The 50,805-nt window shown below is 69.8% G+C and carries 40 protein-coding genes and 3 pseudogenes; 29 read left to right on the forward strand and 14 right to left on the reverse strand.

The annotated features are described in order from the left end of the window. The 3 genes and pseudogenes from KVT45_RS57080 to KVT45_RS47215 form a co-directional block, all read left to right on the forward strand. Positions 1–116, forward strand: a pseudogene (locus tag KVT45_RS57080) (DNA-binding response regulator); the annotation flags it as partial. Between the two features lie 47 nt (positions 117–163). Further along, positions 164–1,639 (forward strand): cell wall metabolism sensor histidine kinase WalK, encoded by a 1,476-nt coding sequence (locus KVT45_RS47210; RefSeq protein ID WP_254648393.1) that lies wholly within the window; start codon positions 164–166, stop codon positions 1,637–1,639. 43 nt (positions 1,640–1,682) lie between these two features. Continuing rightward, positions 1,683–2,510, forward strand: coding sequence for an oxidoreductase (locus KVT45_RS47215; RefSeq protein ID WP_217557138.1), 828 nt, complete (start codon positions 1,683–1,685; stop codon positions 2,508–2,510). A gap of 83 nt (positions 2,511–2,593) precedes the next feature. Here KVT45_RS47215 and KVT45_RS47220 read toward each other — a convergent pair whose 3' ends face one another. Together KVT45_RS47220 and KVT45_RS47225 are read right to left on the reverse strand one after the other, a co-directional pair. Next, positions 2,594–3,772, reverse strand: a complete 1,179-nt coding sequence (locus KVT45_RS47220) for a serpin family protein (protein ID WP_217557141.1) — start codon at positions 3,770–3,772, stop codon at positions 2,594–2,596. Beyond that, positions 3,769–3,924 (reverse strand): annotated as a pseudogene (locus KVT45_RS47225) (proteinase inhibitor I4 serpin); the annotation flags it as partial. The gene KVT45_RS47220 and the pseudogene KVT45_RS47225, both read right to left, overlap by 4 nt. 186 nt (positions 3,925–4,110) lie before the next feature. Here KVT45_RS47225 and KVT45_RS47230 point away from each other — a divergent pair. From KVT45_RS47230 to KVT45_RS47255, 6 genes are all read left to right on the forward strand, one after another. Further along, positions 4,111–5,328 (forward strand): DUF4190 domain-containing protein, encoded by a 1,218-nt coding sequence (locus KVT45_RS47230; protein WP_217557142.1) that lies wholly within the window; start codon positions 4,111–4,113, stop codon positions 5,326–5,328. Positions 5,329–5,475: 147 nt separating this feature from the next. Continuing rightward, a complete protein-coding gene (locus tag KVT45_RS47235) occupies positions 5,476–6,228 on the forward strand; it encodes a GntR family transcriptional regulator (RefSeq protein ID WP_217557151.1) in 753 nt (250 codons plus the stop codon). Positions 6,229–6,557: 329 nt separating this feature from the next. Further along, positions 6,558–6,755: an SPOR domain-containing protein gene (locus tag KVT45_RS47240; protein ID WP_089098990.1), complete on the forward strand. Its 198-nt coding sequence runs from the start codon at positions 6,558–6,560 to the stop codon at positions 6,753–6,755. Positions 6,756–6,776: 21 nt separating this feature from the next. Beyond that, positions 6,777–7,184, forward strand: a complete 408-nt coding sequence (locus KVT45_RS47245) for a (deoxy)nucleoside triphosphate pyrophosphohydrolase (RefSeq protein ID WP_217557166.1) — start codon at positions 6,777–6,779, stop codon at positions 7,182–7,184. A gap of 232 nt (positions 7,185–7,416) precedes the next feature. Further along, entirely contained in the window at positions 7,417–7,824 is a 408-nt protein-coding gene (locus KVT45_RS47250; protein ID WP_217557169.1) for an ATP-binding protein, read from the forward strand. A 259-nt stretch (positions 7,825–8,083) separates the two neighbouring features. Continuing rightward, on the forward strand, positions 8,084–10,675 hold the full coding sequence (locus tag KVT45_RS47255) for a SpoIIE family protein phosphatase (protein WP_217557185.1): 2,592 nt from the start codon (positions 8,084–8,086) through the stop codon (positions 10,673–10,675). 167 nt (positions 10,676–10,842) lie between these two features. On the opposite strand, the gene KVT45_RS47260 is transcribed toward KVT45_RS47255, so the two are convergent. Further along, the gene (locus KVT45_RS47260; RefSeq protein ID WP_217557199.1) at positions 10,843–12,324 is read right to left on the reverse strand and encodes a hypothetical protein; all 1,482 of its coding nucleotides are present in this window, start codon (positions 12,322–12,324) and stop codon (positions 10,843–10,845) included. 82 nt (positions 12,325–12,406) lie between these two features. Between KVT45_RS47260 and KVT45_RS47265 the strand changes: the two genes are divergently transcribed. Next, positions 12,407–13,666 carry a glycosyl hydrolase family 18 protein gene (locus tag KVT45_RS47265; RefSeq protein ID WP_254648394.1) on the forward strand — a complete coding sequence of 420 codons (1,260 nt, stop codon included), beginning with the start codon at positions 12,407–12,409 and terminating at the stop codon, positions 13,664–13,666. Next, positions 13,663–14,652 carry a phosphotransferase family protein gene (locus KVT45_RS47270; RefSeq protein ID WP_217557234.1) on the forward strand — a complete coding sequence of 330 codons (990 nt, stop codon included), beginning with the start codon at positions 13,663–13,665 and terminating at the stop codon, positions 14,650–14,652. Before KVT45_RS47265 ends, KVT45_RS47270 begins: the two co-directional genes overlap by 4 nt. Here the strand turns inward: KVT45_RS47270 and KVT45_RS47275 are convergent. From KVT45_RS47275 to KVT45_RS47290, 4 genes are read right to left on the reverse strand one after another with little or no spacing between them, the layout of a single operon-like run. Continuing rightward, entirely contained in the window at positions 14,627–15,403 is a 777-nt protein-coding gene (locus tag KVT45_RS47275) for a succinate dehydrogenase/fumarate reductase iron-sulfur subunit (protein ID WP_217557259.1), read from the reverse strand. The two genes, KVT45_RS47270 and KVT45_RS47275, sit on opposite strands and share 26 nt — an antisense overlap. Continuing rightward, entirely contained in the window at positions 15,400–17,331 is a 1,932-nt protein-coding gene (locus KVT45_RS47280) for a fumarate reductase/succinate dehydrogenase flavoprotein subunit (RefSeq protein ID WP_217557275.1), read from the reverse strand. The genes KVT45_RS47275 and KVT45_RS47280 overlap by 4 nt, the downstream gene beginning before the upstream one ends. 14 nt (positions 17,332–17,345) lie before the next feature. Continuing rightward, positions 17,346–18,167: a hypothetical protein gene (locus KVT45_RS47285; protein ID WP_217557291.1), complete on the reverse strand. Its 822-nt coding sequence runs from the start codon at positions 18,165–18,167 to the stop codon at positions 17,346–17,348. Between the two features lie 48 nt (positions 18,168–18,215). Then, the gene (locus tag KVT45_RS47290; protein WP_217557302.1) at positions 18,216–18,506 is read right to left on the reverse strand and encodes a hypothetical protein; all 291 of its coding nucleotides are present in this window, start codon (positions 18,504–18,506) and stop codon (positions 18,216–18,218) included. Between the two features lie 344 nt (positions 18,507–18,850). Here KVT45_RS47290 and KVT45_RS47295 point away from each other — a divergent pair, with 344 nt between their 5' ends. The 8 genes from KVT45_RS47295 (at position 18,851) to KVT45_RS47330 (ending at position 30,639) form a co-directional block, all read left to right on the forward strand. Then, positions 18,851–21,055 carry an ABC transporter family substrate-binding protein gene (locus tag KVT45_RS47295; protein WP_217557307.1) on the forward strand — a complete coding sequence of 735 codons (2,205 nt, stop codon included), beginning with the start codon at positions 18,851–18,853 and terminating at the stop codon, positions 21,053–21,055. Between the two features lie 270 nt (positions 21,056–21,325). Further along, positions 21,326–23,233 (forward strand): translational GTPase TypA, encoded by a 1,908-nt coding sequence (gene typA / locus KVT45_RS47300; protein WP_217557317.1) that lies wholly within the window; start codon positions 21,326–21,328, stop codon positions 23,231–23,233. A 694-nt stretch (positions 23,234–23,927) separates the two neighbouring features. Further along, complete coding sequence (locus KVT45_RS47305) at positions 23,928–24,962, forward strand: ABC transporter permease (protein ID WP_217557320.1); 1,035 nt, start codon at positions 23,928–23,930, stop codon at positions 24,960–24,962. An 87-nt stretch (positions 24,963–25,049) separates the two neighbouring features. Next, the gene (locus tag KVT45_RS47310) at positions 25,050–26,861 is read left to right on the forward strand and encodes an ABC transporter substrate-binding protein (protein WP_217557323.1); all 1,812 of its coding nucleotides are present in this window, start codon (positions 25,050–25,052) and stop codon (positions 26,859–26,861) included. Between the two features lie 94 nt (positions 26,862–26,955). Then, the gene (locus tag KVT45_RS47315) at positions 26,956–27,936 is read left to right on the forward strand and encodes an ABC transporter permease (RefSeq protein WP_217557326.1); all 981 of its coding nucleotides are present in this window, start codon (positions 26,956–26,958) and stop codon (positions 27,934–27,936) included. Between the two features lie 22 nt (positions 27,937–27,958). Then, positions 27,959–29,023, forward strand: coding sequence for an ABC transporter ATP-binding protein (locus tag KVT45_RS47320; protein ID WP_217557329.1), 1,065 nt, complete (start codon positions 27,959–27,961; stop codon positions 29,021–29,023). Between the two features lie 17 nt (positions 29,024–29,040). After that, entirely contained in the window at positions 29,041–30,153 is a 1,113-nt protein-coding gene (locus KVT45_RS47325; protein ID WP_217557344.1) for an ABC transporter ATP-binding protein, read from the forward strand. Between the two features lie 93 nt (positions 30,154–30,246). Further along, a complete protein-coding gene (locus KVT45_RS47330; RefSeq protein ID WP_217557357.1) occupies positions 30,247–30,639 on the forward strand; it encodes a hypothetical protein in 393 nt (130 codons plus the stop codon). Here KVT45_RS47330 and KVT45_RS47335 read toward each other — a convergent pair. Beyond that, positions 30,617–31,357 (reverse strand): class I SAM-dependent methyltransferase, encoded by a 741-nt coding sequence (locus KVT45_RS47335; protein ID WP_308311087.1) that lies wholly within the window; start codon positions 31,355–31,357, stop codon positions 30,617–30,619. The two genes, KVT45_RS47330 and KVT45_RS47335, sit on opposite strands and share 23 nt — an antisense overlap. Positions 31,358–31,877: 520 nt before the next feature. Here KVT45_RS47335 and KVT45_RS47340 point away from each other — a divergent pair. Continuing rightward, entirely contained in the window at positions 31,878–33,203 is a 1,326-nt protein-coding gene (locus KVT45_RS47340; protein ID WP_217557363.1) for an MFS transporter, read from the forward strand. Between the two features lie 140 nt (positions 33,204–33,343). Here the strand turns inward: KVT45_RS47340 and KVT45_RS47345 are convergent, their stop codons facing one another. From KVT45_RS47345 to KVT45_RS47365, 5 genes are all read right to left on the reverse strand, one after another. Further along, complete coding sequence (locus KVT45_RS47345; RefSeq protein ID WP_217557381.1) at positions 33,344–34,387, reverse strand: ABC transporter ATP-binding protein; 1,044 nt, start codon at positions 34,385–34,387, stop codon at positions 33,344–33,346. A 26-nt stretch (positions 34,388–34,413) separates the two neighbouring features. Further along, entirely contained in the window at positions 34,414–35,454 is a 1,041-nt protein-coding gene (locus tag KVT45_RS47350; RefSeq protein ID WP_217557395.1) for an ABC transporter ATP-binding protein, read from the reverse strand. A 48-nt stretch (positions 35,455–35,502) separates the two neighbouring features. After that, the gene (locus KVT45_RS47355; RefSeq protein ID WP_217557398.1) at positions 35,503–36,483 is read right to left on the reverse strand and encodes an ABC transporter permease; all 981 of its coding nucleotides are present in this window, start codon (positions 36,481–36,483) and stop codon (positions 35,503–35,505) included. Positions 36,484–36,585: 102 nt separating this feature from the next. After that, entirely contained in the window at positions 36,586–38,319 is a 1,734-nt protein-coding gene (locus KVT45_RS47360; protein ID WP_254648395.1) for an ABC transporter substrate-binding protein, read from the reverse strand. Positions 38,320–38,414: 95 nt separating this feature from the next. Next, entirely contained in the window at positions 38,415–39,440 is a 1,026-nt protein-coding gene (locus KVT45_RS47365; protein ID WP_217557404.1) for an ABC transporter permease, read from the reverse strand. 615 nt (positions 39,441–40,055) lie between these two features. Between KVT45_RS47365 and KVT45_RS47370 the strand changes: the two genes are divergently transcribed. Genes KVT45_RS47370 through KVT45_RS47390 form a run of 5 tightly spaced genes read left to right on the forward strand, consistent with a single transcriptional unit; the run spans position 40,056 to position 45,627 of the window. Beyond that, positions 40,056–41,687, forward strand: coding sequence for an ABC transporter substrate-binding protein (locus KVT45_RS47370; RefSeq protein WP_217557407.1), 1,632 nt, complete (start codon positions 40,056–40,058; stop codon positions 41,685–41,687). Positions 41,688–41,693: 6 nt separating this feature from the next. Further along, on the forward strand, positions 41,694–42,617 hold the full coding sequence (locus KVT45_RS47375; RefSeq protein WP_217557410.1) for an ABC transporter permease: 924 nt from the start codon (positions 41,694–41,696) through the stop codon (positions 42,615–42,617). Next, complete coding sequence (locus tag KVT45_RS47380; RefSeq protein WP_217557413.1) at positions 42,610–43,590, forward strand: ABC transporter permease; 981 nt, start codon at positions 42,610–42,612, stop codon at positions 43,588–43,590. Before KVT45_RS47375 ends, KVT45_RS47380 begins: the two co-directional genes overlap by 8 nt. An 8-nt stretch (positions 43,591–43,598) precedes the next feature. Continuing rightward, on the forward strand, positions 43,599–44,573 hold the full coding sequence (locus KVT45_RS47385) for an ABC transporter ATP-binding protein (protein WP_217557492.1): 975 nt from the start codon (positions 43,599–43,601) through the stop codon (positions 44,571–44,573). Further along, entirely contained in the window at positions 44,566–45,627 is a 1,062-nt protein-coding gene (locus tag KVT45_RS47390) for an ABC transporter ATP-binding protein (protein WP_217557426.1), read from the forward strand. Before KVT45_RS47385 ends, KVT45_RS47390 begins: the two co-directional genes overlap by 8 nt. A 214-nt stretch (positions 45,628–45,841) precedes the next feature. Here the strand turns inward: KVT45_RS47390 and KVT45_RS47395 are convergent, their stop codons facing one another. Then, positions 45,842–47,968 carry a prolyl oligopeptidase family serine peptidase gene (locus KVT45_RS47395; protein WP_217557442.1) on the reverse strand — a complete coding sequence of 709 codons (2,127 nt, stop codon included), beginning with the start codon at positions 47,966–47,968 and terminating at the stop codon, positions 45,842–45,844. Between the two features lie 192 nt (positions 47,969–48,160). On the opposite strand from KVT45_RS47395, the gene KVT45_RS47400 reads away from it, so the two are divergent. The 4 genes and pseudogenes from KVT45_RS47400 to KVT45_RS47415 form a co-directional block, all read left to right on the forward strand. After that, on the forward strand, positions 48,161–48,355 hold the full coding sequence (locus KVT45_RS47400; protein WP_046733847.1) for a hypothetical protein: 195 nt from the start codon (positions 48,161–48,163) through the stop codon (positions 48,353–48,355). Positions 48,356–48,426: 71 nt separating this feature from the next. Beyond that, positions 48,427–49,332, forward strand: a complete 906-nt coding sequence (mshB, locus tag KVT45_RS47405) for an N-acetyl-1-D-myo-inositol-2-amino-2-deoxy-alpha-D-glucopyranoside deacetylase (protein WP_217557456.1) — start codon at positions 48,427–48,429, stop codon at positions 49,330–49,332. Continuing rightward, positions 49,329–49,745 (forward strand): DUF6113 family protein, encoded by a 417-nt coding sequence (locus KVT45_RS47410; protein WP_217557459.1) that lies wholly within the window; start codon positions 49,329–49,331, stop codon positions 49,743–49,745. Before mshB ends, KVT45_RS47410 begins: the two co-directional genes overlap by 4 nt. Before the next feature lie 156 nt (positions 49,746–49,901). Beyond that, a pseudogene (locus KVT45_RS47415) lies at positions 49,902–50,805 on the forward strand (hypothetical protein); the annotation flags it as partial.

Below are 50,805 nucleotides of genomic sequence, written 5' to 3' on the forward strand. Positions count from 1 at the left end.
TCGTCGAGAGCGACGTCAGCTACCTGCGCCGCAAGATCGACCACGTCCGGTCCGGCCTCATCCACACCGTGCGGGGCGGCGGCTACCTGATGAAGCCCGCCGAAGCGAAGCGATGAGACGCGGCCCGCGCAGGCCGCGTCGGCCGCGCAGCCTGCGCTCCCGGATGATCCTCTCCAGCAGCCTGCTGCTGGCCGCGCTCTCCGTCGTGATCATCGCCATCACCGGGCTGGCCATGCGCACCTACCTGATGACCGGCCTGGACCAGCGCCTGGACGCCCTCGCCGAGCACTCGTCGGCCGCCCGCGGCCAGATCGGCGCCCCGACCAGCGGCCTGCCCTACCTCAGGGCGTTCGGGGTCCCGGCGGGCACCATCGGCGTCTCCGTGGCCGGCCGGCACGGCGCGGGCACGGTCCGGCACGCGGCGGTGGTCACCGGCTCCGGGGAGCTGACCGCCCCGACCGCCGGGCAGCGGCGGATCCTCGCCACGGTCGAGGCCGACGGCCACCGCCACACCCTGGACCTGCCCGGCCGCGGCACCTACCGGGTCAAGGCCGTGCGCGCCGACTCCCGGAACACCGAGATCACCGTCGTCACCGCACTGTCGGTGCGCCCGGTGGACCGGATGCTCGGCCGGCTGCTCGCCGTCGAGTCGGCGATCGCGGCCGCCTCCCTCGCCGTCGCCGCGCTGATCGGGGCCACCGTGATCGGCCGTCAGCTACGGCCCCTGCAACGCGTCGTCGCCACCGCCACCCGCATCTCCCGCGAACCGCTCGGACACGGTGAGGTCCGCGCCCTGGAACGGGTGCCGGAGGCCGACTGCGCCACCGAGACCGGACGGCTCGCCGAGGCCGTCAACCGGCTGCTCGGACACGTCGAGAGCGCCCTCGCCGACCGCTACGCCACCGAACTGCGCATGCGGGACTTCCTCGCCGACGCCGGCCACGAACTGCGCACCCCGCTCGCCTCCGTCGCCGGCCACCTCCAACTGGTGCGCCGCGCCCCGAAGTCGGCGGCCCCGCAGGCCGAGTACGCGCTGGGCCGCATGGAGTCCGGCATCGGCCGGATGCGCACCCTCGTCGAGGACCTGCTGCTCCTCGCCCGCCTGGACACCGGCCGCCCGCTGGCCCACGAGGAGGTGGGCCTCGGCCCGCTGCTCGCCGAGGCCGTGGCCGACGCCCGCGCGGCCGGACCCGACCACCGCTGGGAGTTCCTGATGCCGGGCGGCCTGGTGCTGGCCGAGGGCGACCCGGACCGCCTCCACCAGGTCGTCGCCAACCTCCTCGCCAACGCCCGCACCCACACCCCGCCCGGCACCAAGGTCACCGTGACCGTCCGGACCGTCGGCGACCAGGCGGTGGTCAGGGTCGCCGACAACGGCCCCGGCATCCCGCCCGAGCTGCTGCCCCGCGTCTTCGAGCGGTTCGCCCGCGGCGACGCCTCCCGCTCCCGGGCCACCGGCAGCAGCGGCCTCGGCCTCGCGATCGTCGCCGCCGTGTCCGCCGCCCACGGCGGATCAGCCGAGGCCAGCAGCGAACCGGGCCGCACGGTGTTCACCGTACGACTGCCGCTCTGCCCGGCGTACGCCGGTGAGGTGAACCCGCCCCGGAAACCCATTGGACGTGAACTCCCTTTCGGATAAGGGTGGTTGGCTGAGCGGACCACGAAGGACGAGGAGACGGCGTATGAGCAGGGTCTGGCTGATCACCGGCGCGAGCAGCGGCTTCGGCCGGGCGCTCACCGAGGCCGCGCTCGCCGCGGGCGACACCGTGGTCGGGGCGGCCCGGCGCCCCGAGGCACTGGCGGAGCTGGCCGCCGCCCACCCCGGCCGGGTGGACCCGGTCCGCCTGGACGTCACGGACACGGCGGCGATCGAGCCCGCCGTGGCGGACCTGATCGCCCGGCACGGGCGGATCGACGTCCTGGTCAACAACGCGGGCCGCACCCATGTCGGCGCCTTCGAGGAGACCACCGACGCCGAACTGCGCGACCTGTTCGACCTGCATGTGTTCGGCCCGGCCGCGCTGGTCCGGGCGGTGCTGCCACACCTGCGCCGGCAGCGCTCCGGGGCGATCGTGCAGATGAGCAGCATGGGCGGGCAGATGTCCTTCGCGGGCTTCTCGGCCTACAGCGGCACGAAGTTCGCGCTGGAGGGCATGTCCGAGGGGCTCGCCGACGAGGTGCGGGAGTTCGGCGTCAAGGTGCTGATCGTGGAGCCGGGCGCCTTCCGTACCTCGCTCTTCGACACGGGCCGGGCCGGGGCCAGCGACGACACCGGTGTCTACGCCGGGGTCGCCGCGACCCGCGCGGCCGTCGGGGGCGGCGACGGCAGCCAGCCCGGCGACCCGGCCAAGGCGGCCGCCCTGATCCTCGCCGCCCTGGACGCCGAGGAGACCCCGCTGCACCTCCCCCTGGGCGACGACGCGGTGACCGCAGTACTGACGCAACTCGACGTCGTACGAGGGGACATCGCCGCCTGGGAGAAGCGCACGCGGGCTACTGACTTCGGCTGAGCATCAGCGCCCCGTAAGGGGCGCGGGGAACTGCGCGACCAGCCACGACGGCGCCGCAGACGAACGACGGCGCATCGCGGCACTTACAGCTGGCCCACGGCTGTCGGCTCCGTAACCCACCCCGCCGCCAGCACCAGCCGCGTCTGCCGGTGCACGGCGAGGAAGCCGAACGGCCGGTCGAAGGCGGCCCGCACCACGGTGGACTCGTGCCGGTGCTGCGGCGGCCCGCCGCCCGGCGCCGCCACCACGGCAGTGACCGCGGCGGCCCGGAAGCCCAGCGGCCCGAACTCCGCGACCGCGGACTGCCCGGCCGCCCCGATGGCGAGCGGCGCGGTGCTGATCCCGGGGAAGTGCCCCTCGCGGGCGTCCGCGGCCGTGGAGAGCCCGAACAGCCCGTGGAGCTGGAGCAGGTCGTGGTCGGCGCGGACCGCGAAGCCCGGGGTGGTCACGTCGAGCCGGATCGGGTCCGGGGCCACGGACGGCTGCCGCTCCACGACCACACCCGGCCCCGCGGGCCCGTACGGGAGCTGTCCGCCGGTCGTCACCGGGAGGGCGCGCTCCAGGACGCCTATGCCGGTGTGCAGCACCTGCCCCGGGGCCATCCCCTCGGCGCCCAGCACGAGGTGCACGTCGAGACCGTTGTCGCCCAGGATCTTCAGCGTGGTGACGTGCCCCTCCGGACCGGCGGTCACCCCGATCCGGTCCAGGCGGACACTGCTGCGGTGCAGACCGGCCAGGTCCCGCCCCTGCCAGGGCCCGGAGCCGGGCCGCAGCATCGTCTCCCGGAACGGGTGCTGCCAGTCCGTGCGCAGCGCCAGCGCGGTCGCCAGCACCATCCGGGCGCCCTCGGCCGGCCGGACCGGCATCCGCTCGACCAGCCCCTCGGTGCGCTTGGCCGCCCACGCGTCCAGCGCCTCCTGGGAGGCCGCGAGATCGGCGCCGAGCACCCCGTGCGCGTCGGCGGGCAGCCCCGCCGCCCACTGCTCGCGCAGCTCCAGCGCCCGGTCGGTCCACAGCCCCAGAGCCGCCCCGACGCCCGCCATCGAGTCGAGCCCCGTGAGTAACTCCCGCGCACCGGCGGCGGCCTGGTCCGCTTGCATCCCCACGGCCCGGGTCAGTTCGTCCCGGGCCGGGCCCGCGGCGCCGTCGGCGAGAAAGGCCAGCAGCGGCCAGACACCGGCGGCCGAGATGACGGTGCCCTGTCTGGTCTGCCGCGCCCAGCGTGCGGTGAGCGCGTTGACGGCGCGGACGGTGTCGTTCATTCGTCGTGCTCCCAGGTGTACTCGGGGAAGGGCGGAGGATCCGTCACCCAGCCCGCCGCGAGGACGAGCCGGGAGTGCCGGTGCAGGGCGAGAAAGCCGAAGGGGCGGTCGAAGGCAGCGCTGATCCGGGTGGTGACGTAACGCCGCTCGGGCGGGGGGCCCGCTGCGGCCATTCCCGCCGGCAGGCCCAGTGCGTCCGACAGTTCGCCGCGTGCCCTGCCGCCTTCCCCACCCTCATTCCGCCCCCGTTCACGGCACGCTTACGATGCGCGCAGTCGTACGTCAGTTCAGCCGTCCGTTTCCACGCGGCCCGACGCCCCCTCAGGAGCACGGTACCGGTGTCCATACCTCCGCCCCCCGGCCCCCACCAGCCACAAGGGCCCTACCCACCGCCCCAGTCGGGCCAGCCGCAGTACCCGCAGTACCCGCAGGGACCGTACGGGCAGCAGCCGCCGTACCCCGGGCCGTACCAGCCCTGGGGGCAGGGCTACGGCCCCTACGCCGCCCAGCCGCCCGTCAACGGGCTCGCCATCGCCTCCCTCGTGCTCGGGCTGCTGTGCTGTCTGCCGGGGGTGGGGCTGGTGCTGGGGCTGATCGGGCTGAGCCAGATCCGCAAGCGCGGTGAGCGCGGCAAGGCGATGGCGGTCACCGGGTCGGTGTTCTCCTCGGTCGGGCTGGCCCTGTGGGTGCTGGTGCTGGCCACCGGCGGGGCGGGCGAGTTCTGGGACGGCGTCAAGGAGGGCGTGAACGACAGCTCCAGCCTCTCCCTCTCCACCGGCGAGTGCTTCGACACCCCCGACGGCACGCTCACCGGCGACCTGGTCTCCGACGTCACCGTCGTGGACTGCGAGAAGGCGCACGACGGCGAGGTCTTCGCCACCTACCGGCTCAAGGGCTCGTCCTACCCGGGTGACGACAGCGTCGGCGACTCCGCCGACAAGCGCTGCTACGCCCTGGAGGACGGCTACGCGATGGACGGCTGGGCGATCCCCGGCGACGTCGACGTGTACTACTTCACGCCCAGCGAGGACAGTTGGGCGTACGGCGACCGGGAGGTCGCCTGCGTCTTCGGCAACACGACCGAGGGCCGGACCCTGTCCGGCTCGCTGCGCAACGACGAGAGCGTGCTGGACGCCGACCAGGTCGCCTACCTCGACGCCGCGCACGTCCTCAACTCCGCCCTCGGTGCGGTGCCCGAGGCCGAGTACGTCGAGGACGACCTGCCCGGCTACCGGCAGTGGGCGGACCGGGTGACCACGGCCATCGGCAAGCAGACCGCGATGCTCCGCGCGCACGGCTGGGGCCCGGACGCGAAGCAGCCGGTGAACGACCTGGTCGCGGACCTCGACCGGGCGAAGGCGGAGTGGGCGAAGGCCGCGAAGGCCACGGACGCGGACACGTACTACGCGCACTACGACAAGGGTTCGGCGCTGCTCGACCCGAAGCGGACCGTCACCGCGCGCAAGGCTCTGGGCCTCGCCACGACTCCGCCCTCGTACGACGACGGAGGCACCGGCTCCGGCAGCGGAGGAAGTGGCTCCGGCCTGGAGGTGTGATCGCGGCTATAACGGGGAGAAAGTGCCTGCGTAAAGCCTCCCCCCGCCACATGTCATCACATCGAGTGATTCTCTGGCCTTTGCTTGCAAGGCTCAACCCACGGTTGCCACGCTGTTGCTGTCTGTACAACCTGATGGGAGCGGCCAGTGACTTTCGGTGAGCAGCCGGCGTATCTGCGTGTCGCGGGTGATCTCCGCAAGAAGATCGTCGACGGTTCGCTGCCGCCTCACACCCGGCTGCCCTCCCAGGCCCGCATCCGTGAGGAGTACGGCGTCTCGGACACGGTCGCCCTGGAGGCCCGCAAGGTGCTGATGGCCGAGGGGCTGGTCGAGGGCCGCTCCGGCTCCGGGACCTATGTGCGCGAGCGTCCCGTGCCCCGGCGGGTGGCCCGCTCCGGGTTCCGCCCGGTCGGCGGTGCCACCCCGTTCCGGCAGGAGCAGTCGGACGCGGCCGCGCGCGGCACCTGGGAGTCCCGCAGCGAGCAGGCCGAGGCCGGCGCCGCGATCGCCGACCGGCTCGCCATCCACGTCGGCGACCGCGTGATGCGCACCCGGTACCTGTTCCGGGACGCGGGTGAGCCGATGATGCTCTCCACCTCCTGGGAGCCCCTCGCCGTCACCGGCCGCACCCCTGTGATGCTGCCCGAGGAGGGTCCGCTCGGCGGGATGGGGGTGGTCGAGCGGATGCGCGCCATCGACGTCGTCGTGGACAACGTCACCGAGGAGGTCGGTGCCCGCCCCGGCCTCGCCGAGGAACTGCTCACCCTGGGCGGGGTCCCCGGCCATGTCGTCCTGGTGATCCAGCGGACGTACTACGCCTCGGGCCGCCCGGTGGAGACCGCGGACGTCGTCATCCCGGCCGACCGCTACCGGGCGTCCTACCATCTGCCGGTGAAGTAGCGCGCGTACCACCTCTGCGTGAAGTAGCGCACACCCTTGCGATGGTTGACGCCTTCACCACTCAGGCCCGGACCTGCGTCCCGGCGTTGGAATCCGGCCGTTTTCCCAGGTGGCCCCGGCTGTCCCCGGTATGCTCGCGACCCGAAGTGAAAGGCGCGCGAACGGCGCATTCGTCACCGTGCGCCCCCACCGTTCTGGCTGGTTGCGTACCTCTTTGTGAAAAGGCGTATTCGCTGCGTAAAGGTTAGGCGTACGCTCGGGCATATGCGGAGTGCGGTTTCCTTAGCGGGGCGGGGATGGGCGGGAGCCGGGAGATGCGGAGGGGCGCGATGACGGAAGGCACGGTCTCTCTCCCCTGGCTCGTCATACGGCAGGACGACAACGGCAATCGCTACCGCGTCGGCCGGTACGCGACCCGGGCCGAGGCGCAGAAGATCGCCGACAGTCTCGACGACCGCGGACACAAGCAGCTCTACTGGGTCGAGCGCATCGGCCACAGCAACGGGGACGGGGCCAGCCGGAACTGACCCTCCCGTAGGCTCCGGCCCATGAGCGAACGGATCGTGGTGGTCGGAGCCGCCCTGCTCGACGCCGGCCGCCTCCTCGCGGCCCGCCGCAGCGCGCCCCCCGAGCTGGCCGGCCGCTGGGAGCTCCCCGGCGGCAAGGTCGAGCCCGGCGAGACCCCCGAGCACGCCCTGGTGCGCGAACTGCGCGAGGAACTGGGCGTGGAGGCGGAGACGCTGACGCGGGTGCCGGGGGAGTGGCCGTTGCGGGAGCCGTACGTCCTCCAGGTGTGGACGGCCCGGCTCCACCCTCACTCGACCGCCCCCAAGCCTCTCCAGGACCACGACGAGCTGCGCTGGCTGTCACCGGAGGAGCTCTGGACCGTGCCCTGGCTGGACCAGGACGTACCGGCGGTACGCGAGGTGGCCGCGATGGTGGGACACGGGGCGTAGCCCCGGTTCCACCAGGGGGCGCGGGGAACTGCGCGACAAGCCACAACGCACCCGCAGGCGCCCGACACCCGCGCCCCCCGAGCTCCTAGGCGCCCGGCCCCCCCCCGGCGTAAGCCGTTCGCACCACAGTGCGCCCTCCCGTGCGGTACTGCCCCCCGGTAATCGGGTATGTGCCCATTAACCCCACGAAACCGGACAGGGGTGGGCTCGCAGCCAGGGAAGCGACTGGGAAGTGATCGGTGTGATCGACACCGACGGTGACACCGCCGAGTGGACCTTTCCCGCGGAACCGGGCGCCGTGCGCACCGCCCGGACCGCGGTCCGTGACCAACTGCGCGGGTGGGGCCTCGACACCCTCGCCGACATCACCGCTCTGCTGGTCAGCGAGCTGGTCACCAACTCGCTGCGGCACGCCACGGGCCCCATCGGCGTCCGCCTGATGCGGCCCGCCGGCCTCGGCGACACGCTCCGCGTCGAGGTCTCGGACCCGCTCCCGGACCCGCCCCGCGAACGCGCCGTCGGCCCCGACGACGAGAACGGCCGCGGTCTGCAACTCGTCGCGGGCTCCTCTCGCCGCTGGGGTACCCGGCCCGGAGACAACGGCAAGACGGTCTGGTTCGAGCTGGCCGTACCCGGGTGAACGGGGTGAACGGGGTGTACACGCGGTGCTACGCCGTCCACCCGCGAGAGTGGCTGATCAACACGTGCCGGAGTACGTGATTCGACGGCGTGTTCCCTGGTTAGAAGACTGGAAGTGTTGTCACGGTCCGGTCCGGAAATCGTCGGGACCGTGCTGTGATCGTGAACACCGTGTCAGGCGGCGCCGTAGTGCTGGATACTGCGGGCAGCCGCACCCGGTGACCGGTGCCGGACGCGGTGAGCTGGAGGGGACGGTTCGCGTGAGCGAGATACCAGCTAAGGCCACGGAGTCCGAGGACCCGTCGGACGGCGCGAGGGCGGGGACCGCGGAGACAGCCGCGGCGGCCCCTGGCGACGCCATGTGGCAGAGCAGCCCGCCCGGCTCGATCTACGACTACATCAAGGTCGCCTCGTTCTCCATCGGCGCCGGCGGCCTGGTCGACCAGTGGAGCCTGCGCGCCGAGCAGATCTTCGGCATCCCCGCCGAGCGCGCCGTAGGCATGGACCCCATCGAGGCGTTCATAGACCCGGACCTGCGCGAGCGCGGCCAGCGGAAGATGGCCGAGATCCTGGACGGGCGGGAGTGGACCGGGGTGGTCCCGTTCCGGATGCCCGGCACGGCGGACGGTGAACGCGGCGAGGAGGGCATCGCCGAGGTCTATGTCATGCCCACCCGCACCGCCGAGGGCGAGAACGCGGCCGTGTGCATAGTGGTGGACGTCCGCACCCTGCGCAGCATCGAGACCGACCTGGCCGCCTCGCAGTCGATATTCGGTCAATCTCCGTTCGGCTTCCTGCTGATCGACCCCGACCTCAGGATCCGCCGCGCCAACGTGCAGTTCTCCTCCATCTTCGGCGGCACCCCCGACGACCACCGCGGCAAGGGCGTCCACGACTACCTGCCGCGCTCCGAGGCCGAGCGGGTCGCGGCCACCCTGCGCCGGGTCCTGGACACCGGCAACTCCATCACGGACATGCACGTGACCGGGTTCGTGCCGGGTTCCGAGCAACGCCGGCACTGGTCCATCAACCTCTACCGGGTGCACAGCGGCTCCGGCCGCCCGATCGGCATCGCCTGGCTCGGCCAGGACATCACCGCGCGCCGCGCCGCCGCCCGCGAGGCCGCCGCGGCCCGGCGGAATCTCGCCCTCCTCAACGAGGCCGGCGCCCGCATCGGCAACTCCCTCGACCTGGAGACCACCGCCCGCGAACTCCTCGACGTGGTCGTGCCCGGCTTTTGCGACCTCGCCACCGTCGATCTCTACCAGGGCCTGCTGGCCGGCGACGAGACCCCGCCGGGCCTCGCGGACGGCAGCGCCGAGCTGCGCCGGGTCGCCTTCGCCAGCGCGGTCTCCGACGCCCCCTTCGTGGGCGGCGGCGTCCCGGTCGCCGTCGGCGCGGTCCACCACTACCCCTTCAACTCCCCGTGCGCAGACGCCCTGCGCACCGCCCGCCCGCAGCATGTGCCGGCCGCGGAGGGCGGCCTCGTCCAGTCCACGCTGGCCGTGCCCATGGTCGCCCACGACACGGTCGTCGGCCTCGCCCAGTTCGCCCGCACCAAGGGCAGCGAGCCGTTCGGCGACCGGGACCGGGACCTCGCCGTGGAGCTGGCCGCCCGCGCCGCCGTCTGTATCGACAACGCCCGCCTCTACCGGCGCGAGCACGAACGCGCGTTGATACTGCAACGGTCCCTGCTGCCGCCAGGCGACCCGGAGGCCTCGGGCCTGGACATCGCCTGCCGTTACCTCCCCGGCAACGCGGCCACCGAGGTCGGCGGCGACTGGTTCGACGTCATCGAACTCCCCGGCCACCGCACGGCGCTGGTGGTGGGCGACGTGATGGGCCGGGGTCTACGCGCGGCGGTCGCGATGGGTGAACTCCGCACGGCGGTCCGCACGCTGGCCCTGCTCGACCTCGAACCGGCCGAGGTGCTCTCCGCGCTGGACGAGATCGCCCGCGGCCTCGGCACCCCCGGCGGGGTCCAGCAGGCCACCCGCACCGCCCGCCAGCCCCGCGACGCCGACCTCTCCGAGGTCTACCTCGCGACCTGTGTGTACGCCGTCTACGACTCCGTCACCCGGCGCTGTACGTTCGCCAACGCCGGCCATCTGCCCCCGGTCCTGGTCGAGCCCGGCGAGGACGCCCTGATGCTCGACGTCCCGCCCGGCATGCCGCTCGGCGTCGGCGGCGAGCCCTTCGAGGAGGTCGAGGTCGAACTCCCCGAGGGAGCCCTCCTCGCGCTCTACACCGACGGCCTGGTCGAGTCCCGCGACCACCCCCTGGACGAGGGCCTCCAGGCCTTCGTCGGCGCCCTCACCGACCCGTCCCAGCCCCTGGAGGACGTCTGCGACCACGTCCTCAACACCCTCGACACGCACCACGGCGAGGACGACATCGCGCTGCTGATGGCACGTGTACAGGGGCTGCCGGCCGAGTCGGTCGGCGACTGGGCGCTGCCGCGCGAGCCGCGCAGTGTGGGCCGCGCCCGTGAGTACGCCCGCGGCCAGCTGGTCACGTGGGGCCTGGAGCCGCTGGTCGACACGGCGGAGCTGCTCGTCAGCGAGCTGGTCACGAACGCCCTGCGGTACGGCGAGGGCGAGATAAGGCTACGGCTGCTGCTCGACCGCACGCTGGTGTGCGAGGTGTGGGACTCGGGCCTGGTCCAGCCGAGGCGCCGTAGGGCGCGGGACACCGACGAGGGCGGGCGTGGACTGCAACTGGTCGGCCTGCTCAGCGCGGCGTGGGGCTCACGCCGGACGCCGCGCGGGAAGACGGTGTGGTTCGAACTCCCGCTGCCGGACGGGGAGACGGGCCTGACGGACCCTGCGGAGGCTCTGCTCAGCCTGTTCTGAGGAGGTCGTGGTCATGGCGCGGCGCCGTGGGGCTGATCGCGCAGTTCCCCGCGCCCCTGAAGGGGCGCTCGTGCGGCTCCTGTTCTTTTAGGGGCGCGGGGAACTGCGCGACAAGCCCCCACCCACCCGTGGCCGCCCGCCGCCCCCCCGCGGCACCCCCTGACGCGCTACCCCAGCCTCCCCCTGCTCTCCGGCCCCCCGAAGGTCACCACCGGCCCCCCGTCCCCTTCCTCGCCCAGCAGCACACCCCCGAGCACCGCCCCCGCGACCCCGCTCCCATGCACGGCCTCCCCGGCGAACGGGTTCCCGTGCGCCCGCACATCCCGCTCCGCCAGCTCCCGCGCCTTCCGGGCGAGCCGGTCCGCATCCGTCGGCGCCGCGCCCCGCGCCCCCGCCAGCAACGCCCGCGCCTCCGCCCCCACCGCCGCCCGATGCGTCCCGACGAAGTCGTCCGCCGCCCCCAGCGCACTCCGTGCCACCAGCCCCGCCCCCGCCGCGATCACCCCGGACCGCCCGCCCCCCGTCCCCTCCACCGCCCGCACGACCCGGCGCAGCGCGTCCAACGCGTCGTACGGCCCACCGGTCATCTCTTCCCGTACGGCGGCCAGTACGGCGTCGGCGTGCGCCAGCCGCGCAGGCAGGGCCGTCCCCCGCAGACCCGCCAGCTCCGCCTCCGCGCCCGTCAGGGCGGCCGGCAGCAGCTCCGCCGCCGTCCGCAGCTCCCGGACCAGCCGTTCCACCCCGCCCAGCAGCACCCCGGCCTGCGCCACGGCCCCCTCGGCGGCCCGCACCCCCCGCCGGGACCCGTCGCCGTCGCCCGAATCGGCGTCCTGGCGGGCCTGGTTGAGCCGTGAGGTCGCGAACACCAGCCGGTCCTTGGCCTGTTCGACGTGTCCGACGACGGAGGCGACCGCCGTCGCGCCGTACCGCTCACCCCCCTCGGCCAGCGCGCCCGCCACCCCGCCGGTCCGCCCCGCCAGCTGCCGGAACCGCCCCTCGGCCACCGCCAGCGCATCCCCCGTGTCCCACTCGGCGTCGAACTCCGGCGCCCCCGCGTCCAGTTGCCGCCCCGCCTCCGCGGACCGCCCTATCACCCCCACCAGTGCCTGACGCCGGCCGGCGTCGTCCCCGGGCACCCCCTCCTCGTACCGCCGCCATATCGCGAACGCGGCCGCCAGCTCGGTCTCGGCCGCCCGCAGGGCCCGTAGGACGGGCTCGCCCCCGTCGACGTACCCGAGCGCCTCCCGGCTGGTGCGTACGCAGTCGTCGGCCAGGACCAGGGAGGCGCGGGCCTGCCGCTCGACGTCGACGGGCGACGGAGCCGGCGGGGCGGGGGAGAGGATCCCCGGCGTGGTGCGGGAGCGGGCCCGCCGTATCCGGCGTACGTATCCGTAGCCGCCCAGGGCGCCGGCGGCCGCGACGGCGACGAGCGGCAGGACGTAGTCGGTGGCCGACGCCCCGTCCGCCGCCTGGGCCGCGGCGACCGTCCCGCCGCCCGTCACGGGAACCGGATCTTGAGTGGCGCTCGTCATCACCGGCAACACCAGCCAGACCACCCCGGCCACCCCGCCCAGCACCGCATGCCCCACCCGCACACCTATGTGCCCGGTGGCATGCCTCGGCCGACCCCGGATCAAGGATGACGTCACATTTCGGAGCGTATGGGCAGCTAGTCGCCTTCGCGACCGGGGCGGAGACAGCCGGGGGACAACGAGAAAAGGGGGACAGAACATGAAACGGAGCCCGAACCCGGAGAGAGACCCCACAACCACCGACAAACCGAACTCCACCCAGCCGCCACCCGCACCCGCCGACGGCCGGAACTCCGAGCAGCCGTCACCCGCACCCGCCGACGGACCGGTCTCCGGACAGGCGTCACCCACACCCGCCGACGGACCGGCCCCCCTGTCGGTCTCAGCCACAGCCGCCGATGCGCCCGCACCCCCACTGGGGCCACCCGCACCCGACGGCGAGAGCCGCACGGGCTGGGCGGGTGGGAAAGCGAAAGTCGGCAGATGGACGCTGCGCGTCGTCGTCGTGCTGCTGGTCCCCCTCCTCATCGCCGAGACCGCCCTCCGCATCAACTACACCGGCGACCCGAAGGCCGGTACGTACAGCAGGAGCCGGGACTCCCTCTGGCTCGGTCACGCCTGGGTCGACGGTCGTAAGACCGACGCCGACGTCACCGCCCTCGCCGCCCGGCTCGCGGACACCGGCATACGCGACCTCTACGTCCATGCCGGACCACTTGAGCACAACGGCACGCTGCCCAAATCGGCCTATCCCAAGGCTCGTTGGCTGATAACAGCCGTGCATCGAAAACTCCCCGGCGTCCGGGTGCAGGCCTGGCTCGGGGACGAGGTCGCGCCCGAGAAGCCGTATGCCATGCATCTGGAGAAGGAGGAGACGCGGGATGCTGTCGTGGAGTCCGCCCGGCAGGTCGTCGGTGCCGGGTTCGACGGGGTCCACTTCGACCTGGAGCCCCTGCACTCCGGCGACCGGAACTACCTCGCCCTCCTCGACGCCCTGCGCCCCGCAACCCCGCTGCTCTCCGTCGCCGCACACCAGATCGATCCGCTCCCGGCCTTTCACTCCTTCTGGGGTACTGTCACCGGTCATCCCAAATGGTGGTCACAGGAGTATTTCGGGCAAGTCGCTCGTCGGGTGGATCAGATCGCGGTGATGTCGTACGACACCATGCAGCCCCTGCAGAGCCTGTACGGCGGCTACGTCGCGCAGCAGACGAGCCTTGCGCTGGAGGTCACGCCCAGGTCGACCGAGCTTCTCATGGGGCTGCCCTTCTACCACGAGAACCGGTTCGGGCACTGGGCGCACGCCGAGACCGTGCCGGCGGCCGTGCGCGGGGTTCGGCTGGGACTGTCACGGACGGACGCGGATCGCGCTAACTTCGGCGTCGCCCTGTACGTCGACTTCGCCGCCACCGAGGATGACTGGACCTCTTATCGGAAGGACTGGGTTCGTACGCCATGACAACCGCTCGTGCCCACCTCACCCGTGACGACCTCGCGTCGCTCTCCCGCGAGGCCCTCGGCCGTGCCCCCGCCGCGGTCACCCGGCTGCGCGGAGGGAGCAAGAAAGGCGTCTACCGGCTCGCCCTCGACAACGGCCGCAGCGCGATCGCGTATGTCTGGTCCCCGGAGGAGGACTACTGGGGGCCCGCCGACGTCGACATCCGAGACCCCTTCGCGCACGCCTCGGGTCTCGGCCTCTTCCTGTCCGCCCACGACCTGCTGACCGAACTCGGCGTGCGCACCCCGCGCCTGCTGTTCGCCGACGAGGACGCCGAACACCTGCCCGCCTACGCCGCGGTCGTCGAGGACGTCCGCGGCGGCAGCCTGGAGGTGCTGCTGCGCAGCGACCCGGGCGCCGCACGGGTGCCGCTGGCCCGGCTGGCGGGAACGCTCGGCGTGCTCCGCGAGTGCGTCTCCGCCGGGTACGGCAAGGCCGCCCTGGTGGAGGAGGGCGGGAAACCGCGCGGCAGCTCCTGCGAACAGGTCGTCGCGGACCGCGCGATGCGCGACATCGCGGAGGTGGCCGAGCGGGACCCCCGGGTGCGCGAGGTACGGCAGGCGCTGGCCGAGTGGGTGCACGAGCTCTACGACGCGGTCGAACCGCGCGAGCACGCCTCCCTCGTGCACGGCGAACTCGGTCCGGACCACGTCCTGGTGACCGAGGAGGGCGACCCCGCGCTCATCGACATCGAAGGCCTGATGTACTTCGACGCCGAATGGGAGCACGTCTTCCTCGACCTCCGCTTCGGGCCCGCCTACGACGTGCTGCGCACCGCCGACCTCGACGAGGACCGCACGGCGTTGTACCGGCTGGCGATGCACCTCAACCTCGTCGCCGGGCCGCTGCGGCTGCTGGACGGCGACTTCCCGGAGCGGGAACAGATGCAGGACATCGCCGAGTCCAACCTGCGGCAGGTGCTCAGCCTCCTGCGGGGCGCCTCCTGATCTTCGAGCCGAGCCATACGAGGGGGTCGTACTTGCGGTCGACCGCCCGCTCCTTCAAGGGGATCAGGGCGTTGTCCGTGATGTGGATGCCCTCCGGGCAGACCTCCGTGCAGCACTTGGTGATGTTGCAGTAGCCGAGACCGTGTTCGTCCTGGGCCGTGCGCTTGCGGTCCAGGCCGGACGTCTCCGCCGCGTCCAGTGGGTGCATGTCCAGTTCGGCGACCCGCATGAGGAAACGGGGGCCGGCGAAGGCCGTCTTGTTCTCCTCGTGGTCGCGGACGACATGGCAGGTGTCCTGGCACAGGAAGCACTCGATGCACTTGCGGAACTCCTGCGAGCGGTCCACGTCCTCCTGGTACATCCGGTACTCGCCGGGGCCGAGGTCGGCAGGCGGTACGAACGACGGGACCTCCCTGGCCTTCTGGTAGTTGAAGCCGACGTCCGTGACCAGGTCCCGGATCACCGGGAAGGCGCGCAGCGGGGTGACCGTGATGGTCTCGTCCTGTTCGAAGACGGACATGCGGGTCATGCACAGCAGGCGCGGGCGGCCGTTGATCTCCGCCGAGCACGAACCGCACTTGCCCGCCTTGCAGTTCCAGCGGACGGCCAGGTCGGCGGCCTGGGTGGCCTGGATGCGGTGGATGATGTCCAGGACCACCTCGCCGTCGTTCACCTCGACCTTGAAGTCCTCCAGGCCGCCGCCCTCGACGTCGCCCCGCCACACCCGGAAGTGGGCCGTGTAGCCGCTCATTCGTACAGCTCCTCTTCGGCGAGGTACTTGACCAGCTCCTCCTTCTCGAAGAGGGCGAGCAGGTCGGCTCGGATGGGGTCGGTGCTCTCACGGGTGAGGGTGATCTGGCCGCGCTCCGGGTCGGTGGCGGCCAACCCGCCGGTGGGGTCGGCCAGTCGGCAGAGCAGGTTGACGGGGCGCCACCGGCGGTCCATGACCGGATGGTCCTCGCGGGTGTGGCCGCCGCGCGACTCGGTGCGCTCCAGCGCGGCGCGGGCCACGCACTCGCTGACCAGCAGCATGTTCCGCAGGTCCAGGGCGAGGTGCCAGCCCGGGTTGAACTGCCGGTGCCCCTCCACCCCGGCCCGGCGCGCCCGTACCCGCAGCTCGGCGAGGTTCTCCAGGGCCTGCTCCATCTCGCCCTCCCGGCGGATGATGCCGACCAGGTCGTTCATGGACTGCTGGAGCGCCTGGTGGAGGGTGTACGGGTTCTCCGGCGGGCCGGAGTCCGGTTCCTGGCCCTCGGCGGAGAAGGGCCGCAGCGCCTCGGCCGCCGCCGCGTCGATCTGCTCGTCGTCCACCGCCGGCCGCTCGTCGAGGTCCGCCGCGTGGTCGGCCGCGTGCCAGCCCGCCCGGCGCCCGAACACCAGCAGGTCGGAGAGCGAGTTGCCGCCGAGCCGGTTGGAGCCGTGCATCCCGCCGGCCACCTCACCGGCCGCGAACAGCCCTGGCACCCCGCGGGCGGCGGCGGTGTCGGAGTCCACCGCGACCCCGCCCATCACGTAGTGGCAGGTCGGCCCGACCTCCATCGCCTCCGCCGTGATGTCGACGTCCGCCAGCTCCTTGAACTGGTGGTACATGGACGGCAGCCGGCGCCGGATCACCTCGGCCGGCATCCGCGTCGACACGTCCAGGAAGACCCCGCCGTGCGGGGAGCCGCGGCCCGCCTTCACCTCGGAGTTGATCGCGCGGGCGACCTCGTCGCGGGGGAGCAGCTCCGGGGGACGCCGGTTGTGGTCCGGGTCCTCGTACCAGCGGTCGCCCTCCTCCTCGGACTCGGCGTACTTCTCCTTGAAGACGTCCGGGATGTAGTCGAACATGAACCGCTTGCCCTCGGAGTTGCGCAGCACCCCTCCGTCGCCGCGCACCGACTCCGTGACCAGGATCCCCTTCACCGACGGCGGCCAGACCATACCGGTCGGGTGGAACTGCACGAACTCCATGTTCAGCAGCGGCGCCCCGGCCAGCAGGGCCAGCGCGTGCCCGTCGCCGGTGTACTCCCACGAGTTCGACGTCACCTTGAACGACTTGCCGATGCCCCCGGTCGCGATGACGACGGCGGGCGCTTCGAGGACGAAGAAACGGCCCGTCTCCCGCTCGTACGCGAAGACCCCGGAGACGCGTGTGCCGTCTTTGAGGATCCGGGTGACCGTGCACTCCTGGAAGACCTTGAGCCGGGACTCGTAGTCGCCGGTCTCCTTCTTGTCCTCCTGCTGGAGCGAGACGATCTTCTGCTGCAGGGTGCGGATCAGTTCGAGACCCGTGCGGTCGCCGACATGCGCCAGGCGCGGGTACTCGTGGCCGCCGAAGTTGCGCTGGGAGATCTTGCCGTCCTTCGTGCGGTCGAAGAGGGCGCCCCAGGTCTCCAGCTCCCAGACCCGGTCCGGGGCCTCTTTGGCGTGCAGTTCGGCCATCCGCCACTGGTTGAGGAACTTGCCGCCGCGCAGGGTGTCGCGGAAGTGGACCTGCCAGCTGTCGTGCTCGTTGACGTTGGCCATGGCCGCCGCGATGCCGCCCTCGGCCATCACCGTGTGCGCCTTGCCGAACAGCGACTTGCAGATCACCGCCGTACGGGCGCCCCGCTCGCGCGCCTCGATCGCGGCGCGCAGTCCGGCCCCGCCGGCGCCGACGACCACGACGTCCCACTGCTGCCGCTCCACCGCTGACATCAGAAGCCCCTGTCTCAAAAGAATCGCGGATCGTCGAAGACACCGGACGCGAGCAGATAGACGTAGAAGTCGGCGAGCGCCACGCTCACCAACGACGCCCAGGCAAGCTGCATGTGCCGGTCGTTGAGCCGGCCGACGAACTGCCACGCCTTGTAGCGCACGGGGTGTTTGGAGAAGTGCTTGAGCTTGCCGCCGACGATGTGCCGGCAGGAGTGGCAGGACAGCGTGTACGCCCAGATCAGCACGATGTTGACCAGGAAGACGAGGGTGCCGAGGCCCATGTGGCCCCAGTTCTCGTGCGTGTCCCGGAACGACAGGACCGTGTCGTAGGTCAGCACGCAGGCGACCAGCAGGGCGAAGTAGAAGAAGTACCGGTGGACGTTCTGCAGGATCAGCGGGAAGCGGGTCTCACCGGTGTACTTCGCGTGCGGCTCGGCCACCGCGCAGGCCGGCGGGGACGCCCAGAAGCTGCGGTAGTACGCCTTGCGGTAGTAGTAGCAGGTCAGGCGGAAGCCCAGCGGGAAGATCAGGATGATGATCGCCGGGGAGATCGCCCACCAGCTGCCGAAGAGGTCGGCGTTCGGGCCGGACGGCATGGTCTTGCAGTTCTCGGCCAGACACGGCGAGTAGAACGGCGAGACGTACGGCGCCGAGTAGTAGTGCGCGTTCGAGAAGGCCCGCCACGTCGAGTAGACGACGAACGCGAACAGACCGGCCGCGGTGACGGCGGGTGCCAGCCACCAGCGGTCGGTCCGCAGGTGCGGGGCGGAGATCGCGGCGCGCGTACGGGTGCGTACGCCGCCGCTGTTCTGATGTGGTTCCGTACCAGTGGCCAACGGATGACTCCGGTCGGGTCGGGGGTCGGGTCCCTGCGGGCGGCGCTCCTACGGGGCGTGCCGGTCGCGGGCGCCGAGACCCTCGTCGTCCGTGTCCGTCCACAGGTTGATGTCGTACGGATCGTCGGAGATGGTGACGAGCTCGGGGCGTTTGCTCGGGGCGCCGGAGTTGGCCGCCTCCCGGAGCAGTGCCACGCTCTCGCGCAGGTGATCGGCGTCGGATCGGACGCGGCGCATCTCCAGTCCGCCGCTCCCGAGCTGCTGCTCCAGGCGGCCGACGGACCGGTTCAGGTCTTCTAGGCAACGCTGGACTGACGTCAGGTCGTCGTGCACGGACATGACGTGACCTCACTTCCGCGGACTTCGTGGTCCAAGGCGGCAACGTTCATGCGCCTGCGAGTGTTGCGCGTCACACCTACTGATGTGAAGCCATGTGCAGCGATTGGCGGATTGCGTGCCTCCGTCGCACGCCCGCACGCGCTCTGTGTGCGCCGGGGAAGAGCACGGCATTGCGCCGCACGGGTGGCCTTTGGCAGCCCCCGCCGCCGTGTCGTCCCCGGCCGACGGACCCCGTCCATTTCAGTGGGGTCCGTACTTCTGACGTACATGTGATCAACTCCAAAATACCCCCAAATGTGAACAGACCGCACCCTTGTCACGGGGCCTCCCGGAGGTAAGCAGAGATGTCTCACCACGGCGTCAGCCGTAGCGCCCCTTCAGGGGCGCGGGGAACTGCGCGACCAGCCACGACGGCGCCGCAGCCGAACGACGGCGGTACACCCCGGCGCTACCAGCGAAGCCTCGCCTTCCTCGCCGCAGGCGCGCTCGCGGTGCCCCTCCTCGCCGGCTGCGGTTCCGACGACGAGGGGAGCAAGCCGCTGGCCGGGCAGGACATCGTGCCGGTCGCCCGTGACGCGGTCGCCGAGGGCGGCATCCTGAAGATCGCCGTGGACGCCGTACCGGAGACCCTCAACACCTTCCAGGCCGACGCCGACGCGGGCACCACCCGGGTCGCCCAGGCCGTCCTGCCGTCGATGTTCACCATCGACGCCACCGGGAAGCCGGTCCGCAACCCCGACTACCTGGAGTCGGCGAAGGTCATCGAGACCGAGCCCCGTCAGGTCGTCCTGTACAAGCTCGACCAGCAGGCCGTCTGGAGCGACGGCCGGGAGATCGGCGCCGCCGACTTCGCCGCCCAGTGGCGCGCCCTGTCCGGCAAGGACTCCGCCTACTGGACCGCCCGCAACGCCGGCTACGACCGCATCGCCCAGATCGAGCGCGGCGCCAACGACCTGGAGGTCCGGGTCACCTTCGACCGGCCGTACGCCGACTGGAAGTCGCTGTTCTCGCCGCTGTACCCGAAGGACGTCATGGGCACCCCGGACGCCTTCAACGACGGCGCCCGCCGCAAGCTCACCGTCACCGCGGGCCCCTTCCGGGTCGACAAGGTCGACACCGCCAAGAAGGACGTCGTCCTCACCCGCAGCCCGCGCTGGTGGGGCCGCCCCGCCAAGCTCGACGAGATCGACCTGCACGCCGTGGACCGCGAGAAGCGGGCGTCAGCGCTCGCCGCCGGCACGGTCGACGTCGCCGACATCGACGCCTCCGAGGCCGAGCGGATCAGCATCGCCGGCCGCGAGAAGGGCACCGGCCTGCCGTTGCAGGGCGCCGGGAAGACCTCCGCGAAGAAGCTGCGGTCCTGGGCGCTGACCCTCGGCATGGCCGAGGAGAAGCTCCCCGAGGGGCCGAAGAAGCTCCGCAGGAGCATCGCCAAGTGGCTGGAGCAGCAGCACGAGCTGCGCGACTTCGAGGTCCGCAAGTCGCTGGAGCCCGCCTTCACCCAGCTCGCCCTCAACGGCTCCGAGGGCCCGCTCGCCGACGAGCGGGTGCGCCGGGCCGTCGCCCGCGCCCTCGACCGCAAGGCGCTCGCCAAGCTGGTGCTCACCCCGCTGGGGCTGCCCGCGGTGCCGGTCGGCAGCCATGTCGCCCTGTCCGGGCAGGCCGCCTACACCGACGGCAGCGGGGCCGTCGGCGACCTGGACACCCACGAGGCGCAGGCGCTGCTCGCCGACGCGGGCTGGGTGGCCGGCGGGCCGGTCAAGACCGGCGGCAAGGCGGCCGGCGCGGAGGACCAGAAGAAGGGCGACAAGGGCGACCAGTCGGACGGCGGGCACGACGGGCAGTACATCGTCGGGGAGGACGACAAGGCCCACGACAAGGACACCCGCGACCACCAGAAGGACCACGCCCACGGGGCGCCGGGGGCGTACGCGCCGAAGGGCACGGCGGCACCCAGGGGCGCGGGCGCGCCGGCCGGGCCGCTGGCCAAGGACGGCAAGGCGCTCTCGCTGCGGTTCGTGCTGCCGTCGGGGCCGGGCTCGGAGACGCTGCAGACGGTCGCCGACCAGATCTCGAAGATGCTGGACAAGGTGGGGATCGTGACCGAGATCCACAAGGTCTCGGACGACAGCTACTTCAAGGACCACGTCGCGTCCGGGCAGTACGACCTCGCGCTGTACTCGTGGCCGTCGTCGGCGTTCCCGGCGACGGACGCCCGGCCGATCTACGCGAAGCCGGTGGTGGCGGCCGACGGGTCGCTGAACGTCGAGCAGAACTACACGCGGGTGGGCACCGACCAGGTGGACCAGCTCTTCGACCAGGCGCTGGGCACGCTGGACGAGGACGAGGCGGACGGGCTGCTGCGCAAGGCGGACTCCAGGATCTGGGCGGCGGCGGGGTCGCTGCCGCTGTACCAGCGGCCACAGATCGTGGGCGCCCGGAAGGAGCTGGTGAACGTGGGCGCCTTCGGCTTCCAGACGCCGGTCTACCAGGACATGGGCTTCCTGAAGAAGGGCGCGAAGGTGTCGCCGAGCCCCAGCAAGGGGTAGGGCGGTTCGGGTGCTTTGTCGGGTGCGGGTGCGTGAGGGCTGGTCGCGCCCACGCGGCGGAGCCGCAAATTGATACCGCCCGCGCCCCTGGTTTCTCGCCTGATCGCTTGCTGATAAGTGCCCTGAGCTGCATATATGTATCCCCGGGAGCCGCCGGTCGAATGGCCCCGTACCATGGGGTGAGGCCGTGGCGTGTTCAGCCCGGCAGGGTCCGCGTAACACCGATGTACGCGCAGGCCCCTTCCTCACACTCCGGGAGTACGCCGCATCATGGCCACGCGCCACGACATCCGCAACGTCGCCATCGTCGCCCACGTCGACCACGGCAAGACGACCCTCGTCGACGCCATGCTGAAGCAGGCCGGTGCCTTCGCAGCGCACGCCGCCGAGTCGCTCGACGACCGAATGATGGACTCGAACGATCTGGAGCGTGAGAAGGGCATCACGATCCTGGCCAAGAACACGGCCGTGAAGTACCACCCCAAGGATGGCGGCGACGTCATCACCATCAACATCATCGACACCCCGGGCCACGCCGACTTCGGTGGCGAGGTCGAGCGCGGTCTGTCGATGGTGGACGCGGTGGTCCTGCTGGTCGACGCCTCCGAGGGCCCGCTGCCGCAGACCCGCTTCGTGCTGCGCAAGGCGCTCCAGCAGCGGCTGCCGGTCATCCTGTGCATCAACAAGACCGACCGTCCGGACTCCAGGATCGACGAGGTCGTCAACGAGACCTACGACCTCTTCCTGGACCTGGACGCGGACGAGGAGCAGATCGAGTTCCCGATCGTCTACGCGTGTGCGCGGGACGGCGTGGCCTCGCTGACCAAGCCCGAGGACGGCACTGTCCCGCAGGACAGCGACAGCCTGGAGCCGTTCTTCTCCACCATCCTGTCGCACGTCCCGGCCCCGCAGTACGACGAGGAGGCCCCGCTCCAGGCACACGTCACCAACCTGGACGCCGACAACTTCCTCGGCCGTATCGCGCTGCTCCGCGTCGAGCAGGGCGAGCTGCGCAAGGGCCAGACCGTCACGTGGATCAAGCGTGACGGCACGATGTCCAACGTGCGCATCACCGAGCTGCTGATGACCGAGGCGCTCACCCGCAAGCCCGCCGAGATGGCCGGCCCGGGCGACATCTGTGCCGTCGCCGGTATCTCGGACATCATGATCGGCGAGACTCTCGCCGACCCCGAGAACCCGATCCCGCTGCCGCTGATCACGGTCGACGAGCCGGCGATCTCGATGACCATCGGTACCAACACCTCGCCGCTGGTCGGCCGTGGCGGTACCGGCAAGGGCGCCGACAACAAGGCGGCCGTCAAGGACCGCAAGGTCACCGCCCGCCAGGTCAAGGACCGCCTCGACCGCGAGCTGGTCGGTAACGTCTCCCTCCGGGTGCTCGACACCGAGCGTCCGGACGCCTGGGAGGTCCAGGGTCGTGGTGAGCTGGCGCTCGCCATCCTGGTCGAGCAGATGCGCCGCGAGGGCTTCGAGCTGACCATCGGCAAGCCGCAGGTCGTCACGAAGGAAGTCGACGGCAAGACGTACGAGCCGGTCGAGCGCATGACGATCGACGTGCCCGAGGAGCACATGGGCGCCGTCACGCAGCTCATGGGCGTCCGCAAGGGCCGGATGGACAACATGTCCAACCACGGCTCGGGCTGGGTCCGCATGGAGTTCGTGGTGCCGTCCCGCGGTCTCATCGGCTTCCGGACCGAGTTCCTGACGCAGACGCGCGGCACGGGTATCGGGCACTCCATCCACGAGGGTCACGAGCCCTGGTTCGGCGCCCTCCAGACCCGTAACAACGGCTCGCTGGTCGCCGACCGCGCCGGCGCCGTCACCGCGTTCGCGATGACGAACCTCCAGGAGCGCGGTGTGCTCTTCACCGACCCCGGCACCGAGGTGTACGAGGGCATGATCGTCGGCGAGAACTCCCGCTCCGACGACATGGACGTCAACATCACCAAGGAGAAGAAGCTCACGAACATGCGGTCTTCGTCGGCCGACTCGTTCGAGGCGATCGTCCCGCCGCGCAAGCTCTCCCTGGAGCAGTCGCTGGAGTTCTGCCGTGACGACGAGTGCGTCGAGGTGACCCCGGAGGCCGTTCGCATCCGCAAGGTGAACCTGGACGCCCGCGAGCGGGCCCGCGCCGCCAGCCGCGCCAAGCACGGCTGATCGCAGGACACCTGAGCCCGGGTGCCCCCATCATGGGGGTGCCCGGGTTTTTTGCAACCCTTTTTCGGGCGGGCGGAAGTCGGCCATCCTCGACCTGGTGTCCGAAATGCGGAGATCCTCGCCCGATACCCATGTAACAAGTCCGTTTCGCGGCCTTCTCCCGTCGAACGCTTTGTCCATTTTTCGGAAGAACTACGTGCCAGCTGTGACTGAATTGAGATTTAAAGACAGTGGTCGGCACCTGGCTCATGGCAGATAGTTAGCCGCGTAGCGCTCGGGTCAATGGGTCTCGCGCTGTGGGGACAGCGCCCGACTCACGAGCACCAGGGGGTGTCTGACCCTCCGTCAGGGGTGTCGGAGGGTATGGACGGAAGCCTCCTGTTGGTGAACACGTGAAGTCATGAGGAGAAGTCCCATGTGCAGTGTCACAGGCATCAGGTGGGTTCCGTCGTCCGTTCCGTCCGCGTCGTCCGTTCCGTCAGACCGCCCTTGTTCGTCCGGCGGTTCGTCCTGAAGCAGCGGTCGGCCGTGTAGCGCCGTCGCTCGCCTACGCGCGTCCGGCTGCGGCATTCCCGCTCACCGCGGGCTGCCCTGACGCTTCATCGGATCACCGCTCATCGGATCACGCCTCGGTGGCCGCGCCCTCGTGCCGGTCGCCGGTTCGGCACACCCATACCTGTGAATTGGACGAACTGTGACAAGTCCTACGGACATTGAGGGCGGCGGAAGGTCGGCCGTCGTGGACGGCGGACCCGAGCCCGACACGAACACCGGGACGGTGAAGGTCGAGGGCCGGTCGCCGGGCCAGTTGATGTGGATCCGCTTCAAGCGCGACCGCACCGGCGTCATCTCGGCGTTCGTCGTGGCCTTCTTCTTCGTTGTCGCGGCGGCGGCCCCGCTGATCTCGAAGGTGTACGGCAAGGACCCGTACACCATCTACGCCGACGTACGCCCGGAACTCTTCGACAGTGCGGGTGTGCCGGTGCAGCCCAACGGCGGCATCAGCAGCGAGTTCTGGTTCGGCCTCGAACCCGGCAACGGCTACGACGTGTTCACCAAGCTGATCTACGGCATCCGGACCTCGCTGCTGATCTCCCTGGCGGTGACCGTCGCGGTCGTCCTCACCGGAATCCTCCTCGGTGTCACGGCGGGCTACCTCGGCGGCAAGACCGACTTCTTCATCGGCCGGCTCATCGACTTCCTGCTCGCCTTCCCCTCGCAGCTGTTCTTCATCGCCAGCATGCCGGTCGTGGTCTCGCTGTTCGTCAGCCCGCGCGACCAGACGCCGACCTACGTGCGCGTCGTCGCGCTGATCGCCGTCCAGTGGGTGCTCGGCTGGATGAGCCTCGCCCGCATCCTGCGCGGCACGACACTCGCCCTGCGAGAACGGGAGTTCATCGAGGCGGCCAAGGTGAGCGGCGCCTCGCCGTGGCGGATCATCCGCAAGGAGATCCTGCCGAACGTGGTGACACCGCTGCTGGTGCAGACCACGTACACGCTTCCGAACCTCGTCACGGGCGAGGCGGGCCTGTCGTTCCTCGGCGTCGGCATCGTCGAGCCCACGCCCGACTGGGGCCAGATGTTCTCCAAGGCCTCGACCGAGCTCGTCCTGCAGAACGACATCACGTACATGTTCTTCCCCGGCGTCTCGATGGTCGTCTTCATCGTCGCCTTCAACCTGCTCGGGGACTCGGTCCGGGACGCCTTCGATCCCAAGACGGCGCGCTGACCGGGAGCTTGTGGGCGTCCTCGCCCGGATACCGCACGGCCATTTCCTTCGCACCGGCGTACACACAGATGGGTGGAGACTTCAGTGATGAGTAGGGGCGGACGCCGTACATACGCCGCTTTGTCGATATTCGCGGCCGGGGCACTCGTGCTCAGTGGTTGCAGCAAAGGCGGCAGCAACGCCAGCGACAACGAGAAGAAGGACCAGCAGAACGCCAAGCGGCAGCAGGCGTCGATCAAGTTCGGTAACGCGGCGGACTCGACAGGACCCGCGGCCGCCGTGCCGGGCGCGAAGACCGGCGGCACCCTGGAAGTGCTGCAACGCGACTCCTACGCCCACCTCGACCCCGGGCAGATCTACGTCTCCGACGAGGGCTCGCTCGCGACGCTGATCCACAGAGGTCTCACCGGCTACAAAGCCACCAACAACAAGGGCAGCGGCCACGAGGTCGTCGGCGACCTGGCCACCGACTCCGGTACCACCACGGACGGCGGCAAGACCTGGAAGTACACGCTCAAGGACGGCATCAAGTTCTCCGACGGGACGCCGATCACGTCCGCGGACTTCCGCCAGACCTTCGAGCGGCTCTTCGCGTCCTTCATCAACCAGGGCCCCACGTACCTCCAGCAGTGGATGGCCGACACCAACGGCGCCGACTACCGCAAGCTGCTCCCGGACGGCCCCTACAAGGGCAAGCACCTGCCGGACAGCGTCCTGGAGACGCCCGACAGCAAGACCATCGTCTTCCACTTCAAGACCCCGCACCCGGACCTGCCCTACGCGCTCGCCATGGCGGGCTACGCCGTCGTCTCCAAGAAGGGCGACACGAAGGAGAAGTACGACAAGGCCCCGGTGACGACCGGCCCGTACAAGATCCAGTCGTTCAAGTCCGGCAAGTCGATGGTGCTGGTCAAGAACCCCAACTGGGACCCGAAGACGGACCCGATCCGCAACCAGTACGTGGACCAGATGGACTTCTCCTTCAACGTCCAGTACGAGGACTCCACCAAGGCGCTCCTGGCCGACACGGGTGCCGACCAGACCGGCATCAGCTTCAACAACTCGGTGGACGCGGGCAACATCTCGAAGGTCCTCGGCGGCGACGCGACCGTCAAGGCCCGCACGGTCGCCGGGTACCAGCCCTACGTCGGCCAGATCAACATCAACCAGTCCCACGCGGCGCTCCAGGACAAGACGGTCCGCGAGGCCATCGCCTACGCCCTGCCGATCACCCCGATCATCCGTGCCTTCGGCGGTAGTTCGGCCGCGGAGGTCGCCGGCGGCTACATCAGCCCGACCGTCAGCGGCTACGACGCCTCCTTCGACCCGTGGGGCAAGAAGAAGAACCCGGGCGGTGACGCGGCCAAGGCCAAGGCGCTGCTGAAGAAGGCCGGCAAGCTCGGTCTGAAGCTGACCTACGGCTACCAGAACACGCCCGAGGGCCAGCAGTACTCCACCGCCATCGCCGCCGCCCTGAAGAACGCCGGCTTCAACGTGCAGCGCCAGGACATCCCGGCCGAGACGTACTACGACCAGGTCGGCAAGGTCGACAACAACTACGACATCTACGCCTCCGCCTGGGGCGCCGACTGGCCGTCCGCCTCGACCGTGATCCCGCCGCTGTTCGACGGCCGTGCGATCGCCGACGGTTCGCCCAACTACTCGCACGTCAACGACTCCAAGGTCAACGCCGACATCGACGCCGCCAACAAGATCAGCGACCCGGTCAAGTCGGCCGCCGCGTGGGAGAAGATCGACCAGTACCTGGTCAAGGACGTCATCAACGCCGTTCCCACCATCGACTACAAGCAGGTCCAGATCGCCGGTTCCAAGGTCGGCGGCCTGGTCTACGACGACGTGATCGGCGGCATCGACCCGCGTCGCCTGTACATCAAGTAACCCCACCAGTCCGACCGGTACCCGGTGCGCCAGCCCGTCGGGGCGGCAGCGCACCGGGTACCGCCCGGCCCGCCGACGTCAGAAAGCCCCTCGCATGCTGCGCTTCCTCGTCCGCCGGATCCTCGGTGCCGTCGTCATCCTCTTTCTGTTGAGCATCGTGACGTTCTTGCTGTTCTTCGGGATGCCACGCGACCCGGCGCTGCTGATGTGCGGCAAGACCTGCAACCCGGCCAGCCTCGCCAACATCCACCATGTGCTGGGCCTCGACAAGTCGATCCCCGAGCAGTACTGGATCTTCCTGCACAACCTGATCCTGGGCAGCAACCAGTTCGCCCAGGGCCCCTGCCCCGCCCCCTGCTTCGGGTACTCGTACCACACCAACGACCTGGTCTGGGCCACCATGTTGGACCGGCTGCCCACCACGCTCTCGCTCACCCTGGGTGCGGCGGTGGTGTTCCTGATCGTGGGTCTGGGCACCGGGATGGTCGCCGCGTGGAAGCGGGGGACACTGCTCGACAAGACGGTCACCGCCGGTTCGATGGTGATCAGTTCGATGCAGATCTACTTCCTCGGACCACTGGCCCTCGCCGCCCTTGTCTACCAGTCCCACATCTTCGACAAGCCCGCCTACAACAACTTCACCGCGAACCCGGTCACCTGGTTCTCCGGGCTGATCATCCCGTGGGTGGTGCTCTCCACGATCTTCGCCTCGCAGTACACCCGTATGGCGCGCTCGTCGATGATCGAGCAGCTCCAGGAGGAACACGTCCGCACCGCCCGCGCCAAGGGCATGTCCCGCAGATACGTCTTCTTCCGCTACGCCTGGCGCGGCTCGCTGATCCCGATCATCACCATCTTCGGTATCGACCTCGGCACGCTGCTCGGCGGTGCCATCATCACGGAGTACACCTTCGGACTGCCCGGCCTCGGGCGCCTCGCGGTGGAATCCGTGCAGTTCAGCGATCTGCCGCTGCTGCTGGGCGTCATGCTGTTCTCCGCCTCCATGATCCTGCTGTGCAACCTCATCGTCGACGCGGCCTACGCGTTCATCGACCCGCGCGTCCGGCTCGCCTAGGCCGGGCAGGAGGAGAACCGTCGTGACCACTCTGACCAAGGACGCCGGCACCCCCGCACCGGCCGACGCGGGTGCCTTCCTCTCGGTGCGGGACCTGCACGTCAGCTTCAAGACCGAGGACGGCGTGGTACGGGCCGTGGACGGGCTGTCGTTCGACGTGGAGCGGGGCAAGACCCTCGGGATCGTCGGCGAGTCGGGCTCCGGGAAGTCGGTCACCAACCTGACCATCCTCGGCCTGCACAACCCTCAGTTCACCACGGTCGAGGGCGAGATCCTCCTGGACGGCCAGGAGTTGATCACCGCCCGCGAGTCCGAACTGGAGAAGGTGCGCGGCAACAAGGCCGCCATGATCTTCCAGGACCCGCTCACCGCGCTGTCGCCGTACTACACCGTCGGCCGGCAGATCGCCGAGCCGTTCATGAAACACCGGGGCGCCTCCAAGCGGGCGGCCTGGGACCGGGCGGTCGAGATGCTCGCCAAGGTCGGCATCCCCAACCCGAAGGAGCGGGCGAAGGACTACCCGCACCAGTTCTCCGGCGGTATGCGCCAGCGCGCGATGATCGCGATGGCCCTGGTCTGCGACCCCGACCTGCTCATCGCCGACGAGCCGACCACCGCCCTGGACGTGACCGTCCAGGCGCAGATCCTGGATCTGCTCAAGGACCTCCAGCAGGAGTTCGGAACGGGCATCATCTTCATCACCCACGACCTGGGGGTGATCGCCGACATGGCCGACGACATCATGGTGATGTACGCGGGCAGCGCGGTGGAGCGCGGCACGACGAACGAGGTCCTGCGCGCGCCCCAGCACCCGTACACCTGGGGTCTGCTGAACTCGATGCCGCGTCTGGACTCCGACCTGGGCATGCCGCTGAACCCGATCCCCGGCGCCCCGCCCTCCCTGCTGACCCCGCCCTCCGGCTGCCGCTTCCACCCGCGCTGTACCTTCCAGGACCGGGTGACGGGCGCCGGCCGCTGCGTCGGCGAACGCCCGCTCCTGGCACCCGACCGCGCCTCGGCATGCCACCTCACGGCGGACCAGAAACGCACCATCTTCCTCGAAGAGATCAAACCCCGACTGGCCTAGGTCCTGGAGGACACGTCATGACAGAGGACATGGTCCTCCCGGCTCAGCACAAACCGGTCACCGTGGGGGAGCCCCTCCTGGAGGTATCCGGGCTGACCAAGTACTTCCCGGTCAAGGGCGGTTTCCCGATCCGGCGCACGATCGGGCACGTCCAGGCGGTGGACGGCATCGACCTCACCGTGCGGGTGGGGGAGAGCTTCGGCCTGGTCGGCGAGTCGGGCTGTGGCAAGTCCACGACCGGCCGGCTGATCACCCGCCTGCTGGAACCGACGAAGGGCTCGATCAGCTACCGGGGCCAGGAGATCAGCCACGCCTCGCGCAGGGAGCTGGCGCCGATCCGCTCCGAGATCCAGATGATCTTCCAGGATCCGTACTCGTCGCTGAACCCGCGCCAGACGGTCGGCAAGATCATCTCGGGCCCGATGGAGATCAACGGGATAGAACCGGACGGCGGCCGCGAGAAGCGCGTACGGGAGCTGCTGGAGATCGTCGGCCTCAACCCCGAGCACTACAACCGCTTCCCGCACGAGTTCTCCGGCGGCCAGCGCCAGCGCATCGGCGTGGCCCGTGCCCTGGCCCTGGAACCGAAGCTGATCGTCGCCGACGAACCGGTCTCGGCGCTCGACGTCTCCATCCAGGCCCAGGTGGTCAACCTCCTCCAGGAGGTGCAGAAGGAACTGGGCATCGCGTTCCTGTTCATCGCCCACGACCTGGCGGTGGTACGGCACTTCTCGCAGCGCGTCGCGGTGATGTACCTCGGCAAGATCATCGAGGTCGGCGACCGCGAGGCGATCTACACCCGCCCCCGCCACCCCTACACCCACGCCCTCCTGTCCGCCGTCCCCGAGGTCAACCTCACGGACGACGGCGACTCGGTCGGCCGCGAACGCATCCGCCTGGCCGGCGACGTCCCGTCCCCCATCTCCCCGCCGTCCGGCTGCCGCTTCCGCACCCGCTGCTGGAAGGCCCAGGACAAGTGTGCGACGGAGGAACCCCCGCTGGTCCAGATCTCCGGCAACCACGCGGGCCACCTCACGGCCTGCCACTTCCCGGAGGACCCGACGACGGAGGCCCGGGACGAGGACATCGTGCTGGATCCGGCGCTGGCCGCGCTGGAGGAGGAGGGCTAGGAACGGCAACGCGAAGAGGGCGGAGCGGACCTGGTCCGGGCTCGTCGGTAACCTCAAGGACCTGACCCGCTGGATCACCACCTTGGGCGACGCATGACGAGCACAGAAGAGAAGACCATGACACTCCCGTCCCGGAGGACGGGCGCGCTCCTCGCCCTGGTGTATCTGGTGGTGGTGTTCGGCCTCGACTACCTGAGCGTCGAACGCGGTCTGGACGCCGCCACCGTGGCCGTCACGGTCGTCACGTTCCCCTCGGGCGTCGTGACGACGATCCTGTTCCTCCTCGGCGCGGTGGTCTTCGGCTACGACGACTACAGCCCCGGCCCCGACACGTACGCCCCGTCCGTCCACGCCGTCGCGGGCATCGTCCAGGTCGTCCTGGTCCGGCTGGTCCTGGGCCTGCTGCGGAAGCGTCAGGAGAACAACCGGAAGGACACCCGCCGCGGCCTGGTGTCCACGGGCCTCAGGCGCGTCGGGCGACCGTGATGATCTCGGGGCTGCCGGGGGACAGCGGCCCGCGCGCCCAGTCGCCGTACTGCTCGACGACCTCCAGGCCGGCTCCGCCCAGGAAACCGGCGAGGGCGTCGGGCCCGAGGAAGCGCAGAGTGGAGCGGCACACCTGGGGCTGTGTCCAGGCCTCGCCCTCGTACGTCTCGGTGAAGGTCACCCGTTCCCCGCTCGGCGGCCCCTCGACCTCGTGCCAGACCCGGACGGGGCGGTCGTCCGGGCCGGAGACCTGACGCACCCGGTCGGGGGTCCAGCCCTCCCAGGCCCGGGCGGCGGGGTTACGGGTCTCGAACACGAAGCGCCCCGTCGCGGACAGCGCACTGCGCACGGCGGTCAGCGCCGCCCTCAACTCCTCGTCCCCGAGCAGCTCCTGGAACGCGTGACCGGTCATCACGACGAGGTCGAAGTCGTCGGTGTCCCAGCGGCGGGTACGCAGATCGCCGAGCACCCACTCGACGGCGGGCTCTTGACGCCGCGCCTGCACAAGCATCGCGGCGGCCGGATCGAGCCCTGCGAGCCGCCCACCGTGCCCCTCCCCGCGGGCCCGCCGCAGCAGCCGCCCGGTACCGCAGCCGACATCGAGCACGGACCCGGCCGCCATCACCAGGTCCAGGTAGAAGTCGTCACCCGGCCCCCACGGGTTGAGGCTGTCGTAGAGCGCGGCGAGCGAGAGATCCGCGTACGAATGATCGACCACCGCGGCAGTGTGCCACATGATGTTGAACGCCGGGTCAGGAACGGCCTACTTCTTGAGCACCTATCAACTTCTTGTGGAACCAGGCACTTTGAGCGCCGTGAGGAAGCCCGCGAAGGCGGCGGCGGGGGAAGTTCGTGTGGTGCGAGTCGGGGGTGGCGTGATGGTGGGGGCGTCGCAAGAAGCGTTGCATCGGGTACTGGGCGTTCCGTTTCCGGAGCCTCGGGAGATCGCGGCGATGAATGTGGACCTGACGGAGAGTGACCGAAACGCCCCGCCACTCCAGGACCCGCGGCACCATCCCGGCATGCTCCTGGACACGCCCCTCGACCAGCTCGAAATCTGGGCCCAGCGTGCCATGCACGTCACGGACGCCGCGGAGCTGTTCGTCGAGGAGTGAACGTCGGGGCCCCGGTCCGGCCGGAGGCGCTGTGGTCCGTGCATCTGGCGCGTGATCCACACTTGGCGGGAAGAGTGCGTGACGGCGACCTGCCGCGGCGGCAAAGGCGTAGGGTGCCCGTCCATGTCGGTCGCTGAGCGCCCCCCTTCCCTACTGCGCAACGCCGATTTCGTGCGTCTCGCACTCGCCCGGATCATTTCCGTCCTCGGTAATGGGTTCGCCCGGATCGCGCTGGCTTTCGCGGTGCTCGCACTGCCCGGCGCAACCCCGGGCGAACTCTCACTCGTCATCGCCTGCCAGGCAGTTCCCCAGCTCGCTCTGATCCTCGTAGGCGGTGTGATCGCGGACCGGGTCTCCCGCTCCGCCTTGATGGCCGTATCGGACGTGCTCGGCGCCCTTTCCTACGGCGGACTCGCGGCCATGGTGCTCAGCGGCCACGCTCCTGTCGCCGCTCTGTGCGCACTCGCCGTCACGGCGGGAACCGCATCCGCTCTCTTCGCGCCCGCGATGGACGGAGTCATCCCGCAACTGGTGCCGTCCGAGGCCCTCCAGCGAGCCAACGGTCTGTTGCGGGTCGGCACCAACACCTCCCTTCTGCTGGGGCTGGCCTTGTCGGGTGTCACCGTCGCATGGGTCGGCGCGGGCTGGGCGCTGGCCGTCAACGGTCTCTCCTTCGTGGTCAGCGCCGTGCTCACCGTCTCCCTGCGGCTGCACCGCCGGCCCCGGAAGTCCACCTCGGGCTGGGCCGATCTGCGCGAGGGCTGGCACGAGTTCGCCTCCCGCCAGTGGCTGTGGGTGGTCGTCGTCCAGTTCTCACTGGTGGTCGCCGCCATGAACGCCAACGCCGGCGTACTTGGTCCGCTGGCCGCGAGTGCCCGCTTCGGCGGGGCCCGCGCGTGGTCGCTGGTGGTGGCCGCGCAGGCCCTGGGGTCCGTGGCGGGCGCCGGGATCGCGGCCCGTGCTCGCGTCACACGGCCGATCCTGGCGGCGGTTCTGTTCACGCTGCCCGCCGCCTTGCCGCCGGCCCTCCTCGGGGCCGGAGCGCCGCTGCCGGCCGTTGTCGGGGGTGCCTTCACCGCCGGTGTCAGCCTGGACTTCTTCGGCGTGCTGTGGTCCACCACCATGCAGCGTGAAGTCCCCGACGAGGCTCTGTCCCGGGTCAGTTCCTACGACTGGTTCGGCTCGCTTGCTTTCGCTCCGCTCGGTCTTGCGCTGGCAGGACCCGCTGCCGACGCTTTCGGCACCGACCGGATGCTGGTGGTCTGCGCGATCCTGATCGTCGCAGCCACCCTCGCCGCACTTCTGTCTCCCGGGGTGCGGTCGCTGCGGGCGGCACCGGGGGCCGACCGGCCCGAGCCCCTCGAAGCCGGTACGGCGACATCGGCCGCCTCTCGGCAGGCGGACGGGCCGGTGCCCGACACCGACCCAGGCGGTACCGCGCGTTCCTGAGAGCGCCCAGTGGTCATGAGAAGGGCCCGCACCTGGGGAGGTGCGGGCCCTTGCTCCCCTGGAGCGGACGTTCAGGGCTCGGGTCAATGGGCCGGTGAAAGTCCGTTCCGCAGGCGGCGGCTGACGGAAAAAGGGGTGTGTCAGGCCGCTGCCTCGGGGTCCTTGGAGAGGCGCGGGGCGGGAACCGTGTCCCGCACCTCGGGGTAGTGGCAGGCGGTGAGGTGGCCGGGCTTGTTGCCGTCGGCCTGGACCAGCGGCGGGGCCTCCGTCGCGCACTTCTCCGTCGCCTTCCAGCAACGGGTGCGGAAGCGGCAGCCGGACGGCGGGTTGATCGGCGACGGCACGTCTCCGACCAGGCGGATCCGCTCGCGCGGTGCCTCCTCCACCGTTGCCTCGGGCACGGCGGACAGCAGGGCCCGCGTGTAGGGGTGGCGCGGGTTGTCGTACAGGTCGTCGCGGTCGGCGATCTCGACGATCTTACCGAGGTACATCACCGCGACGCGCTGTGAGAAGTGCCGCACGATCGCGAGGTCGTGGGCGATGAAGACGAACGCGATGCCCAGTTCCTTCTGGACCTTCTGGAGCAGGTTCACGACCTGGGCCTGGATGGAGACGTCCAGGGCCGAGACCGGTTCGTCGGCGACGATCAGCTTCGGCTCCAGGGCCAGGGCGCGGGCCACGCCGATGCGCTGGCGCTGACCGCCGGAGAACTCGTGCGGGAAGCGGTTGAAGTGCTCCGGGTTCAGGCCGACGATCTCCAGCAGCTCACGGACGCGCTTCTCGCGGCCGCCGGCCGGGTTGATGCCGTTGATCTCCATCGGGCCCGCGACGATCTTGCCGACCGTCTGCCGCGGGTTCAACGAGGCGTACGGGTCCTGGAAGATCATCTGGATCTCGGAGCGGATCGGCGCCAGCTGCCGACGGTTGGCGTGCGTGATGTCCTGGCCGCGGTAGGAGATCTTGCCGCCCGTCGGCTCCAGCAGACGGGTGATCAGGCGGCCGGTCGTCGACTTGCCGCAGCCGGACTCGCCGACCAGGCCCAGGCTCTCGCCCTCGGCGACCTGGAAGTCGAGGCCGTCCACCGCCTGCACCGCGCCGACGGTCCGCCTGATCGGGAAACCGCCCTTGATCGGGAAGTGCTTGGTCAGCCCGGAGACGTCCAGGAGGGGGTTGGTGTTGCTCATGGTCGTGAAGTCCCGTCTCGTGTCCGTCAGTTGTGGCCGGCGGTGGCCGCGTAGTCGGCGAAGAGTTCCTCGCGCTGGCTCAGTTCCAGGTGGCACGCGGAGCCGCGTCCCTCGATCAGTTCGAGGACCGGACTCTCGCTGGAGCACCTTCCGCCCGGGACCTTGTCCGCGAACGCGCAGCGCGGGTGGAAACGGCAGCCGGACGGCGGGTTGAGCAGCGACGGCGGCGAGCCGGGGATCGGGGACAACGGAACGTCGACCGGTCCGTCCAGGCTCGGCATGGAGTTGAGCAGACCGAGGGTGTACGGGTGCTGCGGAGAGCCCAGGACCTCCTTCTTGGTGCCCCGCTCCACACACCGGCCGCCGTACATCACCAGCACGTCGTCCGCGATGTCGGCGATGACTCCGAGGTCGTGGGTGATGAAGACGATCGCCGTGCCGAACTCCTGCTGGAGGTCCTTGAGAAGGTCCATGATCTGGGCCTGGACCGTCACGTCGAGCGCGGTGGTGGGCTCGTCGGCGATCAGGAGTTCGGGGTCGCAGACCAGGGCCATGGCGATCATGGCGCGCTGGCGCATACCGCCGGAGAACTGGTGCGGGTAGTCGTCCACCCGGACGTCCGGCTGCGGGATGCCGACGCGCTTCAGCATCTCGATCGCCCGCTCCCGCGACTCCTTCTTGGAGGCGCCGGTGTGCTTGCGATACACCTCGGAGATCTGCGTGCCGATGGTGTGGTACGGCGACAGCGAGGCCAGCGCGTCCTGGAAGATCATCGACATCTTGTTGCCGCGCAGCTTCTCCAGCTCCCGCTCGGAGGCCGTGAGCAGCTCCTTGCCGTCGAGCAGGATCTCGCCGTCGATCGCCGTACGGTCGCGGTCGTGGAGGCCCAGGATCGTCAGGTTGGTGACGGACTTGCCGGAGCCCGACTCGCCGACGATGCCGAGCGTCTGGCCCTTGGCGAGGTCGAAGGAGAGCCCGTCGACGGCCTTGACGATGCCGTCCTCGGTGGAGAAGTGGACTTTGAGGTCCTTGACAGAGAGGAACGGCTGCTGATCGGTGCTCGTCACGGGGACGCTCCTGGGGGTGATGCGGGGGGTAGGGGTTAGGGGCGGAGGTCAGGCGAGCCGGATCCGCGGGTCGATGAAGGCGTAGGCGGCGTCGACGATGATGTTGAAGAACACGATCGCGGCCGCGGACAGCACCGTGACGCCGAGCAGCATCGGCAGGTCGCTCTGGTTGACGGAGGTCACCGCGAGGCGGCCGATGCCCTGGAGGCTGAAGACCTGCTCGGTGATGATCGCGCCGCCGATCAGCGTGCCCAGGTCGATGCCGAACACCGTGACGATCGGGCCCATCGCACCGCGCCAGGCGAAGCGCAGGAACACGTTCGCACGTGAGAGCCCCTTGGCGCGGGCGGTGCGGACGTAGTCCTCACTGAGCTGCTCGACCAGCTGGGAGCGGGCCATACGGGTGTAGTTGGCGGTGAAGATGATCGACAGCACGATCCAGGGCAGCAGCAGGCCGGAGAACCACGAGACGGGGTTGTCGGTCAGCGGCGTGTACGAGGGCTGGTCGAGGATGCCCGTCTTGAAGGTCAGGAAGTACAACGCGATGTAGCCGACGAAGTAGATCTGCAGCGAGGAGCCGAGCAGCGAGGTCGAGGTCGCGAGCTTGTCCAGGAACTTGCCCTGCTTGAGCGCCGCGATCATGCCGGTGCCGACACCGAAGGTCAGGAAGATGACGGCCGAGCCGAAGGCGAGCGAGAGGGTCAGCGGCAGCCGGTCCATGATCGTGCCGAAGACGGGCTCGTTGTTGGCGAAGGAGTAGCCGAGGCACGGCGCGTTGCAGTGCCCGAAGCCGCTGTAGTCACGCCCGACGAAGATGCCCTTGAGCCAGTACCAGTACTGGACCGGTATCGGATGGTCGATGCCCAGGTTGTGCCGGATCTGCGCCAGCGAGGCCGGCGTGCAGTTCTTGCCGCAGGACATCATGGCCGGGTCACGCGGAACGGCGTAGAAGAGCCAGAACGTGATGGCGCTGATGATCAGCAGAATGACCAGCGCGCCGATCGTACGGCGGACAAGGAAGCGGAACATGGGGTCAGGACTTTCCGGACGGGGCGCCGTTGCCGGGGCGTGAGGGGTGTGGAGCCGGTGGGGGGCGGCCCGGTGGGGCCGCCCCCTGATGCCGTGTGGCGCCTACGCCTTGGCGTAGAGCCTCGTGAGCGCGATGCCGGTGTTTCCGGCGTCGTAGACGAAGCCGCCGACCTTCGAACCGTGCATCCAGTTGCGGATGGCGTGGTAGTCCGGGACACAGGCCGCGAGCTCCATGACCTGCTTGTCGATGGCGCCCCAGGCCTTGTTGGCCTCGTCCGCGTCGGTGATCAGAGAGGCGGCCGCGATGGCCTTGTCGACGCTCGCGTTCTTCAGCTGGGCGTAGTTGCTGCGGCCGTCACCGATGTTCTCGCCGTCCCAGCAGGGGTAGAAGACCGAGTAGCCGCCCGGCCAGTCGGGGCTCCAGCCGGCCGCGAACAGGTCGTACTGGTTGTCGATCTTGCCGATCTGGGTGTAGAAGGTCGACTTGTCGATCTGCTTGTTGACGACCGTGAAGCCGGCCGCCTCCAGCGCGTTCTTGATCGCGACGGCCTGCTTCACCGCGTTGTCCGACGTCTGGTACGCGATGACCAGCTTCTGCCCGACCTTGCCGGCCTCCTTCAGGAGGGCCTTGGCCTTGACCGGGTCGCCGCCGGGCTTCGTCTTCTTGCCGTAGAGGTCGAAGTCCGTGTAACCGGGCGTCACCGGGGAGAAGATCGTGGTGGCGATCTCGCTGGTGGACGCGCCGCCGCGGATGGTCTGCAGCTGCTGGTTCGGCCAGGCGTAGTTGATGGCCTGGCGGACCTTGACGTCCGTGATCCGGGTGGTGTTGATCGGCCAGTAGTAGGTGACCGTGTCGACCGCGGTGAGCACCTGCTGCTTGAGCTTCGCGTTGGTGAGGACCGTGGCGATGCGCTCGGGGGCGACCTCGTTGAAGATCGACATCGTGTACTGGTCGTTGCCCTTGTCCGCGATGTAGCGGTCGGTCGAGGCCAGCAGTTCGAAGCCGAACTGGAAGAGGTACTTGTCCGGGTAGGCGTTGCGGATCGGGTCCGTCGCCGCGTCCCAGTGCTCGTTGCGGGTGTACGTCAGGGACTTGCCGACGTCGCGGGCGGAGATCTTGTACGGGCCGCAGGAGAACGGCTGCTTGTCGTACTTCTCCTTGGTGTCCTTCGACTTCTTCACGAAGGAGTACGCGCGCTCGGCGAGCGTGAAGTTGAAGTCACCGCGGGCCTGGTTGAGGCGGAAGGTGATGGTCTTGCCGTCGATCTCGATGGAGTCGAGGTTCTTGCCCTCGTAGGGGCCCTTGTACTTGTCGCCGCCGACCAGGAACTGCTGGACGTAGCGCGGGCCCTCGGTGACGAAGGAGGCGAAGAGGCGCTCGAAGGTGTGGCGGACGTCGTCCATGGAGAGGTCGGAGCCGTCCTCCCACTTGATGCCGTCCTTGATCGTGAACGACCAGGTCTTGCCGCCGTCCTTGGCCGTGCCCGCGTCCGTGGCCACGTCGCCGACCAGGGTGGCGCCGCCCTTGGAGTCGAGCTTGTAGCCGGTCAGGCCACGCATGATCGGCGTGGTGATGAGGATCTCGGTGGAGACGTAGATCTGCGCCGGGTCCAGGTGGTCCATGTCGAACTGGTCGAGCCCGTAGATCGTCCCGCCCTTGACCGCGCCGGTGACCTCGGGGGCGGGGCCCGTCGAGTCGGCCTTCGTGCCGACCGCGATCTTGCTCTGCTTGGCCTTGCTGACCGAGGGGACCTTGTTGGTCGCCGACTTGTTGCCGCCGCCGCCACACGCGGTCAGCACCGCGCTCGATGCGGCCGCCACGCCAGTGGCGATCATGAAGTTTCTACGGGAAAAAGACACAGTAACCCTGCCTTATGGGTGGGACGGGACCAGCCGGACTACGTTGACCGGACCGGCAGATGAGAGATGGGTCAGCGCTTGGACTTCGGGTCGAGCGCGTCGCGAGCCGAGTCGCCGAGCAGGTTGAACGCCAGGACGAAGATCACCATGGCCAGGCCCGGGAAGAGCATGAAGGTGAAGTCCTGGGTGTAGAACTGGGCGCCCCGCTGGATCATGACACCCCAGTCGGGGGTCGGGTCGATCATGCCGACACCGAGGAAGGCGAAGCCCGCCTCCGCGGTCACGTAGGCCGGGAGCATGAGCGTGGACTGGATGAGGATCGGGGTCCACAGGTTGGGAAGGAGTTCCTTGAACACGATGCGCGCCGGTGACGCCCCGGTCACCTTGGCGGCCTCGACGAACTCCCGCTCGCGCAGGCCGAGTACCTGGCCGCGCAGCAGACGGGCGATCGACGCCCAGCCGAAGAAGGACATCATGATGATGAGCGTGGTGGCCCGCAGCCAGGTCGGGATGTTGTCGTCGGCGGCGACGAACAGCCCGAACACCACCGGCATGAAGGCGATGATGAACAGCGTCGAGGGGATCGACAGCACGATGTCGATGATCCGGCCGACGATGTAGTCCGTCTTGCCGCCCACGTAGCCCGCGGTCACGCCGACCACGACGCCGACGACGGTGGTGATCAGGGTGGCGGCCAGGGCGATGCCCAACGAGGTCCGGATGCCGTAGATCAGGAAGGTGAAGACGTCACGGCCCAGCTGCGGCTCGATGCCGAACCAGAACTGCGAGCTCATGCCGCCGTTCGCGCCCGCCGGGTACGAGAAGGGGTCCAGCAGGCTCGGGTCCTGGCTCGCGTACGTCGTGTACGGATCCTTCCCGTACAGCTTGGAGATCAACGGCGCGGCCAGCGCGATCGCGAAGAAGAAGATCACGATGATCGCCGATATGACGCCCGTACGGTCGCGTTTGAAGCGGCGCCACGCGAGCTGTCCCGGGGACCTGCTCTCGCCGGCCTTCGAGTCGGGAGAAGTGATCGACTTCTCGGCGCTCTCGTCGGTCACCTCGAGCGGGGCCGCGGATGGAGTTGGGGGGGTCATGGTGCTCCTGGCCCAAGGGAGGGTCTGATGACTCCGCAGGGCACACTCCCCTACGGGCTACGCCGGACTTTTTCAACGCAATTCATTCAAGGTCAATAAATTCTCGGTCGGCTTGGGTTTCTCTTTACTTTCTTTGCCCGGGCTTGACCGTTCCGTAGCTACGCGGGTAGCGCCTCGTAATCGCACCGTGCTTTAGTTCGGGCGAACTGCGCGAAACGGGCAAGGAGTTCGTTATGCGGACGCCTGGGTGCCGAAATGCGTACATCGACAGGTCGCAATCCAACGTTTCGGCATCGTTGCACGGAGATCCATTGCGTCGCCTTCGCAAGATCCTCAAGGGGGTCCCGGAGGGGCGCCTGCAATCGGGTGACGTGTCCCCCTAAAGGTCGGCATGGGCTCCTCGGGAGGCCTCCGTTCGGGGCGGTGGGTGGGCGATATCGGCCTATTGGGTCGATATTGTCCGATAGTGGATCATCCACGGATCAAGCGGTCTCGACGGATCAAGCGATCCCAACGGATCGACGGATCTCCACGGATCGAAGGATCTCGACGGATCGAAGGATCTCGACGGATCGAAGGATCTCGACGGATCACCTCTCACGGAGGAGGCACGCCATGCGTTCAGCCACGCACGCCCGAGGGGCGGCCTGCGCGGTGGTGGTGGCGCTCGCCGCCACGGCCTGCGGGGGCGGCGGCAGCGGCGGGGGCGGCGGAGGCGAGAGCGGTGTGCTCAGCTCCTCCTGGGGCGACCCGCAGAACCCCCTGGAGCCGGCCAACACCAACGAGGTCCAGGGCGGCAAGGTCCTCGACATGATCTTCCGCGGCCTGAAGAAGTACGACCCGAAGACCGGCAAGGCCACGGACATGCTCGCCCAGAAGATCGACACGAGCGACTCGCAGAACTTCACGATCACGATCAAGGACGGCTGGACCTTCTCCAACGGGGAGAAGGTGACCGCCAAGTCGTTCGTCGACGCCTGGAACTACGGAGCGAGCCTCAGGAACAACCAGAAGAACGCCTACTTCTTCGGCTACATCCAGGGCTACGACAAGGTCCACCCGGACAGCGGCTCGCAGAGCGCCGACACGCTCTCCGGTCTGAAGGTCGTCGACGACAAGACCTTCACCGTCCAGCTCAACCAGAAGTTCTCCAGCTTCCCCGACACCCTCGGCTACGCGGCCTTCGCCCCGCTGCCGCAGTCCTTCTTCACCGACCACGCCGGCTGGCTGAAGCAACCGGTCGGCGACGGCCCGTACCGAATCGAGGCGTACACCAAGGGCTCGCAGATGGCCCTCAAGAAGTGGGACGGCTATCCCGGTGCCGACAAGGCGCAGAACGCCGGGGTGACCCTCAAGGTCTACACGGACAACGACACCGCCTACACCGACCTCATCGCCGGCAACCTCGACCTCGTCGACGACGTTCCCGCCTCGCAGCTCAAGAACGTCAAGAACGATCTCGGTGACCGTTACATCAACACCCCGGCCGGCATCATCCAGACGCTCGCCTTCCCTTACTACGACAGCGCCTGGAACAAGAGCGGATCGGAGAAGGTCCGCACCGGCCTCTCCATGGCCATCAACCGGAAGCAGATCACCGACACCATCTTCCAGAACACCCGCACCCCGGCCACCGACTGGACCTCGCCGGTACTGGGCACGGCGGGCGGCTTCAAGGAGGGGCTGTGCGGGAGCGCCTGCGACTACGACCCCGCCCAGGCCAAGAAGCTCGTCCAGGAGGGCGGGGGACTGCCCGGCGGACAACTCAAGATCACATACAACGCCGACACCGGCTCGCACAGGATGTGGGTGGACGCCGTGTGCAACTCCATCAACAACGCGCTGGGCAACGACAAGGCGTGTGTAGGGAATCCGGTCGGTACTTTCGCCGACTTCCGGAACCAGATCGGCCAGCACAAGATGACCGGACCGTTCCGCGCGGGCTGGCAGATGGACTACCCGCTCATCCAGAACTTCCTCCAGCCGCTCTACTACACGAACGCCTCCTCCAACGACGGCAAATGGTCCAACAAGGACTTCGACAAGCTCGTCGACCAGGCGAACGCCCAGACCGACACCGCCAAGGCCGTGTCCACCTTCCAGCAGGCCGAAGGGGTCGTCCGCGACAACATGGCCGCCATTCCGCTCTGGTACCAGAACGGCAGCGCCGGCTACTCCGAGCGGCTGTCGAACGTGGCCCTCAATCCGTTCAGCGTCCCCGTCTACAACGAGATCAAGGTCAGCTGAACCGGCATGGGACGCTATGTCGTCCGGCGGCTGCTCCAGATGATCCCGGTGTTCATCGGGGCCACGCTGCTGATCTTCCTCATGGTCAATGTGATGGGCGACCCGATCGCCGGCCTGTGTGGTGAGCGGGCCTGTGATCCGGCGACCGCCGCCCAGCTGAAGAAGGAGTTCGGACTCGACAAGCCGGTGTGGCAGCAATACCTCACCTATATGGGGAACGTCTTCACCGGGGACTTCGGTACGGCGTTCAACGGGCAGCCGGTCACCGAGCTGATGTCCACCGCGTTCCCCGTCACCATCCGGCTGACCGTCGTGGCGATCCTCTTCGAGATCGTCATCGGCATCACGCTGGGCGTGGTGACCGGTCTGCGGCGCGGGCGGCCCGTCGACACGGGCGTGCTCCTCGCCACCCTGGTCGTCATCTCCGTACCGACCTTCGTCACCGGCCTGCTGCTCCAGCTGCTCCTCGGAGTGGAATGGGGCTGGATCAAACCCTCCGTCTCCCCGGACGCCACCTTCGGCGAGCTGATCGTGCCGGGACTCGTCCTCGCCTCCGTGTCGCTCGCCTATGTCACGCGGCTGACCCGGACCTCCATCGCCGAGAACAAACGGAGCGACTACGTCCGTACGGCCATTGCCAAGGGTCTGCCCCGCCGCCGGGTCATCACCCGGCACCTGTTGCGCAACTCCCTCATCCCCGTCGTCACCTTCATCGGCACCGACATCGGCGCGCTCATGGGCGGCGCGATCGTCACCGAGCGGATCTTCAACATCCACGGCGTCGGCTACCAGCTCTACCAGGGGATCCTGCGGCAGAACACCCAGACGGTGGTGGGCTTCGTGACCGTGCTGGTCCTGGTGTTCCTGGTGGCCAACCTCCTGGTGGACCTGCTCTACGCCGTACTCGACCCGAGGATCCGCTATGCCTGAGCAGCCGTTCGAGCCCGACCGGGCGATCGCGGGGACCGGGGCGGGCGGGGCGATGGACCTGGCGGCGAGCGAGGCGGAGACGCTGGAGCGGACTCCGGGAGGGCCGCTCGGCACCGGGCCGGCCGCCAAGCCGCGCTCCCTCTGGTCCGACGCCTGGCGGGACCTGCGCCGCAACCCGGTCTTCCTCGTCTCCGCCCTCGTCATCCTCTTCCTCGTCGTCATCTCCCTGTGGCCGTCCCTGATCGCCTCCGGCAGCCCCCTCAAGTGCGACCTGGCCAAGGCCCAGGAGGGCTCCCAGCCGGGCGCTCCCTTCGGCTACGACGGACAGGGCTGCAACGTCTACACGCGGACCGTCTACGGGGCCCGTGCGTCCGTCACGGTGGGCGTCTGCGCCACGCTGGGGGTCGCGCTGCTCGGGTCGGTCCTCGGCGGGCTCGCCGGGTTCTTCGGCGGGTTCTGGGACTCGGTGCTCTCCCGGATCACCGACGTCTTCTTCGCGATCCCGGTCGTCCTCGGCGGTCTCGTCCTCCTCTCGGTGGTGACGAGTAATACGGTCTGGCCGGTCATCGGGTTCATGGTGCTGCTCGGCTGGCCGCAGATCTCCCGGATCGCCCGCGGCTCGGTGATCACCGCCAAACAGAACGACTACGTCCAGGCCGCCCGTGCCCTCGGCGCCTCCAACTCCCGCATCCTGCTGCGGCATATCGCGCCCAACGCGGTGGCCCCCGTGATCGTCGTCGCGACCATCGCGCTCGGCACCTACATCGCCCTGGAGGCGACCCTGTCGTACCTCGGCGTCGGCCTGAAGCCGCCCAGCGTCTCCTGGGGCATCGACATCTCCGCCGCTTCGCCCTACATCCGCAACGCCCCGCACGCGCTGCTGTGGCCCTCCGGGGCCCTCGCGCTCACCGTCCTGGCCTTCATCATGCTCGGCGACGCGGTGCGCGACGCCCTCGACCCGAAGCTGAGGTGAGCGCCGCCGTGCTGCTCGAAGTGCGCGACCTGCACGTGGAGTTCCGGACCAGAGACGGGGTCGCGAAGGCGGTCAACGGCGTCTCGTACGCCGTCGACGCGGGGGAGACGCTGGCCGTGCTGGGCGAGTCGGGGTCCGGCAAGTCGGTGACCGCCCAGGCCGTGATGGGGATCCTCGACATGCCGCCCGGGCGGATCGGCGGCGGCGAGATCCTCTTCCGGGGGCGCGATCTGCTGAAGCTGAAAGAAGAGGAGAGACGGAAGATCCGGGGCGCCGAGATGGCGATGATCTTCCAGGACGCGTTGTCGGCGCTGAACCCGGTGCTGAGCGTGGGCGACCAGCTCGCCGAGATGTTCGTCGTGCACCGCGGGATGTCGAAGAAGGACGCGCGGGCCAAGGCCGTCGAGCTGATGGACCGGGTGCGGATCCCGGGGGCCGCCCAGCGGGTGCGGGACTATCCGCACCAGTTCTCCGGCGGCATGCGCCAGCGCATCATGATCGCCATGGCGCTGGCCCTGGAACCGGCGCTCATCATCGCCGACGAGCCGACGACGGCGTTGGATGTGACGGTTCAGGCCCAGGTCATGGACCTGCTCGCCGAGTTGCAGCGCGAGTACCACATGGGGCTGATCCTGATCACCCACGACCTGGGCGTGGTCGCGGACGTCGCCGACCGGATCGCCGTCATGTACGCGGGGCGGATCGTGGAGTCCGCGCCCGTGCACGACATCTACAAGGCGCCGGCGCACCCGTACACGCGTGGGCTGCTCGACTCCATCCCCCGCCTCGACCAGAAGGGCCAGGAGCTCTACGCCATCAAGGGCCTGCCGCCCAACCTCATGAACATCCCTCCGGGGTGCGCCTTCAACCCGCGCTGCCCCATGGCCCAGGACGTGTGCCGCACCGACGAACCACCGCTGTACGAGGTGGACCAGCACCGGGGCAGTGCCTGTCACTTCTGGAGGGAGTGCCTCAATGGTTGACGCGGTGGTTGAGCCGATCCTGGAAGTGAGTGGACTGGTCAAGCACTACCCCTTGACCCAGGGCATCTTGATCAAGAAACAGATCGGTGCGGTCAAGGCCGTTGACGGTGTTGACTTCACGCTCAACAAAGGAGAGACCCTCGGCATCGTCGGGGAGTCAGGCTGCGGCAAGTCGACAGTTGCCAAGATGCTCGTCAATCTTGAGCGGCCGACGGCGGGGTTGATCAAGTACAAGGGCGAGGACATCACCAGGCTGGGCGGCCGTGCGCTCAAGGCGGTCCGCCGCAACATCCAGATGGTCTTCCAGGACCCGTACACCTCCCTCAACCCCCGTATGACCGTCGGCGACATCATCGGGGAGCCGTACGAGATCCATCCGGAGGCGGCCCCGAAGGGCGACCGGCGCAGGCGGGTCCAGGAGCTGCTGGACGTCGTGGGGCTCAACCCCGAGTACATCAACCGCTATCCGCACCAGTTCTCCGGCGGCCAGCGGCAGCGCATCGGCATCGCACGGGGGCTGGCACTGCGCCCCGAGGTGATCGTCGCCGACGAGCCGGTGTCCGCGCTCGACGTCTCGGTGCAGGCCCAGGTGATCAACCTGCTGGACCGGCTCCAGAACGACTTCGACCTGTCGTACGTCTTCATCGCCCACGACCTCTCGATCGTCCGGCACATCTCGGACCGGGTCGGGGTGATGTACCTCGGGCGGATCATGGAGATCGGCAAGGACGAGGAGATCTACGACCACCCGACCCACCCCTACACCCAGGCGCTGCTCTCCGCGGTACCGGTACCGGACCCGGAGGCGCGGGAGCACCGGGAGCGGATCATCCTGAGCGGGGACGTCCCGTCGCCGACGAACATTCCGTCGGGGTGCCGGTTCCGCACGCGGTGCTGGAAGGCGCAGGAGCGCTGCGCGCTGGAGGTGCCGATGCTCGCGGTGCCCGCGGTGTTCCGGCTCGCGCCGGGGCCGGCCGCCCATGACTCGGCATGTCACTTTGCGGAGGAGAAGCGGGTGGTACCGCCGGACGATCTTGGTAACGGGGGTGCATAGCGGGGCGTATGCGGGTCAATCGCGTTAACACACAGGCAACTTCTCTGACCCGGTCTCGATATACGGACGCGGCACGCTTAACAGCGTACGGCCGTGCGGGTGCCGTAAACGGGCCGGAGCGCGCCATGTCGCTCCGGCCCGTTGCCGTGTGCGGGCGGGTGGGGGCTGATCGCGCCCACGCGGCGGAGCCGCAAATCGATACGGCCCCGCGCCCCTAAAGGGGCGCGATGCCCAGGGTCCGCTTCAAGAAGTCCAGTTGGAGCAGCAAGAGGTTCTCCGCCACCTGTTCCTGCGGGGTCATGTGGGTCACGCCCGACAGGGGGAGCACCTCGTGCGGGCGGCCCGCTGCCAGCAGGGCGCTGGACAGGCGCAGGGAGTGGGCCACCACCACGTTGTCGTCCGCCAGGCCGTGGATGATCATCATCGGGCGGTGGGGTTCGGCGGCGTCGACCAGGCCGGTGTCGTCGATCACCGAGTTGCGGCGGTAGACCTCCGGCTGTTCGGCCGGGTGGCCGAGGTAGCGCTCCTGGTAGTGGGTGTCGTACAGGCGCAGGTCGGTCACCGGGGCGCCCACCACCGCCGCGTGGAAGACGTCCGGGCGGCGCAGGGCCGCGAGGGCGGCGAGGTAGCCGCCGAAGGACCAGCCGCGGATCGCCACCTTGGTCAGATCGAGGGGGAAGTCGGCGGCGAGTGCCTGGAGCGCGTCGACCTGGTCCTGGAGGACGATCGCCGCGATGTCGTCCTTGACGGACTTCTCCCAGGCCGGGGAGTGGCCCGGAGTGCCCCGCCCGTCGGCGACGATCACCGCGAAGCCCTGGTCGGCGAACCACTGCGAGGTGAGGTGGGCGTTGTGGGCGGCGACCACGCGCTGGCCGTGCGGACCCCCGTAGGGGTCGAGCAAAACCGGAAGGGGAGTGTCTCCGTGGTAGTCCTGTGGCATAAGCACGGCGCACGGAATTCGGCGTGCGCCCCCCATGGTGAGCGTCACGCGCGGGGGCAAACCGGGGTCTTCGGCGTACGACATGACAGTCGCCACATGCTTTCCGTCGCGCAGCACCTGGACCCGGGCGCCCGGGCTGTCCAGGGTGGCGGAGACCAGTACGGTCACGCCCCCGGCGCGCACCGCCGAATGCACGCCCGGCTCCTGCGACACGCGCTCCACGCCGAGCTCGTTCACGCGGTAGACGTGCACCTCGCCGATCTCGGGGGACTCCGCCTCCTCGCCGGCGGACGCGGAAACCAGCACGTCATCGGCGGTCACGTCGAGAACCGCGCGGATGTGCAACTGGGGTCCCGTGAGCGGCCGTTCACCCACCGCGAGCACCCGGGCACCGCCCTCGTCGGCGATCCGGACCAGCTGTCCCGAGGGGCTCCAGCAGGGCACCCCGCCGAACAGTTCAAGCCATGTTGGATCTTCGTCGGCGTGCACCATCCGGGTCGCCCCCGACCCCGGGTCCACGGCCAGGAACAGCTGGCTGCGCTGGTCGCGCGCCTGTACGAGCAGCAGCGGGGCACCCGCCTCTGACCAGTGCACATGCGCCAGGTACGGATAGCGCGCCCGGTCCCAGGAGACCTCCGTGCGCTCCCCGCCGAGGTCGTGGACGAACAGGCGTACGTCCGCGTTCTCGGTGCCCGCCGCCGGGTAGGCGACATGATGTGGCTCACGCTCCGGGTGGGCGGGGTCGGCGATCCACCACCGCCGTACCGGCGTGTCGTCCACGCGCGCCACGAGCAGCCGGTCGGACTGCGGCGACCACCAGAAGCCGCGCGAACGCCCCATCTCCTCGGCCGCGATGAACTCGGCCAATCCGTAGGTGACCTGTTCCGACTCCGGCTCGGCGAGCGCCCGGTCGCCCTCGCCCTCGGCGCCCACCACGCGCAGGGCGCCCCCCGCGACGTAGGCGACATGACGGCCGTCGGGGGACGGGCGCGGGTCGATCACCGGCCCGGGGACCGGGAGTTCGCGCGCCGTGCCGACCCTGAGCTCGGCCGTGAAAAGCCGCCCTGACAAGGCGAAAGACGCCAACTCCAGGGCCGTGTCGGTGGCGTAGCCGACGATGCCGGCACCGCCCTCGCGGCTGCGTTCGCGACGGGCCCGCTCCTGGGGCGAGAGGTGCTCATCGGCACCGCCGAGCAGGGTGCGCGGGTCCGCCGCGAGGCGCTCCTCGCCACTCGGTACATCGAGAATCCAGAGGGAGTTGGCGCGGTCCGTGCCGGAGCCGGAGCGCAGAAACGCCACGCGGGAGCCGTCGGGGGCCACGGTGAACGCGCGCGGCGCGCCGAGCGTGAAACGCTGGGTGCGGGCGTGCCGGCGGGGGAATGAGACAGCCTCGGTCGTCATCCCCCGACCATATTGGCCATGCGCCCCCTTGTGCGGCCGTGCGCCGAGCGATGCGCGAGCACGCATAGTTATGATCACTACCGCTGAGTGGGTATGAACCTGCTGGCTTACGCATGGAATTGCTGTACCGATCTACAACCCCCATAGTCCGAACCCCCCCCGCATCCCTGGGATCTTTGGAGGTGAGCCGCCGTGGCACTCTCGATTTCGGCGGTGGTGCTGCTGGCGATCATCGTCTTCTTGTTGATCAAGAAGTCGGGTCTGAAGGGCGGTCATGCCGTGGTGTGCATGCTGCTCGGTTTCTATCTCGCCTCCTCGACCGTCGCGCCGACGATCAGCGATCTGACGACGAACGTCGCCAGCATGATCGGCAGCATCAAGTTCTGACCCCGATCACTTTTCGCACCGGTCGACCGGGGCTGCGCGGCACTGTCGGTGTCGTTTCGTAGGGTGGGCACATGACGGAACTGCCCGCCCCCAGCCTTCGGCCGGGGGGACCCCCATCGCGCTTCGCGCGCCGTCTGTTGCTCGTGCACGCGCACCCGGACGACGAGTCGATCAACAACGGCGCCACCATGGCCCGCTATGCGGCCCAGGGCGCCCATGTGACGCTGGTCACCTGCACCCTCGGCGAGGGCGGCGAGGTCATCCCGCCCGAGCTGCGGCATCTCACCGGCCCCGCCCTGGGCGAGTACCGGCTGGGCGAGCTCACCACCGCCATGCGCGAGCTCGGTGTGGACGACTACCGGCTGCTCGGCGGCCCCGGCCGCTACCGCGACTCCGGAATGATGGGCCTGCCCGACAACGACGTGCCCGACTGCTTCTGGCAGGCCGACCTCGACGAGGCCGCCGGGCACCTGGCCGAGGTGATCCTGGAGACCCGCCCCCACGTCCTCGTCACCTACGACGACAACGGCGGATACGGCCACCCGGACCACATCCAGGCCCACCGCGTCGCCATGAGAGCCGTCGAACTGGCCGCCCAGGCCGGCCACCGCATCCCCAAGGTCTACTGGAACCGCGTTCCGCGCACGGTCGCAGAGGCCGCCTTCGCCCGGCTCCAGGAGGACCTGCCGGGGCTGCCCTTCGGCAAGTCCGCCGCCGTCGACGACGTACCGGGCGTGGTCGACGACCGCCGTGTCACCACCGAGATCGACGGTGCCGCGTACGCCGGTGCGAAGACCGCCGCGATGGCCGCCCACGCCACCCAGGTCGAGGTGGCACCGCACGGCGCCCGCTACTTCGCGCTCTCCAACGAACTGGCGCAGCCCGTGTTCACCACGGAGTTCTACGAGTTGGTGGGCGGCCGGCCGGGTGCCGCGCGCGAGACCGATCTCTTCGCGGGCCTCGGGGAGGCGTCATGAGTTCCGGTGGACGCGGGTCGGCGCTCGCGCAACCCCTGCAGGCGCCCTCGGCCGGCCGGGCCGTGGCTCTCCTCGGGCTGGTCGTGCTCGGGGCCGTGGTCGGCGGCGCAGGGGCCCTCGTCCAGGCCGGCTGGTTCCCGGGCGGGCTGCTGCTCGCCCTGGCCGGCGCCGCCGGGCTCTTCCTCGGCGGGGCCAGGGCCATGGGCAGCCGCTCGGGGGCCGTCGCACCCGCGTTCGGCTGGGTCGTCGCCGTCATCTTCCTCACCGCCAGCCGGCCGGAAGGCGACTTCCTGTTCGGCGCGGGAGTCGGCTCGTACCTCTTCCTGCTCGGTGGCATGGCGTTGGCTGTGATCTGCGCCACAATAGGTTTGGGGCGGCAACCCGATGCGGCCGGCGCCCGACTTGGCAAGTGACGTACCACTTCGCCGTGGGGCGCCCGTGGGAGTCCGGTGTGGGTTTCCCCAGCGGTCATGGGATAAGCGTGAGAAGTGGCCAGTATGGTGGTGCGCGCCGCCGAGCCGCCCGAGCAAGGTCGTCACCGGCGGTGGAGCCAACCGGGAGAACCTGCCTTGAGTCGTGAAACTGACACTCCGTCCTCCGGGCCCAACGGGCGCGGAGGATCCGCATACCCCTCGGGCACGCCGCCGTACGGGACCCCCATGGCTTCCGACGACGGTACCGACGCGGCCCGTTCGGCCGCGCAGCCGGAGGAACGCAAGACCGAGACCACGCTGACGACCCGGATCCGGATCAACATCCCCGGCTCCCGGCCGATTCCGCCCGTGGTCGTCCGTACCCCCGTCGCGGACGTCGACGGCGGCGCCGCCGGTGCCGCCGGCACGGGCGGCACGGGCGAGGAGACGGGCACGCACGCACTGCCCACGGGCGCCGCCACGTCCACCGGCACCGTCGAGCCGCCCGCCGCCGAGCCGGCGCCCGCGCCCGGCGCCGAGGAGAAGGCCAGCGACTGGTTCGCGCCGCGCAAGTCCGGCCCGGCCAAGGGCGGTCCGCGCGGCGGCGCCACCAACGGCGGCGGAGCCCCCGGCGGTTCCCCCGCCGCGGCGCCGAACGGCCCGGCGACCCAGGGCGGTGCGCGTCCGGGCGGCGGCCGTCCCGGCGGTGTCGTCGGCTCCATGAGCGTGCCCGGCACGTCCCGGCCCGGCGCGACCAACGGCGCGGGGCTGCCCACGGGCGCGACCGGCGGCCCGGTGGCTCCCGGACACGGTGGCGGCACCGGCTCCTTCGACGTGACCGAGGCGCTCGCCGCGGGCCCGCTCGGCGGCCCCCGGGGCGGCGCGAAGGGCGGCGGCGACGCCCGCCGCGACGACCTGCCGTACTTCTCGGACAACGGCGGCCAGAACGGCGCCCAGGCCGGTCCCGGCGCGCCCGGCGGTGGCCCGGGCCGGCCCGGGGGGCCCCGCGGCGTTAACCGGCCCGGGGGGCCCCGCCGGCCCCCCGGCCCGCCCAGAGGGG

The sequence above is a fragment of the Streptomyces sp. GbtcB6 genome (assembly GCF_019091475.1).
In the GTDB taxonomy this organism is placed as follows: Bacteria; Actinomycetota; Actinomycetes; order Streptomycetales; family Streptomycetaceae; genus Streptomyces; species Streptomyces hyaluromycini.

What these genes read in the sequence shown, in the direction of transcription:
- typA (WP_217557317.1), top strand. Translation starts at nt 21,326, where the DNA reads ATGGCCACGCGCCACGACATCCGCAACGTCGCCATCGTCGCCCACGTC.
- KVT45_RS47220 (WP_217557141.1), bottom strand. Translation starts at nt 3,772, where the DNA reads ATGAACGACACCGTCCGCGCCGTCAACGCGCTCACCGCACGCTGGGCG.
- KVT45_RS47315 (WP_217557326.1), top strand. Translation starts at nt 26,956, where the DNA reads ATGCTGCGCTTCCTCGTCCGCCGGATCCTCGGTGCCGTCGTCATCCTC.
- KVT45_RS47360 (WP_254648395.1), bottom strand. Translation starts at nt 38,319, where the DNA reads ATGATCGCCACTGGCGTGGCGGCCGCATCGAGCGCGGTGCTGACCGCG.
- KVT45_RS47330 (WP_217557357.1), top strand. Translation starts at nt 30,247, where the DNA reads ATGACGAGCACAGAAGAGAAGACCATGACACTCCCGTCCCGGAGGACG.
- KVT45_RS47380 (WP_217557413.1), top strand. Translation starts at nt 42,610, where the DNA reads ATGCCTGAGCAGCCGTTCGAGCCCGACCGGGCGATCGCGGGGACCGGG.
- KVT45_RS47310 (WP_217557323.1), top strand. Translation starts at nt 25,050, where the DNA reads ATGAGTAGGGGCGGACGCCGTACATACGCCGCTTTGTCGATATTCGCG.
- KVT45_RS47370 (WP_217557407.1), top strand. Translation starts at nt 40,056, where the DNA reads ATGCGTTCAGCCACGCACGCCCGAGGGGCGGCCTGCGCGGTGGTGGTG.
- KVT45_RS47395 (WP_217557442.1), bottom strand. Translation starts at nt 47,968, where the DNA reads ATGACGACCGAGGCTGTCTCATTCCCCCGCCGGCACGCCCGCACCCAG.
- KVT45_RS47210 (WP_254648393.1), top strand. Translation starts at nt 164, where the DNA reads ATGATCCTCTCCAGCAGCCTGCTGCTGGCCGCGCTCTCCGTCGTGATC.
- KVT45_RS47240 (WP_089098990.1), top strand. Translation starts at nt 6,558, where the DNA reads ATGACGGAAGGCACGGTCTCTCTCCCCTGGCTCGTCATACGGCAGGAC.
- KVT45_RS47295 (WP_217557307.1), top strand. Translation starts at nt 18,851, where the DNA reads ATGTCTCACCACGGCGTCAGCCGTAGCGCCCCTTCAGGGGCGCGGGGA.
- KVT45_RS47390 (WP_217557426.1), top strand. Translation starts at nt 44,566, where the DNA reads ATGGTTGACGCGGTGGTTGAGCCGATCCTGGAAGTGAGTGGACTGGTC.
- KVT45_RS47410 (WP_217557459.1), top strand. Translation starts at nt 49,329, where the DNA reads ATGAGTTCCGGTGGACGCGGGTCGGCGCTCGCGCAACCCCTGCAGGCG.
- mshB (WP_217557456.1), top strand. Translation starts at nt 48,427, where the DNA reads ATGACGGAACTGCCCGCCCCCAGCCTTCGGCCGGGGGGACCCCCATCG.
- KVT45_RS47290 (WP_217557302.1), bottom strand. Translation starts at nt 18,506, where the DNA reads ATGTCCGTGCACGACGACCTGACGTCAGTCCAGCGTTGCCTAGAAGAC.
- KVT45_RS47265 (WP_254648394.1), top strand. Translation starts at nt 12,407, where the DNA reads ATGAAACGGAGCCCGAACCCGGAGAGAGACCCCACAACCACCGACAAA.
- KVT45_RS47270 (WP_217557234.1), top strand. Translation starts at nt 13,663, where the DNA reads ATGACAACCGCTCGTGCCCACCTCACCCGTGACGACCTCGCGTCGCTC.
- KVT45_RS47355 (WP_217557398.1), bottom strand. Translation starts at nt 36,483, where the DNA reads ATGTTCCGCTTCCTTGTCCGCCGTACGATCGGCGCGCTGGTCATTCTG.
- KVT45_RS47280 (WP_217557275.1), bottom strand. Translation starts at nt 17,331, where the DNA reads ATGTCAGCGGTGGAGCGGCAGCAGTGGGACGTCGTGGTCGTCGGCGCC.
- KVT45_RS47375 (WP_217557410.1), top strand. Translation starts at nt 41,694, where the DNA reads ATGGGACGCTATGTCGTCCGGCGGCTGCTCCAGATGATCCCGGTGTTC.
- KVT45_RS47340 (WP_217557363.1), top strand. Translation starts at nt 31,878, where the DNA reads ATGTCGGTCGCTGAGCGCCCCCCTTCCCTACTGCGCAACGCCGATTTC.
- KVT45_RS47365 (WP_217557404.1), bottom strand. Translation starts at nt 39,440, where the DNA reads ATGACCCCCCCAACTCCATCCGCGGCCCCGCTCGAGGTGACCGACGAG.
- KVT45_RS47215 (WP_217557138.1), top strand. Translation starts at nt 1,683, where the DNA reads ATGAGCAGGGTCTGGCTGATCACCGGCGCGAGCAGCGGCTTCGGCCGG.
- KVT45_RS47245 (WP_217557166.1), top strand. Translation starts at nt 6,777, where the DNA reads ATGAGCGAACGGATCGTGGTGGTCGGAGCCGCCCTGCTCGACGCCGGC.
- KVT45_RS47345 (WP_217557381.1), bottom strand. Translation starts at nt 34,387, where the DNA reads ATGAGCAACACCAACCCCCTCCTGGACGTCTCCGGGCTGACCAAGCAC.
- KVT45_RS47275 (WP_217557259.1), bottom strand. Translation starts at nt 15,403, where the DNA reads ATGAGCGGCTACACGGCCCACTTCCGGGTGTGGCGGGGCGACGTCGAG.
- KVT45_RS47325 (WP_217557344.1), top strand. Translation starts at nt 29,041, where the DNA reads ATGACAGAGGACATGGTCCTCCCGGCTCAGCACAAACCGGTCACCGTG.